Source organism: Ruminococcus sp. RTP21359st1_H3_RTP21359_211015 (assembly GCF_040909065.1).
Lineage (GTDB): Bacteria > Bacillota > Clostridia > Oscillospirales > Ruminococcaceae > Hominimerdicola > Hominimerdicola aceti.
The window spans coordinates 1-56208 of sequence record NZ_JBDGDD010000014.1 but is presented as its reverse complement, the minus strand read 5'-3'; the positions used below and the strand labels follow the sequence as shown (position 1 = coordinate 56208).

Below are 56208 nucleotides of genomic sequence, written 5' to 3'. Positions count from 1 at the left end.
TTTTCAAGCTTGGTTTTAAGGTCGGCAGCTTGTTGTTTCAATGATGCCATATCATCAGACGCAGTTTTAAATGCTGTATCATCAAGTACAATGTCATGAAAAAGAAATGCCATATTACTTGCCTCCGTTCTTAGCTTCGTTCAGCTCTTCCATAAGAGGTTTCTGTAATTCTTCCTTGAGATACTTACACTTTTCTTCTGCTTCGTCAAACTGCTCGGTATCGATTAAGCATCTTACTCGAAGTATCATTGCATTGATGTCTGTCGGATCCTTCAGAATATTATTTCTCAGCTTTTTAATAACTGAGCCATACTGATCTTGCCAACCATCCAAGTTAAGATCACGCATTGCTCTCGCTTCCGTGTACCAGCCGAGTTCAACCATTGAGGGCTCCTGACTCTTTTGCAACTCTAAAGCGTAGTACATTATCTTTCGATTGTCTTCAAGTAACGTATATGCTCCAATGTACATACGATTAATTCTGTCTCTATCCTCAGCTGAAATATCAAACGTTTCGTCAGTGAGCTTGTATTCTTCGTTGTCAGCCTTAGATTCCTCGGTCGGAGTGATATATGTACCGCTTTTCCTCATCGCTTCCAGTTGTTCAACACTCAACTGTTCATAGCGATAAAGATTAGCATTCATCTCATTCAAAATCGAGTTTGGATCTAACTGTTGAGGTGTATACTCTCCAAACAGAACGCCGTTGTTATAAGAGAACACAGGCTTTTCCGCTGCAACTAAGCACTCTATGACTTTATCAGCATCTTCAAGCTGAAGATAGAGATCGGCGGCAGTTAAATAGCACTCGACAACATCAGAAATACTCGGTTTCTCTTTTTTCAGGAAATGCTTAATATAAGCTAACGCTTTCTCAAAATGAATCGTGTCGCCATCTTGTTCATGCTTAACAAGTTCGTAATTCACCATATCCCCGCAAAGAGCGAAAGGGAAGGAGGGGAGGTTCATTCGAGCATAACGCAATTCCTTAAACGCATCGTCTATACGTCCAGCCTGTTTGAGCAAAATGTAAGCAGCTTGATAGCCGGAATAGTCAGATGGTGCAAGCAGCTTCATCTGATTAGCAGTCTGCAAGCCATTTGTAATCTCATCAAGAAGCCCATAGATAACCGCCTTGCGTTTCAGTATATCCATGTCTGCCGGAATGATAAGCTCCGACTTTTTCAAATTGATGAGAGCATCATCAAGCTTTCCAAACTCCTGATTTACAATTCCAAGGATATGATACATCTGTCCTGCGGCATCTTCATTCAGCCCAAGCTCATCTGCTTTAGCAAAATTCTGCATGGCTTCAGCAATCTTATTTACGCTTGCCTGTGCATAGCCGAGGCTGAAAAAGCGATTTCCATTGTTCGGATCGCAGTTTACAGCTTTTTGGTAATACTCAATTGCATCCTCATATCTACCAAGTGACATACATACATTAGCTGCACACTGATAAGCATCTGCACAGTTTTCATCAAGCTTAATCGCTTCTTTAGCGAGTTTAAAGGCTTCAGCCATCTGACCATTAATAAAAGCGACCCGAGAATTTGATATAACTTCAGCTAATTGCTCATTGACTTCAATCATAATTTTATCTCCTAAAATTTATCAATGACTTATATTTTTTTCGCATTCATTAAACCATTCTTCGACTAACTCAATTACATCCTTATCATAAACATCGGTTGCATTTTCATAATTGTAATTTGAGTCAAATGACTTAGAGTTAACATTGTATACTAATTTGAATTCGTGTGGACACTTTGCATCATAGGTATCACAAAGCTCAACAATGCTTTCTATATCTTCTATTCCACAATGAAAGAATTCCTTAATTTGAGCATCTGAACACCAATCATTGGTTGTGAACAACTTGCCATCTTTCTCAAAAAATGCGTCAATATACTCTTCGTTATCATTTTGTAATATGTATACATATATAACGTCTGCACTCTTTTCAGAATTCTTAAGTAATTCAAGGCAAAGCGAAATAACATTAGCTTGTGCATCAACAAATGCGTCTTCAAATCCTTTTAACATGGTTAACCTCCTATTTTTTAATGGGGATTAATAAATTTGCCATCTATTTTGTATGAAACATCAAATGCTAACAGTCTCAATTACAAGAGATTTCGGACTCACATTCTTTCTGCCATTCTTTATAAATATCTACTAAGTCAACATCATTCTCCATTGCAATATCATCATAGTTGTATTTCGCATCAAAAGACTTAGTCTTAACATTGTAACTTAATTTAAACTCATATGGGCATTTACCATCGTAAGTATCACATACTTCAACAATATTGTCAACATCTTCCACACCGCAGTCAAAAAAATCATTGATTTGATCGTCATCGAACCAATCGTTTAAAAGGTAGATTTTCTTATCTTTAGCAAAAAATGCGTTAAAAAAAATCTGCGTATCACTTTGATAAATATAAATATATATCATATCAGCTTCTTTCTTGTTATTTTCTAATAACTCTAAAGCTAGCGATATCGTTCTTGCCTGCGCATCTGTAAAAGCATCTTCAAATCCTTGTAACATATCAATTCTCCTTTAAATTATTTCTATTGTTTAAATATTCGTCTAAACAGTTCACCGTCAATTTTGTAGGATACGTTAAAAGAAGAAGGACGAGATGAACCGTTTTTATATGATAACTTAATATCTACATCAGTAACGTTTTGTCCATTTTTTAATGCATTTGACCACTCCCTTTCCATACTGCGATAATTATCTGTATTTTTTACAGCTCTATTTAAATCACTTCTCTGCGAAACCAGGTTATCCAAATCCGGAGAACCACCAAATTGGTCTGCAAACAAATGGCCTGCGTCATCACCAGGTAATTTACCGGCTGTGTTTGAATTATGGTTCAATCTTCCGTCATGGGTTTTGAATTTCAATTCGTCCGCATGAGCAGAACTTATATTACCATTTGCATCGGTTTTGTATGTGTAGCCGTTTTCTCCAGCTTTATACTCTTGATTTGGTTTTAATGTGCCATCTTCATTCATGTGTGGGGGACATGTTTTATTATGTACCCACGCTAAAAGATTACCAACAAAATAAGTATGGAAATCTTCAACTTGAAAATTGTGTACATCAATAAGTGTATCAAGCTCTTCGGTTTTGACATATTCAACGAATAGGTCATCACCATTAACACTTACAAGCTTATCATCTACAAGAAGCCTACCCGCTTCAATAAAACCTCTATCTTGTACATAGAATGGGTGATTGTCTGTAGTAACGATTTCTTCACCGTTGATAACAAGATGAACAAGCCTGTCCACCTTACGGATATATGTTTCAAGAACAGTTTTTTCACTTGTTTCGAGCGTATCAGGATCAGTTGAAATAACCTTATCACCAGGATTTAGCTTTTCAATAGCAAGCAGACCAGCAGTTGTAAGCACCAATGTACCAGCAATAAAACAAGCCATATTGTCCGCTGCAGCACCGGAGAAAGCTGATAATAAGCTTACACCCATCTGGAAATTGTTGTATACATCGCTCTGATGCATTTTGTTGTTCAGTTCTGTGATTGGGTTATTCGGATCTACCATTCCAAGTCCCAAAGAAACCATGTCAAAACCATCCATACTATTGGAAATGGCTCCGCTGATTTTAGAGGTTGTCTGGATTGCGTTTCCTAATTTAGAACCACAGGTTATAAATTTGCCAGCGATTCCGCCTACGCCGCCCAAGGCACCACCCATTATGGCACCATCTAATGCACCTTGGGCAAATCCTTCTAGGAATGACCCTCCGGTTAGCATACTGGTAATTCCGCCGATCAAGCCGCCGGTCAAAGCACCTTTTAAGGCACCGATAAGAATACCAGTGCCTATACCCTGTAAGCCAGGAACGCAAAGGCAGACAACAGCCGCTACGATTTCAATTACAAGCACGATCTCTTTCCAGTGATCTTTACACCACTGACCGACCTTCTTTAAGCCTTCGCAGAACTTTTCCCAGTCAGTCTTCTCGCAGTCAGGTTTAAGATAAGAGTATTGTTTGTAAAAGTCCTTCTTGGAACGAGATATTTCAGAAGAAGCAGAGTTATCACGATTTACCGTTAAGTTAATAAACTCATCGACTTCTCTTTGAGTTGCTTCAAGACCTGCAATCTGCTGCTCTTGTGTCTGAGATGAGGTCGAGATGCTCGTGACAACACTATCGCATACACTGCTGTTGATTCCGAGAACTTTCGATTTTAGGGCAGACAAATCCACGCAGAAGTCTCCGACAGCAGACTTAGCTTGGTTAATATAGTTAGACATATTGTTTATCTTACTTTTATATAGCTCGATCGTCGCCATGTACACACCTCCTATTCCTCACTATTATTACGTTACTATCGCATCCATAATCTTTTTATAGTAAGCCATATTAGCTAAACAACTACGTTTGCTTGCTTCATACTGGTCAATCATAGCCTGTGCTCGGCTTATTTCTGAATCAAGCTCTTGTATACGAGCATTCAATGCCTGTAATTCTTGGTTGAGTGCTTCTATAACTCCGGTAACAGTCGATGCTCCCTTTGATATAGCATCAAACACCGCTGTCAATTGAGAGTTAGCACTTGTCGCTTTTTCACCAAAAGCATTACATAAGTCAAAGGAACTGACAGTGCTTGAACTTACCATTGTCTTAAAGTTCGAGGCAGCATCTTCGACTTTACTGTTTATTTTGGTAAGGTGAGAAAAAAGGTCATCATGAACACCAGTTGTACCACTTATAGCTTCTAAAAGCTCTCTATTCTTTTGAATTTCAGTTTGCTTATTCTCTACTTGAACGCGTTTATTCTGACGTTCAGACTGATACTCGCCTATTTTATTCTGATAAGACACAACATATCCGCAATACTCATAATATTTGCGTTGCTCAATATTATAAAGCTGAGTAGCTTCTTCTGGAGTCATATTTCCACCCCCTTTTTATCTCGAAGTTAATTTATTTAGTAATTTTTCCTTTTTTCTAAAGTCATCAGTTTTTTTATATTTATTATACCACAAATCTTTGAAAATTGCAATAGGTTTGGAAATATTTTTAAAATTTTTTTGTATACCCTCGATTGAAATTGGTACAAAATCATCAATAAGGAAAGGCTAAAAGAATATGGCGATAACTCTTTATCAAAAGACGGTTGTTATATATCAATAGGACAAAACAGTTTCAAATAGGATTGCGTATATGTCTTGTGAAAAAAACGCTTCCGTGATATGCCTTTTTGATATTCAACTAAATACGATAATACGCCCACGAACGAATCGGCAACTATGAAAGTCTCGAAATAAGTCAACAGCGAGTTGTTCCCGTTTTTTCGTCTAAGCGGTTGAAAATCCCTCCGAACTATGCTATAATAATAAGTAAAGCATTTATCCCCACAAAAAGGAGCGTGACCGAAATGCCGACACTCGACTGGATAGGCAAGGATAAAGTCATCAATCACCACATGGACGTGCCGTACCGTGTGCTTGATCCGCAGTATGAATACGGCGATGCCGACGGCAACATGATAATTCACGGTGATAACCTCTCTGCGCTGAAATCTCTTTTGCCGCAGTATGAGGGCAAGATCCGCTGTATCTACATAGATCCGCCCTACAACACGGGCAACGAAGGCTGGGTTTACAACGATAACGTCAATGATCCCCGTATCAGGAAATGGCTCGGTGAGGTAGTCGGCAGCGAGGGCGAGGACTTGTCCCGTCACGATAAATGGCTGTGTATGATGTATCCTCGGTTGAAGCTCCTGCATAAGCTGCTTGCAGAGGACGGGGTTATCTTTATATCCATTGATGATAATGAGCTATTTAATCTGAAAATAATCTGTGATGAGATTTTTGGTGCCAATTGCTTTGTCGCAAGACTAACATGGCAGAACAATTACACTATAAGAAACGACTCAAAAGGCATTCCGTATGATACCGATAACATCTTGGTTTATTCAAAGTTACCCAAATGGAATCCAAACCGTCTTGAACGTACAGCTGAAATGGATGCTCGTTATGTAAATTATGATAACGATATTCTACCATATAAGGTTACACCTATTCATGCACCAAGTGCGAGTACGCATAGAGGAATGGTCTATGCGATACAGCACCCCATTACCGGGGATTTAATGTACCCTCCAAAAGGTCGCTGTTGGAAAGACGGGCAAGATAAATTATTAGCTACACTTTGTGAATGGGCACCTTATGAATTGAAAGTCATAGATGATGCTTCCATTCGTGAGGATATTTGTGGAGGCGAAGTATCGAACGACATTCCAGCTATTATGCTGGCGTGTGACTTAGATACTGCTCGAAAAATAGCGACAGAAAGATATAACACAACGCCATGGCCTAAATATTTCTTTTTATCTAAGGGTAAAGGAAGCATTCAATCTAAAACATATCTTGACCAGAACAAAGGAAAAGTGGTATCCACACTCTGGAAATACGATGAAGTTGGCACAAATGTAGAAGCTACAAATGAACAAAAAATCCTTCTTTCTGGTACCGGAGGTTTTGATACCCCTAAACCTACAAGGCTGATTGAAAGAGTAATTAAAATTGCAACTGACAAGGATTCCATTGTCCTCGACAGCTTTGCAGGCTCCGGCACAACCGCCCACGCTGTCCTCAACATGAACAAGCAGGACGGAGGCAACCGCAAGTTTATTCTGATCGAGATGATGGACTATGCTGATAGCATTACCGCAGAACGTGTAAAGCGTGTAATTGACGGCTACGGTGATGGCAAAAAGGCAGTCGAGGGAACGGGCGGCGGCTTTACGTTTTATGAGCTGGGCGAAATGCTCCTTGACGGTGAGTACCTCAACGAGAATGTTCCGCTTGATAAGATACGCAGCTATGTCTATTTCACCGAAACAAAACAGGCTGTCACCGACAAGGCGGACGAGCCGTATTTCCTCGGCGAATACTTTGACACGGCATACTATTTTTATTATGATAAAAACGAAGTCACGACACTTGACAGGGAGTTCCTGCACACGGTAAAGACAACGGCTCAAAGCTATGTGATCTATGCCGATAGGTGCATTTTGAGTGACGAGGAGCTTGAAAAGTTCCATATCACTTTCAAGAAGATCCCCCGTGACATTACAAGAATGTGAGGTGCAGACTATGGAATTGAACAGCTATCAGCGTGAAGTCATGGGCAATCTGTCCGCATACCTGTCTGCGCTGAACGAAACAGGCGATCTTAACAAGGCTTGGCAGAAATATTGGAGCGATCAGGACGTTGCTGTTGGTCTTGGTACTGGCAGTGTTCCGGGCTACCGCAACAGCATCAAAGGCGTTCCCCATGTTTGTATGAAAGTGCCGACAGGCGGCGGTAAGACCTTTATGGCTTGTGCTGCCGTCCGCCGTATCTTTGACGCATTGCCGCAGGGTAAGCCGAAAATGGTTGTGTGGCTCGTTCCCTCCGATCCGATACTTGTGCAGACTACAACGAACCTTATGAATCCCGATCACCCTTACACACGGCGGTTAAATGCGGACTTTGGCGGCAGAGTGGGCGTGTTCACAAAGGAAATGCTATTGAACGGTCAGAACTTCACTCCCGATACCGTCCATGAACAGCTTACTGTCTGCATTCTGAGCTACGGCTCTCTTCGTATCGACAGCAAGAAGAAAGATGTTCGCAAGGTCTATCAGGAAAACGGCAATCTCAAAAATTTTGCCGACTACTTCAAGGACGAGTCCGAACTGCTTGAAGATACTCCCGATACCGCTTTGATTCAGGCTCTGCGCCACCTCTCGCCTGTTGTAATCGTGGACGAGAGCCATAATGCTGGTTCAGACCTCAGCGTGGCAATGCTGAACAACCTTAATCCGTCGTTCGTTCTTGATCTGACGGCTACCCCTCGCAATAACAGCAACATTATTTCCTACGTTGATGCCAGAAAACTCAAGACGGAGAATATGGTCAAGCTGCCTGTTATCGTGTATAACCGCACTTCCAGAGACAGCGTTATTGATGATGCAATTCATTTGCGTGGTATTCTTGAACAGCAGGCTATTGAGGAAGAAGAACGCACAGGCAAGTATATTCGTCCTATCGTGCTTTTCCAGGCACAGCCGAAGAATAATAACGATAATGACACTTTTGATAAGGTCAAGGAGATACTTCTCGGCAGAGGTATCCCAACAGAACAGATAGCGATAAAGACTTCTAAGGTCAACGATCTCGGTAAAACTAACCTTATGAGTCGTGATTGTCCGATACGGTATATTATAACGGTCAACGCTCTGAAAGAGGGTTGGGACTGTCCGTTTGCGTATATCCTCGCAAGTCTCGCCAATAAGACCTCAAAGGTCGATGTTGAACAGATACTCGGCAGAATACTCCGTCAGCCTTATGCCCGTAAACACGGTGCGAAGCTGCTGAACAGCTCATTTGTGCTGACTTGCTCCAATGCGTTCCACGATACTCTTGACAGCATTGTTGCGGGGCTTAACAACGCAGGCTTCTCACGCAAGGACTACCGTACTGCCGATACTCTCCCCATAATCGAAACGGAGACGACTGTTCCTGAACCTCAGCCGGAGCAGACCACAATGCAGTTTGCTCCCGAACCTAAACCGGAAGCGGAAACAGAAGATGATTTCTCGGATATTCATACACCTGTCGAGCCTGCGCCGTACTCGGAAACAGTAAAAACAGCTCCGCCGTCTGTTGAAGAAATGATCTCGCAGGCTGAGGAAACAGCGGAACAATACGAAGAAGAAACAAAGCAAGAAAGCGTTTGGATAGGTGGTGAGCTTGGTGATATGCTGAAACAATATCGTATTCAGGAGCAGTTCACCGAACAGGTGCAGGAGCTGAAAATACCGCAGTTTTGCATTGAGTCTGTTCCCGATCTTTTCGGCGGCAATACGGCTCTGCTGACAAAAGAAAGCCTGATGAAAGGCTTTTCACTGAGTGAGCAAGACGCTTCTGTTACATTTAGCCTGTCAACCGGCGAAATGTTTGAGATAGATGTCGAGAGCCAAGGCGAAGCTGTTCCGAAGTATAAGAAACTGTCCTCACTTGAAGATGAATATATGCGAAAGCTCCTTGCAAAACTCGCTCCTGAAGAAAAAATCGAACGCTGCACAAAGCAGATTTGTCATGAGATCAACCGTGACAATGCTTTCAGCACTTCGGAGGTCGAAAACTATGTCCGCCGTATTATTGCAAACATGACCGAGGACGAGCTGGCGGCACTTGAAACTTCTTATATCACTTATGCTACCCGTATCAAGGAGAAGATTAAAACTCTGCGTGAAGCCTATATGCAGGAACGTTTCTACGATCTTATCGAGCGTGACCGTGTATTCACCGAGGGTACATATGCTTTTCCTATGGTGATAACTCCGTCCGAATCCACGGATAAAGTACCGAAATCGCTGTATGAAGCCGAATGGGACAAGATGAACGGCTTTGAACGCCGCACACTTGATGTGATAGCTGGCTGTGATGGTGTTCTGTGGTGGCATAGGATCATTGAGAAAAAAGGCTTTCATATCAATGGCTTTATCAATCATTATCCTGATTTTATTGTGATGATGAAATCCGGTAAGATCGTTCTTGTTGAAGCAAAGGGCGATGACCGTGACAACGGTGACAGCAGAACAAAACTGAAACTCGGACAGACCTGGGCAGCACAAGCCGGAAGAAAATTCAAGTATTTTATGACCTTCGATCATAACTCTATCGAAGGAGCGTATAACTTGGAGGATTTTGCAGAAGTGCTTAGGGATTTGTGATTTGTGGAGTGATATATGGCTGATAGAATATGCCCCGAATGCGGCAGGAAAATGAAACAGCAGTTTATCGGATTGAAGCATTGCAAGTGCGGAATGAGCTGGCTGAAAAGTGAGGGATATTTTCAAAGAACACCCGATATGATATTTTGTCTTAATCGTGTTAAGGTCGGGAAGAAAACAAAGCAGATCCCTGTTATAAAATACAGAAATGATGCGGATAATTGATAGAGATAAAAAAGCCCACGCAAATCAGTTGTGATCTGCGTGGGCTTTTATCATTCCAGCAATTCTGCCGTGAGCCTTGCTCCATACTTGATGCCGTACAAGATGGCAGCGTGAAACATGGCATTTGTTACATCATTAACGAGTGAGTCCATTTCTTGCGACTTCTCAGGCGGCAGCTCGTTTTCTATGAAGCTGTGCAGTCTTTCTTCTGCACCGGTGTAATCTTCATCGTCCAACAGAGTGCGGTCAAAGTCCAAGCGTATGTGTTCCACCATATCCCTCAAAATATCCATAGGTTGACCTCCTTGTAATGGCTATATTATAAGTATAAAGCAGTGCAGAATGAAAGTCCAGCCTTTCAGATCATATCTGGATATGCGCCGCAAAAAAGACCTCTGAAAGCAATTTCCCCATAACATAACGCACAAAACAGAACAGGGAGCGTAGCTTCGCTCCCTGATTCGTTATTTCTGTATCTCAATCACAAACTTTCCCTCGGAGTTGACCTTGAGCCGCAAGGTCTTGACGTACCGATTACAGAAGTTCTCCATTTCCTTCTTGGTAGCGGTAACTCTTGTAGCTTCATAAATCTTCTGCGTGAGTTCCAGAGGATTTTCCCCATAGAGGGTGGGGAGATGCTTTTCAAGCTCCGCAAAGAGAACAGCTCGCTTCATGTCCTCGGTGGCAGCGGAGCAGAAATCGTCAATGGCACAATAGTAGATACCGTGCTGTGCGAGGGCGTTTTTGATTGACGTTCCGCACTTCTCATATTCGTACATGACAAGGAAGTGAGCTTTCGGCAGGCTCTCAATGAGTCCCCAAAAGTCGGAATCACTCGACACAATAATAAACGATGTGATCCCGTCACGGTAGAAATCCGTGACAACACTCGCTGTCATTCTTAAATCAACCAGGGACTTTCTGTCGGTCACACGGTCGATCTCGATATGTTCAACGGGTATCTGCGTGAATTTGGAGAGCCAGTCCCAGCCAGCGGTAGTGTTCGGATCGTCATAGAGCGTGATTTTCTCGATCTTGGCAAGTTCATCTTGATTTAAGCCTTTCAGAACACTATACAGCTTAAAGGGATTACTGTTCTCACAATCGACGGCAATTGCTGTTTTCTCAGAGCTGTCAATAAATTCATAAATATTATTTCGGGTTTCATCATCAGCGTCCTTATATTTCGTGAAGTCTGTGAAGCTGTCATTATGCTGACCGTAGATGATCTTCAGAAACTTGCGGTCGGAATAGACGATGCTACCCACGTCGGCAGGCTGCCAGTGAATATACATCTGAAATGGGTAATGCTCGATGTTCGCCATGTACTTGTTGAACTCGTCTTTCATTACGCCGTTCTTGTTATACTTCGGGACGAAGAATAGGTTCCGGATATACTCCCAATTCAGCCAGTCGTAGAACAAATGGGAACACTTATCAATGTTTTCGTTAATGAGTTTTGTGAGATCCTGCATATACTTGTCCGAACGGTAATTCGCTTGGATAATGGTGAATCCCCATTTTTCAAGCTGCTTGATGTTATCGTGGTCATACCATTCGATGTTATACAGATTTTTGAGCTGATACCGCATCAGATCATCGGTCTTTTTGAACTTCTGCATCAGTACGGTTCGCAGCTTACATAAATATCGTATCGTAGTAGCATCACGGTCGGCTCGGAGCTTTTCGATCAGCTCAGAACATTCTCCATAACTCACGGTCAGTGCCGACATTCGGACACCGATCATATAGGCTATCGTGGTAACTACCTCTTTGGTATCAACGGTCAAGGTTTAACCTCCTTTATCGCTTGTATTTTCAATATGTTTATCAATGACAGTCATTATTTCTTCAAGCCGACTTTCACCGATACCCTTAATGCGGCTCAGGTCGGCTCTCAGACTGTCATAATCAATGCTGTGCGTTTCTTTCTCGGCTTTCTCATAGCCCTGATTAAAGACATTTCTCACGAAATTCTCCATTTCAGCACGGTTCATTGATTTGATTCGCTTGTATAATGAACGGTTTACTAATTCTTTGTTTTCGTTATCCATTGCTCTCACCTCTGATCTGCTCTGTACGACTATTATAGCATAATCGGTGGTATATTGCAACGAAAAGGGGCGTGAAAAAAGGGCTTGCGTATTGACCTTTTCGGGGCGGTTTGGTATAATAAGTATAAGTGGGATGTAATACTACTTCCTCGCTTAAATCGGAATTTGGGAGTGAGAGTATGGAAGTTAAAAAAAGAAATATTGTTATTCTTTCTTTATCGCTTGTAATGATATGTACAGTTACGTTTTGTGCGAAATTCGTAAAATACATAGACATAACTGCACTTAAAGTTATTGTGCATATATTTCTCAACTTGTCTAATGGACTGATTGCATTGATTGCAATGAAATTAACAAATATGAAAATCAATATTGCACCAAAAAATAAACGTCAATATTTGATTGGTGCTGCGATAGCACTCGTTCTTAATGTTGTGATTGCCATTGTTCCTGCCTTTTGTGGCTTTTCGCTCATAGGAAATCATATGGATTTTTCGTGGACTGTTCTCACTTATGATTTTTTGTTTTATATGTTAATCATCGGGCCAGTGGAAGAATTTGTGTTTCGAGAATATTTACAAGATGCTTTCATGAATTTCTTTGAGAAGAACAAATGGCTTGCTGTTGTAATTGCATCTTTCTTGTTTGGACTTTGGCATATCATCAACGGAAGTATCATTCAAGTGATATTTACATTTGGCATAGGACTTGTATTTGGTTTTGCAAAATACAAAATTAAAGATTGCGGTTATATGGGTGTTGTTTTTGCACATGGATTATATGACTTCTTAAATACCGTTGTCAGAATGTTTATTGTTTGACAAATTCTGATTTATCTCAGTACCCGAATACACTCAAACACGGATAGACCGTCCTAAACAGACGGCTATCCGTTTCTTATTATTCCGCAAAAATGCCCCTCACTCGTCATTGTCCTGCTCCTCAGTGCTTTCTTCACCCTCGCTTGTTTCAAGGGTGATCGTGTGGGTATAGATCATGTGATCATTCAGACAGTCCAGGGAGCAGTAGCTCTGATTGGTATCTTGATGCTTGTAATAACTCTTGCCTGCGGGAATTTCCTTGTAACAGTTCGCACAAAACATCATTCGTCCCTCCAAAGATAGATCATTGTATCGTACACGGCTCTCTGTGCCTGCATACGTAGCAGATTGCCGATTGAGCCAACCGCATTGAGATTGCCCGATTCAACGGCAATTTGATAGTCACGGCTCGACTGCATAAGCAAGTCGGTCTGACGATTAACTGCGTCCGTGACCTTTGTGTCAAGCTCGTCAAGGTGCTTGTAGATCTCGCCCTTGTCCACGATCTCCTGCAAGAGGTCAGGCCGCTTATCTTCAATGTGATGCAGATAATACCTGATTTGATCGGTGTGGAACACATAACGCTCTGTTTTGCCCGTCTTAGGGCTGCGATGACGAACCGTCTGTGTATCGGTATCGACTTCCCATACGGGAGCATCGTTTACTTTTTGTTTGCTTTGAAAAATCATAAGATCACTTCCGCTTTCTTGTAAAGTAGTAAGCTGCACCGCCAACTCCTGCGAGAGCTGCCACTCCTGCGATGATTGCAAGGGGATTTACCCCAGAACCGTCAGAATCGCCCTCAGAAACGTCTGACGGACTAACAGTGGCATCGTTGTCCTCTGCGGAAGAACCGCCCTCAGAAGCCGTTTCCGTTCCGCCTGTGACCTCTCCGATCACTCTCGGACTATCAGCACCGTTATCGTTGATCTTGTAACCGCCTGCGATTTCGGATTCGTCTTCCTCTAAGGTGCTGAATGGTGGGAATTTGTCAACGGTATCACCATTTTTGTCTGTCATTTGCCACATACCGTTAAGCAGAGAAAAGCTGTAATGGTTGTCCTCGGTGCTGATCGTCCAGCCACCCTCATTATCGTCCTCAAAGTCCCAGCCGTCGATCAGGTCACGGTAGAATCTGCGGTAGCCGTGTGTGACCTCGCCCACATCGGTCCAGTCATATCCGCCTGTGCCGTAGTTATCATCGAGCCACTTGTCAAGCAGATGATGCTTGTACGATGCTTCGGGATAGTCAAGACCATTATCGCCCTTGCCGTTCCAGATGTCTTCCCAAATGGCGGTTTCAAGGCTTTCACGGTCGGGGACTTCGGCAGCGTAGGCGGTAAGCCCTGAGTTGAGTGCAAGTGCGGTGCAGAATACCGCTGTGATAATCTTCTTCATGTTAGTTCTCCTCCATATTTTCAAAATAAAAAGCAAGTGCCTTTTCAATGGTTTCCGTGATCTCCTTCGCCTTGACACCCTCGCTGAAATACTTGGTATAGGTCTCATTGCTGATCTTCACGCTCTTTGGCTTCGGCTTTGCTTCGCCGTCCTCTCCGCTGATGATACTCTCAATAATATGGTGTTCGATATTGCCTTCATCATCGGCAGATGCACGGAGCATTTTCGCTTTCTTCATGTCAATTTTGCAGTCCTCGGCACACTCGGCAACAACTGCCTGTGTATCTTCCGACAGGAATGAAAGCTCCACTCCTGCACGGATTGACAGCTCTCCGCTGTCCACAAGGGCTTTCAGCTCGTCAATCAGCTTGTTGATTCGGATAAGGCGAACAACAGAGCCTTTGCTCACGCCGTACTCCTTGCCGACGCTCTCGCTTGTGTCTAACTTTGAACCCACTGGATTCAAGGTTGTGTCGCCACTGATCTCGGCATTGGGATTTTCAAGAAGTGTCAACTCACGGATAATATCATTACGCTTGCCCGGTGAGAACATCTTACTGTGTCTGCTTGCGACAACAGCCGCTTGTTCAGATATTTTCAGGTCTGAAAATGACCTTTGGATAAGGTTGCTTTCGATGACATACATTTCTGCCTCGTCCTCGGTCAATCCTGCCTTGACGATAGCCGGAACAGTCGGCAGTCCTGCGAGTTTTGAAGCGTTCCAGCGGTTATGACCGATCAGTATCTCATAGCCGTCCTCGATAGGCTGTACGATGATCGGAGACAGCACACCATTCTCCTTGATACTGGCGACCATATCCTCAAGGCGTTCGCCTGAATACAGCTCAAACTTGTGGTTGTGATAGGGGTGAAGCTGATCGCACGGTATCTGCTGAATGGCGGTCTGCGGTGCAGAGAGCATTGCTCCCAGGTCAAACTTCGGTGTATTCATCGTTTCATCTTCCTTTCCATATCCGCAAGCTGTTTTCTCAGCTCACGGTTGTCAATATCAAGCTCCATGATACGCTTTTTCAGCTTCTTGATCGAAACATCGGCACGGACGATCAGATCCGCAAACCGCAGGAGCGTGTATTTATATCTGCGCTGATTGTAGTGAAATTCGTAGCAGAGCTTTCCTGAGAGCCTGTCACGGCTCTCGGAAAGGCTTGCAAGCACTTGTTTGGAAGTGTCTGCTATGATCTTGCTGTGGTCGGTGCTGAAATACTCATTCAGCTCACCATCGCCGTGGGGAGTGAAAAGCCACGGCATTTTGTCGGTGTCAAAGGGCTTCATGACTCGTCCTCCTCGTCATCATCTTCATCGGTGCAGTAGTCAAGTCCGTTCTGAAGCTGAATGTAGATGCCCGAATAGCGGTCATGCTCCGCACCGTCGCTGTTCATCATCGCTTCAAGGAAATAAGCCTGTGCTTCTTCACGGTCGTCCCACACCTTGACTTCGCCGTAGCATTTGGTAGTGACCTTGCGGTTGGGGTTCATTGCGAGTTCGGGGATATTTAACATCTTGAAAGCACCTCCTGAGCCAATTCATCATATTCCTGACCTAACTTGTGACCTGTGAGACAAAGCGGTGTGCCGTTCTCGGAGCTTTTCGCCGCTTCAATGGACTTGCTGATGCTTGTCCTGAACAGCATTTCGCCGTACTTCTCGTTGAGTGTTTCGATCGCCGTTCTGCTGACCTTTGTGCGGTCAACCATAGTCGGCAGCACTCCGATGAGGTTCAGCTTCGGGTTGGTGTTCGCTTTGACAAGCTGTGTAAGTGCTTCGAGGGACTGCAAGCCGTCCATACTGAACTTCTGTGTCTGCACGGGTATCAGCACTCTGTCCGCAGCGGTGAGAGCATTGATAAGGAGCGTTCCGAGGGACGGCAGGCAGTCGATCAGCACGAAGTCATACGCTCCGATCACATCTTCCGTGAGTATCCTGCGGAGAATATGCTCCTTTGAGATCATCGTGACCATGAGCGTTTCCGCATTGGCGAGGTTAATGTCGGCGGGAATGTAGTCCACTCCTGCGGCTTCGCTGTGGCGGATAGCTTTCTGAGCTGTCTCGGCGGTCACGGGAGTTCCTGCGTAGAATGACATGATAAGCTGTGTCATGGTCGGGTTGCCGTCCGGCTCGTATTTCAGGTATTCGGAGAGGTTCGCCTGCGGATCGAAGTCGATGAGAAGCACTCTCTTATCGTGTTTCAGAGCAAGGCAGGCTCCGAGATTGTATGCGGTGGTCGATTTGCCGACTCCGCCTTTCTGATTGCTGATTGCGATGATTGTAGTTTCCATTTTCTTATCCTCCTGTGATTTTTGGCTCAGAACAGCGGATCGTCCTCTGTTCCTGCGTAGGGGTTAGCACTGTCGGTCGGTGTGGTGTTCTCCTGTTTCTTCTTACCGCCTGAGAAGTGTATCTCCTCGACCTTGACTCCGATAGAAGAACGCTTCACGCCGTCCTTTTCGTAGCGGTTGTTGTGGACAGAGCCGACGAGCGTTACCATATCGCCCTTGCCAAACCAATCAACGATCACATCAGCGTTGCGGTTCCAAGCGGTGCAGGGAAAGAAGTCGGTTTCGGGATTTTCCTCGCCCTTACGCTTCGGGCGGTCGCAAGCGATAGTGAACTTGCAGAGGCGGTTCTCGCCCACGGTCTTGATTTCGGGATCGGCAGTCAATCTGCCTGAGACTAAGAATTTGTTTAACATAAGTATTTACCTTCCTTTCGTGGTTTCGGGTTTCTGTGTTCCTGTTGTGCTTTTATTATACTGTGCAATATCCCTATTGTCAAGTATAATTTTGAGAAGTTTTTGAATTTCGGCAATGCGCAGCAAATTATCTGATTTCCCCAGTGCAGCTTCACTATATTTTCGATTATACTTGACATATCCCCACTAATGTGATAGAATAGCTGTAATAACCGATCAAGGGGTGATCTGATGTATAAGCACATTTGCCAGATCTGCGGAATGGAGTTTGAATCGCCGTCCGCCAGAGCGAAATATTGCATCTACTGCCGTGACAAGGCACAGGTCATGCGGAATAAGGCATATAAGGAGAAGAAGCAAGCCGGAGAAGCTGTTGCGATCGGCAGTGAACAGATATGCTCTATCTGCGGAAAGCCTTATAAGGTGACAGCAGGCTCTCAGAAGTATTGTAAGGAATGCCAGCAGAAGCAGGCTCGTTCCAAGAAAATTTCCTCAAACGCACTGTATGCCAAAGCGAATTACAAAACGCTGAAGCTGTATGTGTCCGCCGAGGAGCGTGATGCGATCAAGGCTTATGCGGAATCGCTCGGTATGAGCGTGAATAAGCTGCTGCTCACGGCATTGGAAGAATATCAAAAAGCTCACAAGCAAGAGGGATAATAATGTTTTTAGATACTCTTATGAACATGAAAAAATATGGAAAACTGTTTAGCCTCAGTATTAATGAGAATGAGTATTATGAGTTTACTTCAAGTGAAGATGCAAATAGATGGGGGCACCTTTTATATGATGATTGGGCAAATGAATATGTAAAACTTGAGGGAACAAATGATTTTCATAATACTCCAATCTTTATATATACTGGTACTGCTTATTGTGCAATAAATAAGTACAAACGTGGTATAGAGACCTCAATTCCGCCGTCATATGTGAAAATGGCTGATTTCAGCATTCCTGATGCTATTCACTCTGCACCTCATATTCCAAAGAAAATTGTAGTATATAGAATTATCTCAGGATATATTAATGAATATTTTAAGAACATCGATGGGGTTTTCAGTCCATTACTTGAAAAGGCTTTTTTAAGTTCAAGTATATTATCCGACAAAATAGTCGAAAACATCTCAACTCTTAATGATCCGGAACATCCTATTCTGCTGAAAATATATGTACCAAATAACACAGAAGCTGTATTTGTGAACTCTATTGGTGATTTTCCCGATAGTGCTGAAGCTGAGCTTCTTATTAATCACAATCACTATTTATATCCAATTAAATATCCTTACATCAATAAAGATCACAACTTATTATGTGTTGAATGTTTCTTAAGTAATAAACCCTTATAGTGTATCACTCCAAATCCCCATTCTTTTTACGCTTGCGGTCTTGCTGTTGCTCATTGCGTTCCTGACGGAGAAATTCCTCAATGGTACGCTGTGCGTCGGCAAGATCACGCGCCCGCTTGTCCGCTTCACGAAACTGCTGATCTTTCAATGAACGCTCCCCAATAAGGGCGTTTATTTTTTTGTCCAGGCTCTCCACGGTCGGGATATGACCGGAGGGGTAAAGCTCCAACACCTTAGTGCGGATTTGCCCGTATTCGGTAAGCTCTGCACTGTGTTCCTTGCGGTACTTCTTCGCAGCACTTCCGCTGAGGGCTTTCAGCTCCTCACCGTACACTTTCAGCTTGCGGTATTTTCGCAGGACTTTCAACTTCACCTGTAAGTCCTCGATCTCCGTTTTCATGTCGTTTAGCTCGGAGAGAAGTCCTCGGCTGTGTGCGTATTCCGATATAGCTGCTTGCTTTATCTGATCAGGCTCAACACCATACTCGGCTATCACATTCTTTGCGATACTGGCGAGCTTCATATTGCCACGGTCGATAGCGTCCTGAACAAACCTGTTCGGGGCTTTTACCGTCCGTTCTTTTATCTTCGTCCTCGGCACATAGATCCAACCGCCCTGATACTGTGCGATGCGGTTCTTGATCGTTTCAGTCTCGTAAAACCACCCAAGCGTTTTTGCTCTGGTCATCTTCGCTCTCGGATTGCGTTTCTTCTGCTCCGCAAGCATAAATTTCAGGTCGATCTTGTGGTCGGGATTATACTCGACAAGCACACCGAAATCGGCGCACTTCCGCAGAAAATCATCGAAGTCCTCACTCTCTTTTATGACCTGATCTATCGTGAATTTCAGCTTTGCCTTCCACGATAGTCCCTGACGGTTCATGTCCCACTCCCAATGGCTCTTCCCCTTGCCCATTTCGGGACGCTCGACAACGGAGAGATGGTGCCGCTTGCACACCTCGTCAGCAAGTGTGCGGAGCTTGTTGTATGACCTGTCTTTCTCGGTATATCTGCGGTTCTCCAATGTCTCGAAAGTTAGCCCGTTGATGAGGTTAGTATTATTGAAAATACAATGCAGATGAACATGACCTTTATCAGTATGTACTGCGAGAAAGTATTGGTACTGGTCTTTCAGGTACTTCTCACACATTTCCTTGCCGATCTCCATAGCTCTTTCGGGGGTAACTTCACCGGGCTTGAACGCCATAATGAAGTGCTGCGCAAGGACGGTGCTTCTGCCTGTGCCTGTTGCTGTGACCTCAGCAAATTCTTTGGCAGCCTTGTCAGGATCACGGCTACACATATATGTGCTGATAAGCCTGCCGTTGTCAGTCTTTTCTGCCTTAGCTATGTAGGCTATGGCTTTACCTGTTGTAGCTGTGATCGGAAATATCTTAGTTGTTGCCAAATTCGCTCCACTCCGTCCATGATATTATCCATGTCCTCACGGTAAACCTTGTCGGTACTGTTTACACGAACTGCTATCTGATTCACGTTGTTGGAAATACTGCGAACAAGCCGTAAAAGCTCCTGCATATCTTCGGTGCTGAATTTCACAACAAGTGTATCAAAGAATGCGATACGCATAAACTCACTCTTAGACTTGTATCTGCTTAGTTTGAATTTCTGCTCAAGGAAGTCGTATTCTTCCTGTGTCAACCGTACCTGAACGCTCCGTGTTCGCTTGATTTTCTTCTTCATTTTCTCTCCTTTCTGTTCGGGGTCTTAGGGGCAGCGCCCTCTGACAAGCATCTGCGCTGGCGGTACTCAAATCTCAAATTTGTAGTGCGCCAGTGCCGTGCTTGCTGGTTTTGAAACCGCCCTGATCGGGCGTTTTTCAAATTGAGCCTGCGGCTCTCGGATTTTTCCCACTTTATATGGGAATTGGAGCTGTACGACTGTGCGCACACACCCCCTCACTTTACTACCGTGAAAATTGAAAAAGTGGGAAAGAAAAGCGGAAATATTCACAAAAAATTTACAATTGTGATTGGCGTGAATTTTACTTCCGATATGTTCCTTCTCACCATCAAATTGTGTCATACCTTGACCGATTCTGCCTGCCGTGATATAATAAGGAAAAGGAGCTGAGGTTTATGGCAGCTATGCGGTTCACGATCAGGTCGGAAACTGACCTGATAAAAGCAATAAACAAGTACGGATTTCTGCCGTTCTTCCGAAACAGTATCAAAGGCTTTTCCATAGAGGAGCATATTGCACCGGAACACTGGTATTACTCTGACAGCGGACAGTGGGACGCTTGGGAATGGAAAAGTCCGGTCATTCAGAAAACAGGCTGTGCCTATGGAAAGTTCTTTGAACACAAAGCGGTCTATATCAGCAAGGAGTGGTTTCCCGACTTTGCAAACTATCGCCGTGACGGATATGACTTCGATGCAAGGTACGATGAGGGGCTTGCAAAACATACAGATAAAGTCTTCTATGATCTGCTTGACAATAACGCTCCGATCATATCCAAAGAACTGAAAAAGCTCGGTGATTATCGCAAGGGCGGCAATAAAGGATTTGATACTTCTATCACCAAATTACAGGAGCAATGCTATATTATCACAAGCAACTTCGTCTATATGACCGACAAGAACGGGCAGCCCTACGGGTGGGGTGTGGCAGAGTATTCTACTCCCGAAAAGTATATGGGTGATAAATTTACGGATAAGGTCTATCAGAGGGAACCGGAAGAATCTTACAAGCTTATCCTTGAACACCTGAAAAAGATACTGCCCCAGACAAGTGAGGAGCAGATAAAAAAGATACTGAAATAAAACAAGAGCTGCACCTTGACGATGCAGCTCGATTTCGTTGTGATTGTCTTGACACTAACTGCCCATTGTAGTATAATAGAGCAAGTGTGTAAATGCAGGAGGTTATAGTTATGATGGACTCTATCACAGTCGGTGCTAATATCAGAATGACCGAAGCGGTCACCGGAGATTATCCCGTCGGCTCTACGGCAACAATACTTTACATAGACGAAATGGACAATGTTTTTATAGAATGGTCGGATGGTAAGCTGTCCAAGTTCTCGGATAAACAGGTCATACACGGATTTGAGAAGATCACGCCTAAGTATTCCGCTCCGATACAGGAACATATTGAGCGTATCACACATTACGAAAAGATAATGGACAGGGTTCAGGCACTGGACAGCAACTCACCTGAACACAAGAAGCTACTTGGTGAGCTATCTGCCTATTACATCAGTGATGCTTGGAAGCGTGACTTTGCTGCCGATGAAGCAGGACTTCTCCCAAAAGACCTGAAACGTGGCGTTCTCTCTGAGGATGGTATTTATAATCTGCTCGAAGAATCCTCGACTGACTAAAACATGGTATCAGATAGTGAAGCTCTCAACTATGAGGGCTTTTTCTTTTCAGCAGATTGACCTTTCAAAGCCTTGTTGTTCAGAAAGATTTATGATTCTCTTTCCAAGCTTCTCCGCATACTGCATTGTTTTATATGCTCCGCCGCTTTCGCGCTGAATACAGCACACAATAAGGTCGGAACGGTAAACAAGATACCTGTTCCTGATCAGGATAGCTGCCTTCGGGTGAGCTTCGGACGATTCCTCACATACCTCGACTTCATCATAGTAGTCGAGGTATTCTTTTTCGTTATCCCGATATTCTGCTTTCATGTACGGCAGAACCAGAGTAAAATGCGTGTTGCCGTATCCATATTCACGGACAGCTCTTTTGATAGCAGCAGAAGCAAGAAGATCAAATTCTCCATCACGCCCTATGAGAAATTCGACGTACTCTTTCTGCGTGATAATGTCATGCAGGAACTTATCAAGTCGATTTTCTATTTCTGACGCTCGTTCAATGCTTCTATGTCCGAAAAAACTTACGGTATAAATGTTCAGCATTTCGGTATACCTCGCTTTAAATAATATTATAATTATTATATCAAGGTATCAAAGTGGTGTCAACCTGACTGCATACAAAAGAAGCCTAAAGTGGTATGATAATAGTGAAAGTGAGGTATTGCTATGGCTATTATAAAAACTTCGTTTACGCTTCGCCTGAATCTGATCGACCACGCAAAGATCAAGAAGATCGCTGAATCACAGAATCGCTCCATGACTAATATGATCGAAACTCTTGTGAAAGAAAAAATAAAGGAATATGAAAAGGAGAATGGAGAGATCGAGCTTACTGATGAGGATATTATCGGTGAATGAGTGCTTACCAGCCATTGTGACCGACTTTGATCCCAGTGGGTTCAAAGTTTCCCCATGATGAGAGCTGTTAGTGTGTAACGGCTCTTTTATTATAATTTCTGGTTATATCCGGTCTTCCGGTGTAATAATAATCAGACAAGCATACAGCTTGGCATTTGTTTGTTCCTATACAGTACCATACAGACCTGATCGGTTATTTCGATTTTACGGAGGTGATAGCTGTGTACCGGACAATAACAATAGATGACAGTCTGCAATGATTGCCTTGCGGATTTCTTCTTTGCTGTAACAAATGCTGAGATTGTATGTCACTACATACATCTTAAAGGCGGTCTGAGCAGATCAGACCGTTTTTTCTATGCCGAAATGTGATAGAATGATGAAAAATCGCCTTACAGAATGAAAGTTCTGTGAAATATATTCCGTTTGGAATAATACAAAATCTGGTGCTTTATGGCTTGTATGCTGATAAACTGTATCATTCACCTATAAGGGTACAGCACAGAGAAAGTATCACAGAAATGCGGAAATACGGTGTTTTGAACGATAGCGGCTATTCCGTTCGGAAACGGTTGTTATCTGGCTTTTTCGCGCTGTTTGGGTTATAATTATGAGAGTACGCAGTCCGATATGAGGACTCCGCTCCATATGGTGAACCTAATGCGCAATAGGGTTACTCGATCACTGTATGGACAACTGAATAATGAACAGTCAAATGAACGAGTAATGTTTGATTGTCGGACGGTTTGAAACCGAATGATAGGATTACTGTGTTCATTTGCGCTTCTCCGTCCGACGGAAAGGACGGAGATTTTTATGAAAAGTATTATTCAGATTCCTCGGATTCCGCTGTTCACTGAAATAGAAGAACCTCAAAGCTATGCTATCTACATATTCGGGACGGACAATCGGCTTTTACAGGATGCAGATACCTTTGGTGATGCACTGGCACGTTATCTGAATGAGTATAATATCAGTCAGGATATGTTCGCAAGAATGACGGGTATCAGCCAGTGTACGATCTCCCGTTACCTGAAAAATGAGAGGAAGATACGGCAGCGTTACCTGTGTGCTGTATGTATCGCACTCAGGCTTCACCCGTTCAGACAGAGACACCTTTTCTTCAAAAGCGATAATCTTATCCCAGGAACATACGGCTTCAAGAACCAGGCTGATTATATCCTCTGTGATTATCTGAACGGCTGTGCTTACAATGAGAGCTACACCCTTACGGCATTTAATGACCGTATGAAGAAGCTCGGTGTGAAAACTCTTACAAATCTGACCTCTGACATGGAGGGCAGCAAGTAATGGGTAAGTTTTTCTATACGCACTTTGGAGATGATGTGCCGCGCCATATTGAGGATGAATATAACAAGCTCAGGCGCAAGGAAATGTGGATTGAGGAGAAAGAAGCGGACTTTCGGGCATATTCCGTAGATTATGACGAGCTTGTGACCGTCATAGCCGATCCCTCGACTCTTCCTATAAACGAGATTGCAGCCGAAAAAGAAGCACTATTTCAGTCTCGGCTTGACTTCCTGCCTGTTGCAATGGAAATGCTCAGAGCAGAGTTTCCGGAGGGTTATGCACTGATAAAGGACTATTTTTATAGCACGAACAAGGTGACTTTGATGTATCTTGCAAGCAAATATGGGCTTACAAAGAATATGGTGAGGTATCGTCTCAGGCTTGCAAAGGAGAAACTGAAAGAGTACATCATCTTGCACGAAAACGAATAGACAACTTTGTGCATAATGCCGATTTTCTTCTTTTTCAAGAAAAAAATCCCGAAAATCTTTCCCACTTTTCCGATTTTCACGGTAGTAAAGTGAAGGGGTTTAATGAAGCAGACATTGAACCTCTCGAATTCCTCCTTCTTTTACGAAGGCAAACTATTGAGCTGAGGGAACGGCACAGCTTCTTTGTCCATTTTCAGGCTGAGCCGTTTCCACAGATTCGCTTTTCTTTCATTTTTTTCGATGCTCTATCGAAATACCTTTCACTAAGACAGCAGAGATGCTGTCGGGAGAACCTGTGTCTGAGACTTGGGTTCTGCCAAAAACATCTCTGAATGCGACAGTTCCATTTCTCCTATTTTCATATTGGCAGATTAAACTGCCGCTCCTGTGCCGGGAGCGGATTTCCGTTCCCGACAGCTCAGGAGTACAACGCAAACATAAACACCGACAAGATAGAGAGAGGGTGTTCTATATGAATGAGATCACAATCGCTGTGAAATACGATAATGATAATCCTACCGTCAGCGGACGGGAGCTTCACGCTGCACTTGAAGTGCAGACACCATATAGAATGTGGTTTCCACGAATGTGCGAGTATGGATTCACTGAAAATGTGGATTATTCAGTGACGAACATTTTTGTTCATCACTCAAAAGGTGGTTCTCAGGGGTATATCGACCATCAGCTCACCATTGATATGGCAAAGGAGCTGTGTATGATCCAGCGTACCGAAATCGGCAAGTGCTGCCGTGAATACTTCATAAACCTTGAAAAGCAATGGAACAGTCCCGATGCGGTCATGGCAAGGGCATTGCAGATCGCAGACCAGAAGCTGGAGCTTGCTAAACAGCAGAACGGCAGCCTTATCGAAACAACTGCTGTTCAGGCAAAGCAGATAGAGGTTATGAAACCGAAAGCAGACTATTGCGATATGGTACTGCATTCCGAGGGGCTTATGCCCATAACCACGATAGCAAAAGACTACGGAAAGTCCGCAAAATGGCTGAATAAATGGCTTCATGAACACGGAATACAGTATAAGCAAGGGCAGATATGGCTTCTGTATCAGAAATATGCAGACAGAGGATATATGAAGTCAAAGACACACACTGTTTACGATAAGAACGGCGATCCTACTGCCAAAATCCATTCCTATTGGACACAGCAAGGGCGCATATTCATCTATGACCAATTAAAGAAAGATGGTATCCTGCCGCTTATCGAGCAGGACGATAGCTGAAACGCTGTCGGGAGTATCCGTTCAACGAGTACTGCCTACGGCGTTCCACACACGCCTCCTTGTTTTGAACGACGGCTGATGTGCCGTCGGGAGCTTCTATTCCTCGGAGTAGGAGCTGCCAACAGTACATCAATCTTTGGGCATAAAAATAACCGACAGACGATGTATTACAGCATCTTGAAAACTGAATATGAAACATCAACGCTATTTGTTTTCTATTTCTTCCTCCCTGAGAGGAGTGTTCATCATGGACGAAACTGTTGAAGTTCAGGAGCATCAACAGGCAGAGGACGATGTATATCGAACGATGTTTGCTGAGTATCCCGATATTGTAGGCGTAGACCAGCTATGTGAAATGCTCGACCTGAAATACAAGACGGTATGCAAGTTTGTCAGAGAAGGTAAGATACCTCGGATGCCTGATGGTCGCAAGATCAGAGTGGCAAAGATCGAGGTCATAAATTACGTTCTGCAACGCGCACAAAACAAGCCGTGAAAACCAGGTCAATGCGCCGAAAATAGAGAATTGCGGTTGGTAGGTCTTGCATTATATTACGATTCGCGCTATAATTGAGTTGTCAACAGCAGACTTCTACCGCTTTCAACGCAAGGAGGAAATAATAATGAAAGCAAGTCTGCCTTATAAGTACATCACTTCCGTGAAGAACGGAAAACAGTATGTTGTCTTTGATTTCAAGGATAAAGTGGGAAAGCGTAAGCGCAAGTGGGTGTCAACGGGACTGCCTGAGAAATGCACCAAGAAATCTCTCAACGAAGCTGTCGAGGAGATCGTAGCTGAGTTTGCAGAGCAGTGGAACAATAATCAGGTCGTGCTCAGTATCAACCGCAAGAACGATAGTGACGCCGAAAGTGATGAAAACATCATCGTTAATAAGGAACTTAACAGTTTCTTTTCCGATTGGCTCACTGCGATCAAGGCGAATTCTGCCAGAACCACATTCCAGTGCTACAAGAGAAATGCAGAGCGTTTTGTAAAATACATGGCTGTTCATTATCCTGATGTGACGCTTGCCGACCTGAACCATACACATATCCAGGCTTACCTCAACCATAAAATGGACGAGGGCGTTAAGGGAAGTACAGTCAAGCAGTATTACCTTGCTTTGCATTCGGCTTTTGCCTATGCAGTAAAAATGGAAATGCTGACACAGCACCCTATGGACAAGATGAGCGTACCGAGAGCAGACAGACATGAGGCTGTCTTTTATAATGTAGACGAGCTGAATGAATTGTTTGAGGTATTCAAAGGTCACAAGCTGGAGCTTATCGTGCATATCGCAGCATACTACGGTCTGAGAAGATGTGAAATTCTTGGATTGAAGTGGGATTCAATCGACTTCAAGAAAGGTACTATCACTATCGAACGCAAGGTCGTAAGCGATTATGACGAAAGTGGACAGCCCAAGCTCTTTGTGGAGACAAGACTGAAAACAAACTCTACAAGAAGAACACTTCCGCTGATTCCTCATATCAGAGATATGCTTCTCGAAAAGAAGGATATGGATAAGCATCATAAAAAGCTCTGTGGTAAAGATTATATTACGGAGTTTGAAGGCTTTGTATGCTGTGATCCTTATGGAAAGCTCATCAGTCCAAACACGGTCACTCATGATTTTCATCAGGTGATCAAGAAGAATGGAATGAAGATGCTTAGATTCCATGATCTGAGACATAGCTGTGCGAGTCTTTTGCTTGCAAATGATATTCCAATGAAGGCGATTCAGGAATGGCTCGGTCATGCAACATTTAATATCACGGCAAATCTTTATAGCCATTTGGAGTATCATGCTAAGGTCACTTCGGCTGAAACCATTGCAAGGGTTCTCAGCGGCAAAAAGGAAGATGCTCCCACCAACACAAAGGAGACTGCGCCGGAAGAAGCATCTAAGAAGTCAAACAGCAGAAAAAAGAAGAAAGATACCCCTGCGTACAAGTCACAGACCGCAGCCGTGTAATTATATAATATACTGTGACAAAACCGAGGACGAAATAGAAAGAATCGAAAAAGAGCGATTTTGGTAGAAAAATTGGTAGAAATTTTTGGTAGAAGTCAATTATATGATTTCACGGAAGCTTCGCAAATGCCGTAATACCGAAAGAAAAAGCGTATAAAACGAAAAAGTTCATATAATGCGCTGGACTTTGTCCCGATTTTATGGTATAATGTATACATAAAAACAGATAAGAACAAAAGACAACAGGACAGCAAGATAACAAAGAATAATACGCTCATGCTATACCCTTATGGGGAAGGTGGGGCTGTATTATCCGTCTGGCTGCTGTCAGGCGGATCTTTTTATGCTGTTTTGGAAAAAAATCACAAACGGAGGTATTGCAATGACCACGAAAAAAAGGATATGCACTGTTATAATAGTGCTTGTTATCGTCTGCACAGTGTGTGTGGGAGGCTTTTTCGTATGGAAAAAGACCGGCAAGGGAGGCTCAAAAAGCTCACAGAAGGTATATGTGCAGAAGGTATCGTCACTTAACACTGCGTCGGACTTCAAGCTTTCTAATCGCTCGTTCTTGGGCGTTGTTGAGGCACAGGAGTCTGTGGACGTAAAGTATGACAGCTCAAAGACGGTGGCCGAGATACTTGTTAAGAACGGTGACTCTGTTAAAAAGGGCGACAAGCTTCTTACATATGACGTTGAGGCTATAAATCTTCAGCTTGAGCAGGCTAAGCTCGAGGTGGAGAGGCTCCAGAACGAGATAGCTTCAAATAAGAGCCAGATAGCTGAGCTTGAAAAGGAAAAGAAAAACGCCGATCAGGACGCTGCTGTGTCATACACGACCCAGATCCTTTCTTTGCAGAGCGACAATGCCAAGAACGAATATGACATAAAGACTAAAAACGTTGAGATCAAAAAGCTGGAGGCTTCCACAAAGAACGCATACGTCACCGCTTCTATCGACGGAACTGTAAAGAACGTCAAGACGGTGGACAAGCTTCAGCAGGACGGCGGCGACGTTATAATGCAGATAACAGAAGAGGGCGACTACAGAATAAAGGGCAGATTCAACGAGCAGAACAGCAAAGATATCATGCAGGGAGCTTCTGTTATCGTAAAGTCAAGGCTTGATGATTCCACTTGGAAGGGCGAGATAACTTCTGTTGACACAAGTCCGCAGAAAAATTCTGGTGAAGATATGTATATGTACAGCTACGGTTCAAGCGATGAGATGAGCCAGTCTTCAAACTATGCTTTCTATGTTAAGCCTGAGAGCTTTGACGGGCTTATGCTCGGTCAGCACGTTCTTATCGAGATTGATAACGGTCAGGACACCTCTATAAACAAGACGGGCATATGGCTCTATTCTGACTTTATCTGCAAGGACGGCAAGAAGAACTACATTTGGGCTAAGGACAAGGACGGAAAGATAGAAAAGAGATATGTTGAGATAGGTCAGAAGGACGAGGAGAACGGTGACTGCGAGATAAAGTCAGGTCTTGAAAAGGGCGATTATATCGCATATCCTGACAAGTCTATCGAGGAAGGCATGACAGCCACCACAAATGAGGCTGACGTGTCTGTTCCACCTAATGACCTTGACCCGAACGACAACACGGACAGTGACGCTGATATCGGGGGCGGTGACGAGGACATCGCTTTTGACGGAAGTGATGAGGACGGCATGGCTATAGACGAGGATATGCTTGCAAGCATGACGGACGAGGAGATAGAAGAATACTTCAACAAGCTTTACGGTGAAGAGGAAAATGCAGAAAATGCAGACGGTGAGAATGCCGACGCTGCTGATGCTGACGCAGCTTTCGCTGAATAAGGAGGGCTTGCAATGGTATTTGAACTGAAAAATATCTACAAGGATTATTTGCAGGGCAAGGAAGCTGTGCCTGTGCTGAAAGATATTTCCCTTGATGTTTCAGAGGGGGAATATGTGGCGATAATGGGTCCGTCAGGCTCGGGAAAGTCTACGCTTATGAACATCATAGGCTGTCTTGACAAGCAGACAAAGGGAAGCTTTGTCTTTGACGGCTGTGACATTATGCAGGCAAAGGATAGGAAGCTTTCTGAGATAAGAAACAAGAAGATAGGTTTTGTATTTCAGAACTTTAATCTGCTCCCTAGACAATCAGCACTTGAAAATGTGGAGCTTCCGCTGCTTTATGCGGGGGTAGGCAAAAGAGAAAGACGTCAGAGAGCAAAGGCGGCTCTTGAAAAGGTGGGGCTTGCACAGAGAATGATGTTCAAGCCTACTCAGCTTTCAGGCGGTCAGAAGCAGAGGGTGGCTATTGCAAGGGCGATAGTCAACAATCCAAAGCTTCTTCTTGCAGACGAACCCACAGGCGCTCTTGACACAAAGTCGGGCGATCAGGTAATGGAGCTTTTCAAGGAGCTTAATGACGACGGTGTTACTATCGTTATGATAACACACGAGCCTGACATTGCAAGATGTGCAAAGAGGATAATGTATATCCGTGACGGCGAGCTTCATGGAGAAAAGGCAGGTGAGCAGGAATGAAAAAGGTAATAATAACGCTCCTGTGCATCGCTATCCTCGGCGGAGGCGGATATGCGGGAGCAATGAAATATAAGAAAAATCAGGACAAGAAAACTGTTGTGGCGGTAGTTCCTGTTGACCTTATGGCGGAAAGTGCGGATGCGTATGAGTGGAACAACTCGACGAACATGGACGGGCAGATAGTTTCTCCCAACTCTCAGAAAGTTACTCTTGATAACGAGAAGCTTGTTAAAAAGGTGTTCGTGAAAAAGGGCGACACTGTGAAAAAGGGCGACACTATACTTGAATATGACATGACGGTGGTGGAGCTGGAGCTTTCACAGAAAGAAAATCAGGTAAAGGTCTGCGAGCAGAACATCAAAATGGCTGAAAAGGAGCTTGCTAAATATAAGCTTTTAAAGCCTTCTGAGGACGCACCGCAAGAGCCTGACGATCCAGATCCTGAGCCGGAACCAGAGCCGGAACCAGACCCAGAGCCAACTCCAGATCCTGAGCCAACTCCTGAGCCTGTGGAAACTGTGGACGTTGTAAAGGCTGTTTTCCAGACGAAAAATGCAGGCACAAAGGACGATCCTTACATTATAAACTGCAACAGGAACACAAAGGTATCCAGAGCGTTTCTTGATAGGATAAAGACAACGGGGACTTATGCGGAGCTTTGCGTTTATGATGATAACTCAAACTTTATATACAAGTGGATAGTCAACCGTGAAACAATTGGCAAAAAGGCGCTTGCAGACTGGACAGTTTCGCAGGGGATAACTGAGGATAAGGAAAGCGGTACGCTTTCTCTTGACACTTCTGTGGAGCAGTTCGGCAAGTTCTCTATCGTTTTGCCTGCAGGCTCGGACAGCAGTGATGACAGTGCTGACGATAGCGATGATACTGATGATATCGACAATGGCGGTGATGTGGATATACCTGATAACGGTGATTATGATGATAATGACGCTGGCATAGATGTCACTCCTGCTGACCCGTCACAGACGGGCGGTACAAATTCAGGCTCTGAGGACTATATGCACAGCCGTGCAGAGATAAAGAAAATGATATCAGAAAAAGAGGACGAGATAAAGAGCTTAAAGCTTAACCTTAAGTCTGCAAAGCTTGACTACAATGACGCTTTGAAGAAAAAGACAGACGGCAAGGTAGTGGCTAATATCGACGGAGTCGTTAAAAAGATAGGCACTGTAGGCGACGCTGCCGCAGAGGGTGATAATTCGGACGATGGTGACGACAAAGACGATATGGACATTACAGACAGCAGCATGGACTACAGTGGTGACAGCTCTGATGATGACGTTTTCGCAATAATCGAGGGCGAGGGCGGAGTTTCCGTTACTTTTAGTGTGGGCGAGCTTAATCTTGACAGAGCGGCTGTGGGAAACACTGTTATGGTGAACTCATACAACACTGGAATGAGCATTGGCGCTGAGATAACAAAGATAAGCAGCGAGCCTACGTCATACTCGACAAACAACTGGGGCGACAATCCTAACAGCTCCACCTACACTATAGAAGCTAGGCTCAGCGACAGCACGGATTTCAACGTGGGCGACTGGGTAGGCGTTTCATTTGTGAATGACACCACGACCAGTGACAGCGTTTATCTGCCTATACATTATGTAAGGCAGGAAAACGGAAACTACTATATAATGAAAGCCGACAAGGACGGCAGACTTGTGAAAAGCTACATAAAAACAGGCAAGATAATGTATGGCACTAATATCGAGGTCAAGGGCGGACTTTCTATGAAAGATAAGATATGCTTCCCATACGGCAAGGACGTCAAAGAGGGCGTAAGGACAAAGGAGACCGACAAAGTCCTTTATCCTGAGTATTAAAAGGGGGCGGATAATATGATAGAAAATATCAGACTTTCATTTAAGGGAATACTTTCACATAAGATACGCTCGTTTCTTACTATGCTTGGTATCATTATCGGTATTGCGGCTATCATTGCTATAGTTTCCACTATCAAGGGTACAAATGAGCAGATAAAGAACAATCTTATCGGCGCAGGAAACAACACTGTGAAGATCCAGCTTTCAAATGGCGACACTGTTTGCGACTTTTCTTATGAAGCGCCGCCGTCTAATGTGGCAATGTTCACATCGGACACTAAAAAACGTATCAACGAGCTTAAAGAGGTGGAGTCAAGCACTTTTTACCGCACAAGAAACAATCCTGACAATCTGTTTTATCTTAACAACAAAATGGATTCGTCAACTATATACGGAGTAGACAAGGATTATTTTGACACTGTTGGATACGAGATAGTTGAGGGAAAGGGCTTTGCGGAGAGAAACTTTACCAAATTTGACAAGGTGGCAGTGGTAGACAAGACGCTTGCAGAGGGTCTTTTCCAGGGTGAAAGCCCTGTGGGAAAGGTAATAGATATAAGTGGCGAGCCGTTCACTGTAATAGGCGTGGCTGTGAAAAATTCAAACTTTGAGCCTGTTATAAGCTCCGTGGAGGACTACTACACATACAATCAGACATCAAGCGGACTTGTCTTTATCCCCACAAACGATTGGGGGATAGTTTTCCGCTATGACGAACCAGAAAACTGTATCGTAAAGGCTGTGGACACGGACTCGATGACGAATGCGGGCAAAAAGTCGGCGGATATTCTTAACGAGAACGTTTCGGCTGTAAAGGGCGGAAGCAAGGAAGCCAGCGCTTCTGTGGAATACAAGAGCGAGAGCCTGCTGGAGCAGGCGAAGTCATTGCAGGATCTGAGTTCATCGACCAATAAGATGCTTATATGGATAGCTAGTATCTCACTGCTGGTAGGCGGTATAGGCGTAATGAACATTATGCTCGTGTCGGTAACAGAGAGAACAAGAGAGATAGGACTGAAAAAAGCACTGGGAGCAAGGAAAAAAAGAATACTTGCGCAGTTTTTGACAGAAGCGGCAGTGCTTACGAGCATAGGCGGAATAATCGGCGTGCTGACGGGCATAGGGCTTTCGCAGGTAATAGCGAAGGTAGCGGAAGTGCCTGTGGCGATATCCTCGGCGTCAATAGTAGTGTCGGTGGTATTTTCAATGGTAGTTGGAATAGTATTTGGACTTATTCCGTCCATAAAGGCGGCTAAGCTCAATCCTATCGACGCTTTGAGATATGAATGATAAGTTATAAAAAAAGCGGTGTCGGAGTGTAAAGCTCTGACCCGCTTTTGTTTGCCTACACAGCTTTATGATAAATCAAACCTTAACGCTTCGATGTGGGGACGTCGGGGGCGCCGTCCCCTACATTTGGGTGCAGTGTTTATACAATGTAATAATCAGTAGGATCGTGAAAAAATGAAACGGGCGAACAGTGTTCGCCCCTACAGTTGGTCTGTGCGGAAAACAAAAAAAGCAGGCGAAGATCAATTCTCCGCCTGCCTGCGTTTGTGTAAATCAGAAAAGCGACTTCACCGCTTCACATATCTTCTCTGCTATATATGGATTGTTCATGGTGTAAAGGTGTATGCCGTCTACATCATTGGCGATGAGATCTACTATTTGCGATACCGCATAGGCTATGCCTGCATCTCTCATTGCTATCGGGTCGTTCTCGTATTTGTCCATTATCTTTAGAAACTTCTTCGGCAGGGTCGCATGACAAAGAGTGGTCATTCTAAGTATCTGCTTTTTGTTGGTCACAGGCATTATTCCTGCTTCGATAGGCACGTTTATCCCTGCTATGGCTGTTTTTTCTCTGAAATCGTAAAATGTGCTGTTGTCAAAGAAAAGCTGGGTGATAAGCTGTGAACAGCCTGCGTCTACTTTATCCTTCAGGTGCTTTATATCATCTACTATGCTGTCGCACTCCGGATGACATTCAGGATAGCATGCGCCTATTACGTTCATGTCGCTGTGTTCTTTTATGAAAGATACAAGGTCGGAAGCGTAGTGAAAATCACCTGCCGGCTCAAAATCAGGGTTTCTGTCACCTCTCAAAGCAAGTATGTTCTCGATATTCGCAGACTTCATCTCTTCAAGCTGTTCTAATACTCGCTCCTTTGTCTGATAAAGGCATGGAAGATGTGCCACCGACTCTATCTTGTGGTGATTTTTTATAGCCGAGCATATGTCGATAGTCGCATTGTTCGTGCTTCCGCCTGCTCCGTATGTTACGCTGATAAAATCAGGATTAAGTGGCTGGAGCTGTGATATGGTGCTGTATATGCTCTCAACAGGCGTTGAACTCTTTGGTGGGAACACCTCAAAGGATAATGTTGTCTTTTTCTTGAAAAGCTCGCAGGTCTTCATTTATTTTCCTCTTTTCTGTTATCTATATAAAAATATATTTTTTATTTTTCTGCAAAGTATATTATAACACAAAATTCCTAGTAAATCAATAATTTTTATTTTATGGTCTATCATAGCTTAAAACTATATCGAACGGAGATACAGGCATTATCTTGAAAAATCAGGCTGAAAAAGGTGACAGTCGGTGAAAATTGTGTGTAATGCTTGATTATTGGCGAAAAGTATGCTATACTTTACTCATTGAGCAGATAACAAAAACAGCAGAGAAAGGCGGTTTTTTGTTGAATAACAGAGATCAGTTCAAAAAGATACTTAACTATCTCAGCGCACTTGTTATAATCTGTGCCTTTATGAAGTGTTTCGACACGGTTTGGAACAACTTTTACAACAAGGCGATGCGTGACCCGTTCTGGCATAATGGTAACATTCTTATGGTGGCTATCTATGCGGTGCTCTATATATCCATGGCAAAGACCTTTAACGGCTTCCGTCTTGGGTATGATAAATTCACGGGGCTTTTCGGTTCGCAGGTGCTGGGTGTGCTGGGTGCGAATTTTATAGAATTTATACTCGTTTCTCTTATCGGACGAGGCAGGCTCAACATAGCGCCCATACTTGTTATGACGGTAATTCAGGTGGTCATAGCCTTTGCGTGGAGCTATGTTTTCACTTGGATATATCAGGCGGTATACCCTCCACGGCGAATGATAATCGTTTATGGAAACAAGAACGCTAAGCACCTTGTTTCAAAAATGAGCGTGAGAAATGACAAATACAGGATATGCGCTTCTATAAGCTGTGAGGAGAGTCTTGAGGATATCGAGCGTGAGATATTAAAACACGAGGCTGTTATAATATCGGATATCCCAAATGACCTGAGAAACAAGCTTTTGAAATTTACTTTTGAAAATTCTATCAGGACTTATATAAACCCTAAGCTGTCAGATATTATCGTAAGGGGTGCGGAGGATTTCCACCTTTTCGATACGCCCCTTTTGTTGGCGAGAAATGACGGCTTGCGCTGGGAACAGCGTGCGATAAAGAGGATACTTGACATTGTGCTGTCGGCTGCCGCACTGGTGGTGGCGTCACCGTTTATGCTAGTGACGGCTATTGCAATAAAGGCTTATGATGGCGGTCCTGTGCTTTATTCTCAGAAAAGGCTCACAACGGGGGGCAGGGTGTTCAAGGTATACAAGTTCAGAAGCATGATAGTTGACGCTGAAAAGAAAAGCGGTGCGACCCTTGCAAAGAAAAATGACAGCCGTATCACTCCTATAGGAAAGTTTATAAGAAAAGTAAGGATAGACGAGCTTCCGCAGCTTATAAACATACTAAAGGGCGATATGTCGTTTGTAGGGCCTAGACCTGAGCGGCCTGAGATCGCGCAGAAGTATGAAAAAACAATGCCTGAGTTCAAATACAGGCTGAAAGTCAAGGCTGGACTTACGGGCTATGCGCAGGTAATGGGAAAGTATAACACTACGCCTTATGACAAGCTGAAGCTTGACCTTATGTACATAGAGCATCAGTCGCTTATGCTTGATCTTAGAATATTCTTTATGACGGTAAAGACCTGCTTTATACCAGAAGCCACTGAGGGCGTAAAGGATTCAGCTCCTCTTGAAACTCACCGTGACAGGATAGAGCATGACAACAGCAAGGACGAAAAGAACAGCGAAGAGATAAAGCTGTGATAATATGAAAATGCAGAGGGCGGATCATTTTCGCCCTCTTTTTTTGTATTTTGTGTGTAGGGACGACCTGAGGTCGCCTGTGTTCGGAAATGCAACGTCACACCCAAAGCGAAAAAGTTTGTCTTATTGCAAATTTAGCAGGCGAACAAAGACGGACGAACACTGTTCGCCCCTACATTTATCAACAAGTAACAAAAGAGCAGAACGTGAAAATGCGTTCTGCTCTTTTTGTATATATGACTTATGACCCCTAGACCGCCATGGTGGTCTTGAATTTAAGACTTATTTTGTCTGCGATAAGTGCGATAAATTCGCTGTTTGTGGGCTTGCCCTTGCCTGTGTTTATTGTGTAGCCGAAGAAACTGTTGAGGGTGTCGATATCTCCTCTGTCCCATGCTATCTCAATGGCATGGCGTATGGCTCTTTCCACTCTGGAGGGCGTAGTTGCGAATTTTTTTGCCACTGCAGGATATAATAGCTTTGTAACGCTTTCAAGCATTTCCTTATCGTTCACGGACTGTATGATAGCTTCCCTGAGATAGTGATAGCCCTTGATGTGGGCAGGTACGCCTATCTGATGGATTATGTCTGTGACGATTATCTCAAGGTTTATGCTCTGTTTGTTTTTCGTATAGCTTGAGTCGGAGGATATATCGGTGTCGATATCCAGCATGGACTTTATCCTCTCGCCAAGTATCTTTATGTCGAATGGTTTGAGCATGAAATATGATGCTCCAGCGTTCATGACCTGTGTTTCTATAAATGAGTTCTCATAGGCGCTTGTAATTATAAAAAGCGGTTTCTGATAGGACGAGTTCTGTATCTTTCTGATAAGCTCGATTGCGTCAAGACTCGGCATAACTGCGTCTGCGATAACAACGTCCGGCTGTTCGTTTTTGATAGCGTCATAGATAGTAAGTCCGTCCTTGGGACGTGTTATCACGAAAAAGCCCATTGCTCTCAGTGAGGAAGCACATGCTACCCCGTACTGTGCCGAATCGTCGCCAATAAGAATTTTGATCTTGTTTGTCATTGTCATTTCCTCCGTCGTATAATCTGTCATTTTTGTTTGAGAGCGTTTGTTTTAACTCCCTTTCACAAGATAAATGATAACACATTTATTTGTTAAATGCAATAGTTTTTTAGAAAAATCGTCAACAAATTATCGACTAATTAATGCAAAGTGTACAAATATCAGTGCATGAATATGCCAAAACAAGATAATTAAGCATTGTTCGACTGTAGATGATATTTTTCTCTATGCAAAGCCTTTTCATAAATCGACAGCGATCGGCAAAGGTCGCTAACCTGCGTTTTCTATGGTGCTTTCGGCAAGCTCTGAGGTCTTTGAATACATTTCGTCAGCGAAGATACCGTAGCCTTTGGCGGTGTCTTCGATAAAAACATGGGTCACTGCGCCCACGAGTCTTCCGTCCTGAATGATAGGCGAGCCACTCATGCCCTGCAAAATGCCCCCTGTTTTTTCAAGAAGTGTCTTGTCAGTTATTTTGATAACAAGGTCATGCTCGGCAGAATCTGAGAGATTTATCTGCTCGATAGAAATTTCGTACTCTTTTGGCCCGTCATTGTCAATAGAGGAGAGTATTTTGGCTTTGCCGGGGTGTATCTCCTGACGGAAGCCGAGAGGAAACTCTTTTGCATTTGGGCAAGGGTTTGCATTCAGTGTGCCGAACACGCCGCTTTCACAGTTTTTCAGGATATCACCTGTGGAGGCGGAGTTTGCAAACTCGCCTAAAAGCTGTCCCGGACAGCCTGAGCGTGACTTGTTGAAGCCTGTAAGGTTTATTTCGCCAACTGTGCCTGCGGAGAGGGGGAGGGGTTCTTTTGTGTCTGCGTCGCATACGGGGTGACCAAGACCTCCGAAAGTTCCGTTTTCAGGGTCATAGAATGTGAGAGTGCCTATGCCTGCGGAGGAGTCACGCACCCACATTCCCGCTTTGTAGCTTCCGCTCTCAAGGCGTGGGCAAAGCTTGAAGGTCAGGTCGTTGCTTCCACGCTTTATGCGCACTGAGCAGGCTTCACCGTTTGAGCTTCTTATTATCTTTGCAACGTCTGCGTTGCTTTTGACTTTTTCTCCGTCGATAGATACTATAACATCGCCCTCTCTGATACCGCAATCTTTGGCAGGACTTGAAGAATCCACCTTTTGCAGATCGACTACCATTACGCCCTCTGTGAGAAGCTTTATGCCGAATGGCTGTCCGCAAGGATAAAGCATTGGTCTTTCCATTGTCTTTGATTCAACCTCCTTGACTGGCACTGCCCCAAAAAGCATGAGCATATTTTTTGTGTATCGTGACGCTCCTGACGAACCGCCTGACACCGCCACTGTCACCTTGCTTTCGCAGGGCTTTGAGGATATGGTGAAAAAGGAGTTCACGCTAAGCTCGCTGCCCTTTGAAACAAGGTAGAAATTGGGGAGCGTTGTGGAATAAAATCCTATAAGACCAAACAGCCCCAGCAGTATTATCCCTGTGACGCAGGCTGTTTTTTTGAAAAATGACGACATTTTTTCACGTTCCTTTCTGTTTTTCTTTTCGCTTTTATTGTTGACCTGTCTAGAAATTTAATTCAGTCGTCGGCATAAGTATTATTTGTCTTGGAAAGCCTTTTTCAATTTTATTCTGCCTTCTTAACAGTGCAAAGGAAGAAAATTTCATTTGTATGTGTTGAATTTCGTGGCATACTATGATATAATAAAATATCTGATGAGAAAACTATGATACGATAATATTTTAATACATAAAAGAGGTACATTATGTCAAAAAAAGACAGACTTAAAGCACAGAAAGAAAAGCAGGACAGGCTCAGAAAAGAAGAGGAGCTTGAAGAACAGAGAGAGCGTGAGGAAGCCAGAGAAAGGCAGAGCCGCTCGGCGAAAAAGATGATGAAAAAGGCGAAACGCACAAAACCGAACGGTGAGCCTGTTTATTATCTTATTTTGAAGCTTCTTATGATAGTGCCGTTTGCGTATTCGGGATTTTTCTACGGCGGTGTAACTATCGTGGGCATCATGGGCAAGTATATAGAGCCCGTTCCGCCAAAGTGGGTGCTGTGGGCAATGGCGGCAGGCGTTGTTGTCATGTTTGCAGGAATATTGTTTGCGTTTTTCAAAAAATATATCGTTTCCTTTATACTTAGCCTTGGGGGCATGATATCGTTTCTTAAAGCGGGCGGATATCTTATAAAAAGGATACAGGACAAGCTGAGCAATTCGGCTGTAGATCAGTCTTTGCAGAATATGGATAAGGAATATATGTGGAGATTTTATCCTATAATAGGTGTTGCTGTCATATCAGCGGCTCTGCTCATCTGCACTATAATAAGAAAACTCATTGAGCGAAAAAGACTGCAAAGAGAGAGGGATAACGCTCCTGTTGAGAGCATTATCAACTGATTTTGGCCTGCGTTTTTGTGTAAATGTGAGATTTTGCAATATTCTATTGACTTTATGTCATAAAATGATATAATTGAATGAGAATGTTATCAGAGTTTATTTTAAGGAGTTCATTAAGAAGAAAAAGCGGTGAGAATTTTGAAGAAAGCAGTTACACTTATAGATATAGCCAAAGCCTGTGACACAAGTAATGTCACTGTGTCAAAAGCCCTTGCAGGAAAAAGCGGAGTTAGCGATGCTCTCAGAGAGAAGATAAAGCAGGTCGCTGACGAAATGGGTTATGTGGGCGTGAAAAGCACTCAGAACAGGGGAGGAAATACTATCGGTGTGCTTATCCCATCAAAATTCATCAATCCTAACGGTTCATTTTATTGGGCATTGTATAACGCTCTTGTAACAAGGCTCAAAAAAGAGAATATGTTCTGCATAATGGAAAATTTAGATCAGGAGGACGAGGACAGGCTCATGCTCCCGCATTGTATCGAGGACAAGCAGGTTTCAGCACTTATTTCACTGGGACAGCTTTCAAAGGATTATGCAAAGCTTCTTAATGACAATGTGAAAGATCTTGTACTGCTTGATTATTATGTGCCGTCCTTAGACTTGGACGCTGTTGTGACAAATGGCTACAGCGGAGGCTACAAGCTTACTTCATATCTTATAAAAATGGGTCACAAGAAGATAGGATACATAGGAAGTAAATTTGCCACAACGAGTATTTTTGACAGATATATGGGCTATGTAAAGGCTATGATAGAGCATGGCTATGAGGTCAACGAAAAGTGGCGTATCGACGATCGTTACAAGCGTGATTTTATCACTATGACTTTCCCTGAGGACGATATGCCAACGGCTTTCGTATGCAACTGCGACGAGGTGGCTTACCGTGCAATAAGACAGCTCCGTGGCATGGGATATAACGTGCCTGAGGATATTTCCATTGTGGGATATGATAACTATTTGATCTCCGAAGTTTCAGACCCGACTATCACGACTATAAACGTTGACGCAGATTATATGGCAGACCTTGCGGTAATGACACTTATGGATAGAATGGAAGAACCTGACGGCAAGCCAAGGATAATAACTATCGAGGGCGACCTCGTTATAAAGGACTCTGTGAAGAGAATATAGGTGTTTTATTAGCGAATATAACAAAAGGATCAGCATGGCGGTTGCTGATCTTTTTTTATTTTGCTATTGACAAATGAGTAATTTTAAGTTATAATATACCTGTACTTATTAAGTGCACCTTTCTAATCTATGATTTTCTATTGTTTGCGACATGACCCCGTTGGTTGTGTCGGTTGTCTGATCTTGGCGACAGTCTTTGTTAAGACTGTCGCCACTTTTTTGTGCATATTGCTAAAATTCAGGTCTTAAAGTTTATGTTTGTTTACAAAATTGAGATTAAAAAGATATTAATTTCTAAAAAGATATTGACTTAATTTTATTTAGGCTGTATACTTAATATTGTCGTTAAAGACAAATTAATTTACTTAATTAAATTAAGCTAATTCGGAGGTTATCAAGTATGAAAGCAAAGAAGATATGTGCCGGTGCAATGGCACTGGTTTTGTCAATGGGAACAATGAGTGCGTTCACAGGCTGCGGAAGCTCTACAGATTCAAGCAGCAAGGCTGTTACACCTGAAGTATCGCAGGCTGATATCAAAGACTCATTCGACGCAAAGGGTGCAAAACTGGAAGTTCTTACGAACAGAACTGACAGAAAAGAGGACGGCAAGCTCGACGCTCTCACAGACAAGTTTGAGGAAGCTTACAACTGCACAGTTGAATACACTGCATACAAGGACTACGATACAGATGTAGCAACAAGAATGGGTACAGATGATTACGGCGATGTTCTTTGTATCCCTTCAAGCCTTAAGCTTGAGGAACTTCCTACATATTTCGTATCTCTCGGAACTTATGACGAGTTCAAGGACACATATCGCTGGTCAGACAAGAAGATGACGGCTGACGGCAATGTTTACGGACTTGCAGTAGGCGGAACAGCTACAGGTGTTCTTTACAACAAGAAGATATGGGAGCAGGCTGGTATAACAGAAACTCCTAAGACTCCTGACGAGTTCCTTGCAGATCTTCAGCTCATCAAGGATAACACAGACGCTATCCCTTACTACACAAACTTCAAGGACGCAAGCTGGACTATTACTCAGTGGCAGAACCTTGTTCTTTCAGCAGCAGGCGGTGCTGAAGCTGAAAACAAGCTTCTTCAGGATAAGAGCGACCTCTTTGTAGAGGGCAACGGCTATTATGAAGTATACAAGCTGATGTATGATCTGTTCTCAAAGCCTGACCTTCTTGAAGAAGACCACGCTAACACAGAGTGGGAGTCATCAAAGGTATGGTTCGGTGAGGGCAAGATAGCTACAATGGTAATGGGTTCATGGGCAGTTTCACAGTTCATGGAAAAGGCTGAGAACCCTGACGATATCGGTTATATGCCTGTTCCTGTCACAGCGGCTGACGGAAAGGTATACGCAGAGGAAGGTCCTGACTATACTCTCGGCGTAAGTGCAAACTCCAAGAATCAGGATCTTGCAAAGGCATATGTTGAGTGGTTCATCTCTGATTCAGGTTTCTCTGAGCAGGAGGGTATGATCTCAACAGTTCAGAACAAGGAGCTTCCAAGCATGCTGTCTGGCTTCAAGGACGCTGTATTCTTTGAAAAGGCTGTTGCTCCGGATGACCTCGTTGGTAAGTTCGACGAGATCGACAAGGAGTCAGGCGTTGGCGTATGGCAGGGCGACGAGGACAACTTCAAGATCAAGCTTGCTGAGGCAGCATTCGCAGGCAAGGGCGACGACGGTTTCAACGAGATCATCGCTGATGTAAACAAGAAGTGGGCTGCTGCAAGAGATAAAGTTCTCGGCTAAGACTTAAGATAAATCCCTTATCAGGTACAGGCATTGTTCCTGTGCCTGATAATTGTGTTCAGGAGGACCTCAAATGCAAAACGGCAATAGAAAAGGCATTGCACAGTGGTCAAAGACTTATGCGGGTAAAAAGTTCTATACTTCTATACTGTTTCTTGCACTGCCGATAATCCTGCTTGTAACGTTTACCTTTATCCCTGCTCTGGATATGGTCATATTCAGTTTTCAGAACAGAGATCCATACGGCACTAACCCTACATATGCAGGCTTTTCAAATTATGTAACGATATTCACCGACAAGGACTATCTTGAAACTTTCAAGAACAGCCTTTATTATCTTGTTGGTTCATTCATTCAGCAGGCACTGGCTTTGCTGCTGGCGTCTATCCTCTGCTCAAAGATAAGAGCAAAGGGACTTTTCAAGGGAATACTTTTCTTCCCTTATCTTATGAACGGCGTTGCGGTATCTATCATATTCCAAAGATTTTTCCTCAAAGGTCAAAAGGGTCTTACCCCTGACGGAACGCTCAACACTATCCTTACCACACTGGGCCTTGACCCGATACTGTGGTTCGATGTTGACAGGCCGTTTCTTGCAAACTGCTGCTTGGTGTTCATTTCCATATGGAAATACATAGGCTTTGATATCATCATGTATATCGGTGCTATCCAGTCTATCAGCCCTGACCTTTACGAGGCGGCTGACCTTGACGGTGCGAACCCATGGCAGAATTTCAGATATATCGTATTCCCGAGCATAAAGCCTATCATCTCATTGCAGCTTATCCTTGCTGTAAAGGGTGCTATCTCAGTATTCGAGATACCGTATATCACAACAAAGGGCATGATGGGCACTACCACATTCGTTATCAAGACTATCAACACAGCGTTCTCGCTGAAAAAGGTGGGTCTTGCTTCGGCAATGGGTATCGTGCTGCTTATCATAACGATAATCGTAACGTTTATACAAAAATACTTCTTCCGTGAGGACGACAAGACCCCTAAGGAGAACAAAAGGAGCAGAAAGGGGGCTGTGAAATAATGGCACAGAATGAAAACAAAGATTCAAAGCCGCTTTATATCGGCTCAAGGGTACTGAACATTTTCAAGTATGCTTTTCTTATACTCTGTTGTCTTATAGTAATAGTACCGATACTTGTTGTGCTCATAGGCTCGCTGAAAACCTACAAAGAGCTTTCAAACACCACGGTGTTCACTCTTCCTGAAGTGCCTCAGTGGGAGAACTTCAAGACAGCGTTTTTTACACAGAACATTCTTCTTGCATTCAAAAACACGGCTATAATCATTGTTGTATCCTGCGTTGGTTCGATAATAACAGGTACGATGACGGCTTATGTCGTTCAGCGCTTCAACACCTATTTTTCAAGAACAGTAAAGACAGCGTTCCTTATTGCAACGCTTCTGCCTAATATCACAATGCAGGTAACGGTATTCCAGATAGTTTACAAGCTTGGTCTTTACAGATCTATGCTTGCACCTATCATTTTGAATATCGGTACAGATATTATTTCTATCTATATTTTCATTCAGTTTTTGGGACAGATATCATATTCTCTGGACGAAAGTGCTATTATGGACGGTGCTTCTTATCCAAGGGTATACTTCAGCATAATTCTCCCTAACCTAAAGCCTGCAATAGCAACAGTGCTTATCATCAAGTTCGTTGGTATCTATAACGATTTCTACACTCCAAAGCTTTATATGCCTGATGATGACCACGTTGTTATCTCAACTGTGCTTTACAATCTTATGAATGCCACTTCTGTACAGTGGGAGGTAGTTTTTGCGGGAATCGTAATTTGTATCATTCCGACTCTTATTATATTCCTCTTACTGCAAAAGTACATCTACAGCGGACTTGTTTCGGGAGCTGTAAAAGAATAAGCTTTATTTCCATTTTAATTTCCTTACCATAGCGGGCGGTATGACCTTTTAGGAGGTCGATACCGCTTTTGCTTTATAGGCAAACAAAAAAGCGATGAGCCTTTTGCAAGGTCATCGCTTTTTTATATAGAGAGTATTGTTATCTTGACTTAGTTGAATTATTCTGCAAGAAGCTTTTCTGCACTTGCAAGCTTAACTGCTGTAGCAAACACGTCGGCTGCAACTTTAAGCTCGCTCTCAGGCGGGAATGTAGGAGCAATTCTGATGTTTGAATCGTCAGGGTCCTTTCCGTAAGGGTATGTTGCACCTGCACCTGTGAGGACTACGCCTGCCTCTTTGCAAAGCTGACAAATTCTCTTTGCACAGCCGTTAAGAGCGTTGAAGCTTATAAAGTAACCACCGTTTGGCTTCTCCCAGCTTCCGATTCCCAGAGGTGCTATCTCCTTTTCGAGAGTGTCAAGAACTATCTTGAACTTAGGCTCGATTATAGCTCTGTGCTTCTTCATATGCTCCATAAGGTTTTCATATGTGCCGAAGAACTTAACGTGGCGGAGCTGATTTATCTTGTCATAACCGATAGTCTGAACTGTCATCATGGATTTGAGGTACTTGATGTTCTTTTCAGATGACGCTATCATTGCAACGCCTGCACCAGGGAATGTTACCTTTGATGTAGAGGCGAGCATATAAACTCTGTCAGGGTTGCCTGCCTTTTCACATTCGTCAAGAATGTTGAGAAGTGTGTCAGGTGTATCAGAAAGGTGGTGGATACAATATGCGTTATCCCAGAATATCTTGAAGTCCTTAGCCTTTGTTGTCATGGCTGCAAGACGCTTTACTACTTCGTCAGAGTATGTTGTGCCTGTAGGGTTAGCATACATTGGAACACACCATATACCCTTTATAGTATCGTCCTCAGCAACGAGCTTTTCTACCATATCCATGTCAGGACCGTTTTTGTCCATTGGAATGTTTACAAGCTCAAAGCCCATTTTTTCTGTTATAAGAAAATGTCTGTCATATCCCGGAACAGGGCAGAGCCACTTGACTTTTGTATCCTTCCAAGGCTTCTCACCGTCGCCTGTGCCAAAAAGCATGAACTTTGCGATAGTGTCATACATGATGTTAAGGCTTGAGTTTCCGCAAATGATAAGCTCATCAGGTGTTACGCCAAGCATTGGTGCGAAAAGTGCCTTAGCCTCAGGCAGACCGTCAAGACCGCCGTAGTTTCTGCAATCTGTGCCGTCCTCAGCGAAACAATCCTCGCTGCTCTTTACTGCTGTGAGCAGACCCTCTGTCAGGTCGAGCTGTTCGGCAGACGGCTTTCCTCTTGCCATGTTCAGCGACAATCCCTGAGCCTTGAAATCGTCATATTTTTTCTGGACTTCTGCTTTGAATGATGCCAGTTCCTCTGCAGACATTTCTGTTAGTTTCATATCAATGTCCTCCACTTGTAAATTATAAATTATAGTACACTATTATACAGAACAATTCGGCAAATCCCGACTTTCGCCGCACTCTGCCGAACGTATCCGATATCCTTACTTATATTGTATACCCTTTTCAATGTTTTTGCAAGTGCTTTTTTCTATTCTTGCAAAAAATCAGAAACTTGCACGAATATGCTTATGCTAATATGACCATTATGGGCAACTTTTATAATATACATTCAAAATACTGCCTGATATTTCATTTTTATCATGGATTGGGCGGAGAACGGACGTGCAGGCGGATAAAGTCGCATATTTTTAGTGCGATGCAAAAATATGAAACCAAGCAAACTGTTAATAAAATGTTAAATTTAAGAAGAATACGTTTACATATAAATTTTAAACGTTTTCAGCAAAAATAGGGGCTTGAAATTTTTCTGAAAGTGTGTTTTAATAATAACAGCGGCATTTTACCGATAAGGTAAGCCGAATGATATCGCCTTGAATAAGCGGGAAAAGTTTCGCATTTCTATTCGGGGGAAGAATAAAAACAAGGGCATGACCTGACGGTCAGCCTCAGTATTTTTTATATTATGAAAGGTGGATTTTAACATGAGCGTTAAAGTAATCAACGGACAGGCTATCCCAAATATGCCTTGGCAGGATAAGCCGGCTGACTGCAATGAAGTGATCTGGAGAGATAACAGAAACCCTATCATTCCTAGAAATCTTCTTCCTACATCAAACTCTATCTTCAACAGTGCGGTAGTTCCTTTCGAGGGCAAGTTCGCAGGCGTATTCCGTGTTGACGATAAGGAAAGAAACATGGCTCTCCATGCTGGTTTCTCTGAGGACGGTATTCACTGGAACATCAACCCTACAAGGATCATGTTCGAGCAGGCTGAAAAGTCTACAGAAGAAGTAAATCAGTGGGGCTACGGCTATGACCCAAGAGTATGCTTCATCGAGGACAGATATTGGGTAACATGGTGTAATGCATACGGCTGGAAGCCAACTATCGGCGTAGGCTATACATATGATTTCAAGACATTCTATCAGTGCGAGAACGCATTCCTCCCATTCAACAGAAACGGCGTACTCTTCCCAAGAAAGATCGACGGCAAGTATGTAATGTTCTCAAGACCTTCTGACTCAGGTCACACACCATTCGGTGATATGTACATTTCACAGTCACCTGACATGAAGTACTGGGGCGAGCACAGACACGTTATGGGGCCTCTCAAGGGCTGGGAGTCCAAGAAGATCGGTGCAGGTCCTATTCCAATAGAGACAGACGAGGGCTGGCTCTGCTTCTATCACGGTGTTCTTGAGTCTTGCAACGGCTTTGTATACAGCTTCTCAGCTTGCATCCTTGACAAGGAGCAGCCATGGAAGGTTAAGTACAGATGCGGCGAGTATCTCATCAACCCAAGAGAGATCTATGAGTGCGTAGGCGATGTTCAGAACGTAACATTCCCATGCGCAACACTTTGCGACGCTGAGACAGGCAGAATTGCTATTTACTACGGCTGTGCTGACACTTGCGTAGGTCTTGCTTACACAACTGTTGACGCTGTTGTTGACTATGTAAAGAGCCATTCTTCTATCTAATTTCGATCTGATAGACTAATAGAATAGTTTACAAAAGAGCAGAACCTCGGTTTTGCTCTTTTTTGTTGGTGTATAAAAAATCAACGGGCGACCTCAGGTCGCCCCTACATATAAACAGCGTATTTACGCAAATCGTAGGGGCGAACAGCGTTCGCCCGTTTTTATGATGTGATTTTACAGTATCTAATTTATTTAATGCCCTATATTTTTTCAGGTGCGTCCTTTTCGTATTCGGCGAATTGCTTTTCCATATCAGCTTCGCTTTCGCCGACTGAGCGCAGTATCTCTTTGAGAAATACTCTGTCCTCAGGTTCTCTTGAAAGCTTTGCACTGTGCTTTTCGTAGAAGTATCTCATTTTAAGCACGCTGATAGGGGAAAGCTCCTGCTTTTCTGCGGCTTCGTATGCAGAGTTCACGTCTGTGATGAAAAAGCCCATGCTGTATTCAGGAGCCTCCTCGCATATAGCTTTAAGCATATCTGCTATAAGATCTTCACGGACGTACACCACTCTGCCTGCAGAGTGGAGCATTCGCATTGTGCTGTTGTAGTCTGATACCCTGAGTGTTTTAAGCTCATCACGGCTCAGACCCAGCCATGAAAGGGCAACGGCTGCTGCAGCCTCAGTATTGGTTTCATGCAAAGCTTTAACCTCATCCTCTATCTGAGAAAAGGAATAGATATATTTTTGTTTCATATTTATTGCCACCTTATGCCTTTATCTTCCTGTATTCAGCAGGCGAAATGTTCTCGTGCTTTTTGAATACAACATAAAAATACGAGCTGTCGCTGAAGCCTGTTTCCGAAGCTATCTCCGCAACTGTCTTTGAGGAGTAGGTAAGAAGCTCCTTTGCGTGGCTTATGCGCACTGTGTTTAAATATTCCATTGGTCTTATGCTGAAATTTTTCTTGAAAAGTCTGCAAAGGTGCTGTTCTGATACCCCAGCCACAGCCGCCATATCTGCGAGCTTTATAGGCTTTGAATAATTCTCCTCGGTGTATTTCATGACCTTTGCGACGGCTTCAGAATTTACACGGCTCTTGTATGGGAACTTATCGTCTGAAAGCTTGCGGTATTCAAGAAGCATATCGTAAAGCTGTGCGGAGGCATAATAGTTGCCGTATGCCTTGTCGCTTTTTATGGTGTAATATGCGCTGTCAAAAAGTTTGTGCATACGCTCTGCGCCGCAGTTTAAGAAAACATGAAATTTGTTAAGATCCCATTCTTTCAGCAGTTCGAGAGCCTGTTTGCCGTCAAAGCACACCCAGTCAAGATACCATGAATGAGTCGTGGCTCTATATTCGTGGGGACAGTGCGGTGGTATATAGAAAATGCTGTCAGGCATTATTTTTACGGTCTTGCCGTCTACCGTTACCTCACCCTCGCCCTCAAGACAGACGAAAAGCTGAGGATAATCATAGCCCTCCGGTCTGCTGACAGGAAACTGCCAGCAGCTCACGCCTATGCCGATGATATAAAATGGCAGAGCTTTTTCAGTTCCTATAACAGGATAGAATTGTTTCTGCATATATTTTCCCCCATATCTGAAGCAGAAAAAAACTGCAATATATGAACATGATAACTACACATTTTATTATAGCAGTGTCGCAATATGTTGTCAAGCAAAAGAATAAATTGCGATAAAATATGAACCAACTGTTGACTTTTTATCCCAACCGTATTATAATAATAAGGAAATGGTGCGAAAGTGCCAAGTCTTATTTTGTGGGACGTATCTGAAAGGAATTTGTATTATGGAGAACAATGTTATTATTCTTGCCGGCGGACAGGGCAAGAGAATGAAGACCAATATGCCAAAGGCTTTGTGCAATGTTATCGGCGAGCCTATGCTGGAGTGGGTGCTGACAGCCTGCGAGAATGCAGAGCTTGACGATATCTGCGTTGTAAAAGGCTACGAGGGCCAGCAGATAGAGGATTATCTTGCACAGAGAAAGTCAAAGGCTAAAATCTGCACTGTTATGCAGGAAGAGCGACTTGGCACAGGTCATGCTGTTATGCAGGCGGCTGATTTCCTTAAAGCTCACGCTGAAGGGAACACACTTATACTCTGCGGCGACGCTCCTTTTATCGACGCAGAAACTATCAAAGGTGCGCTGGAGCTTCATACTGAAAAGGACTGCGGCGTAACTGTTGTTACATCAAGAGTTGAGAACCCTACAGGCTACGGCAGAATAATCCGCACTGAGAATGGCATTTCAGGAATAGTTGAGCACAAGGACTGCACACCTATGCAGCTTGCTATCACTGAGATAAACTCAGGCTGTTACTGGTTCAAGACGGCTGATCTGCTGGAAGTTCTTTTTGACATAAAGCCTGAGAACGCTCAGGGCGAGTATTATCTTACAGACTGCATCGAGCTGCTTATTGCAAAGGGCAAAAAGGCTGACGCATTTATTTCTGCAAATCCTCATGTTGCGCTTGGAGCAAATGACAGACGTGGTCTGCTTGCACTCAATGATATCGCAAGATATGAGATAATAGGAAAGTGGCTTGACGAGGGTATCGAGTTCTGCTGCACAGACGGTGTTTCTATCGGAAACAATGTTACTATCGGTCATGGAACAAAGATACACAGCGGAGTTATACTTAGAGGAAACACCACTATCGGTGAAAACTGCAATATCGGCAACAACTGCATAATAGAGAACACAACTGTAGGAAACGGCGTAAACCTCAACAATGTTCAGGCTTACGAGTCCGTTATCGAGGACGACGTTAAGATAGGACCTTATGTTCAGCTCAGACCTAATTCACACATCAAGAAGGGTGCGAAGATAGGCGACTTTGTGGAGATAAAGAACTCAACTATCGGTGAATACACAGCGGTGGCACATCTTACATACATCGGCGATTCTGACGTCGGCTCAAATGTAAACTTCGGCTGTGGCGTTGTAACAGTAAACTACAACGGCGACAAGAAGTTCAGAACTGTTATCGAGGACAATGCTTTCATCGGCTGTAACACAAACCTTGTTGCACCTGTAAGAGTCGGCAAGGGCGCATACACAGCGGCAGGCTCTACTATCACAACTGATATCCCTGACAACGCACTTGCTATCGAGCGTGGCAGAGAGACTATCAAAGAGGGCTACGCTGAGAAGAAGCTCAAGGCGAGAACAGAAAAGTTCGAGGCTATCCACGGCAAGTCTGAGGAGAAGTAATATACCCAAATATAAGCAAGACCCTGTCTTTGGTTGAGGCAGGGTCTTTATTTGTTGGTCTTTTTGTTGTTTGTCCGCCCGAGGATGTAATCGGTGGATACGCCATAGAAGTCGGCTAGTATAAGGAGGTGTTCTACGGGGATAGTGAGAACGCCCCGTTCATAGCGTGAATAAACAGTTTGACTTGTGAAAAGAAGCTTTGCTATCTGCGTTTGGTTCATGTCCTTATCTTCTCGCAAATCCCTTAATCTTGGAAAATACATAAAAATCTACCCTCATTTTTGGTAATTTTGCAGAAAATGTTTTAGTACCATTCGGTACTATTGACTTTACCATATTTATGTGTTATTATGTATATGTTAGCACTTATAGGTACTAAGAAAAGCTGTAGAATTTTATTGTATGGATAGGTGTAAAGAAGATTTTAAGGAGTGTTGAAAATGGAAGAAAATAAGTCAAGCGGATTAGCGATAGCGTCAATGGTATTAGGTATCGTTGCGCTGTGTTTGAGCTGTTGCTTTTATTATGTGTCTATCCCATGCGCTGTTGTAGGATTGATACTGGCGGCAGTTTCCCTGAAAGGCAATAAGGGCGGAAAAGGCATGGCAATAGCAGGTCTTGTTACAAGCATTGTAAGTATCGTACCTACAATTATTGCTATTGGTCTTGGAGCTTCTATGATCTCAGAGCTTCAGTCAGCGTTTAAATAGCTAATGAAAAGCAAAATACACCTTTGCAGGCTAACAACGGTCATTGTGCCGTTGTTAGCTGTTGTCATTTTTGCCCTCAGACAAAAGCTTGTGTGGCTGAGCAGATTTTTCCCTGAATGTTATTTTTACAAAAGCACGGGCTATCTTTGCCCTGCCTGCGGAAACACAAGATGTATCAAAGCATTGTTTAAAGGTCATGTTTTGGAAGCTTTGGGATATAATATAACCGTGCCAATGCTTATTATGATTGCAGGAATGTTTTATGTGGAAGCGGTGTTATATTCTTTTGGTAAAAAGGTCAGGATATTTCCTAGGAGCTATGTGCTTCTAGGTGTTTTGCTCGGAAGCCTGCCTTTGTATTATGTTATGAGAAATATCCTGCCTTTTCTTACGATATGCTGATTTTATTCATTTTTCGTTTGACAAACAAAATCTCATATGCTATAATAAAGCCGACAGTAAAATGTCGGCTTTTGTTTATACCCCGTCTTGCATAAAGACGGGGTTATTGTGCGTGGATAGAATAAGCTGTCGAGGCTGACATATTATAAAAGATAGGAGAATTTACAATGGATATATTTGAGAAATTGAAGAAATTGTCTGCCGAGAGGGAAACGGCTATGGGCAAGCCTGAGTATATTATCGTGGGGCTTGGAAACCCCGGCGTGGCTTATGAGAATACTCGCCATAACGCAGGATTTCTTGCGGTGGCGGCTATGGAAAAGAAATACGGCTTTTCTGTGAATACACATAAGTTCAAGGCTCTTGTGGAACGTGCCGTTATAGGCGGAAAAAGCTGTCTTGTCATGAAGCCTGAAACTTTCATGAACAATAGTGGTGAGGCTGTCAGCGACGCTATGGACTTTTATGATATACCGCTTGAAAATGTTGTCGTGGTCTATGACGATATTTCACTTGACGTGGGCAAAATGAGGATACGCAGAAACGGTTCGGCTGGCGGTCACAATGGCATAAAAAGCATTATCGCACTGTGCGGCGGTCAGGATTTCCCAAGGGTAAAAATAGGCGTGGGCAAAAAGCCTCACCCTGATTACAACTTGGCTGACTGGGTGCTTTCAAGATTCACTGACGAGGAAATGAAAAAGCTTTCTGATGTGGATAAAAACACCTGCGAGGCTGTGGAGCTTATGGTGCAGGGCAAGATAAACGAGGCTATGAACAAGTTCAATTAAGCATATTTTTTTGGAGAACAGCAAGATGAATATTTTTTATGAAATGGCGAGCCGTCTTGGCTTTTATAAAGATGTGAAAAACTGCCTGCTCAAAGGTTTTACCCCTTGTGCGGTCACGGGCGTTTCAAATATACACAAGGCTCAGACCGCAATGGCTCTCAGCAGGCTTTCCCCTTGCCTTGTTATATGCGACGACGAGGCGTCTGCCATTAGAATGACAGGGGATATAAACGAAATGGCAGGGGAACAGCTTGCCTGCGTTTTTCCTGCAAAGGATCTGAACTTTGCATACATGGAGGGCGTTTCAAGAGAATATGAGCATAAAAGACTGGAAGCTCTTTCTCTCATCACTCAGGGCAAATGCAAGATAATCGCCGCAAGTATGGAAGCTTGCTTGCAGGGAACTATTCCGCAGGATAAGCTGAAAGAGTTTTCCTTCGAGATAAAAACAGGGGGCGAACTGAGCCTTGAGGAGCTTACAAGCAAGCTTCTTGCAGGCGGTTATACAAGAACAGATCAGGTGGAGGGTCAGGCGCAGTTTTCTGTGAGAGGCTCTATCGCCGATATTTTCCCTGTGCAGGAGTCACGTCCTGTGAGAATAGAGCTTTGGGGCGACGAGGTTGACTCTATATCATACTTTGACCCCGAAAGCCAAAGACGTACCGACCCAATAGACGAGATAACGGTTTTCCCTGCCTTGGAGATAATTTTCCCTGACACTGATGACCTTGTGGCAAAGCTTGAAGCCTTGTCAAAGTCTGTCCGTGGAAACCGCACCGACAAGATAAGAACGAATATTTCAAGGGATATAGAAACGGCTCAGAGCGGTATAACCCTCACAAATCTTGATAAGTATTATACTGTGTGCTATGACAAGCTCACAACAGTGTTTGATTACTTTGAGAGCGGTGTTTGCCTTGTGTCGGAGTATACCAACTGTATCGAAAAGGGCAAGGCGGCTCTTGCTCAGCTTTCAGAGGATATGAAGCTTCTTTATGAGGACGGCATACTTTTCAGAAAGCTGGAGGGCTTTTATCTTGATATACCGCAAGCGGAACTAAAAATAACACAAATGAAGTCGGTGTTTCTTGACAGCTTTATGCGCTCTAACAACGGCGTGAAGTTCAAAAAGCTTATCAATACCGACTGCCGACAAACGGCGGCTTGGGGCGGTAATATCATCAATCTTGAAGAAGAACTGAAAAATCTCTGCTCTCAGGGGTATTGCACTGTTGTGCTGGCAGGCTCGGAAAAGACGCTTCCTATTATAAATAAAGACCTTAATGATGCTGGCATCTCTGCGGAGATCCTCACTGAGGACAGCGAGATAATAAAGGGTAAAGTATACCTGCGCACGGGCTGTCTGTCAGGTGGCTTTGATTATCCTGACATAGGCTGTGCGGCTATCACTCAGATGAAAGCCATGAGTGCAAAGAAGCGTAAATCCCGTCACAAGGCAGGAGAAGAGATAAAAAGCCTTTCGGATATACAGACAGGCGACCTTGTTGTTCACGCTATGTACGGCATAGGCAGATTTTCAGGAATAAAAAATATAGAAACGAACGGTGTAACAAAGGATTATATCACCATAAAATATGCAGGCACGGACGTGCTTTATGTGCCCGTTACTCAGCTTGACCTTGTGTCAAGATATATAGGTCCTAGAGATGACGGGGCAGTGAAACTTAATAAGCTCAACTCTATGGAGTGGACAAAGACACGAAACAAGGTAAAGTCTGCCGTAAAGGATATGGCGGAGGAGCTTACAAAGCTTTATGCTCAAAGACAAATGGCAAAGGGTTTTGCTTTTTCCCCTGACAACGATTGGCAGGCGGATTTTGAGGAGCGTTTCGACTATCAGGAAACTGACGATCAGTTAAGATCTATACAGGAGATAAAGACGGATATGGAAAAGCCGTCCCCAATGGACAGACTTCTCTGCGGAGATGTGGGCTTCGGCAAAACGGAGGTGGCTCTCCGTGCGGCGTTCAAGTGTATGCTCGATAACAAGCAGGTGGCTATACTTGTGCCAACAACTGTTCTTGCATGGCAGCATTATCAGACGGCGATAAAAAGGTTTGAGCATTTCCCAGTGAAGGTGGAGCTTTTGTCGAGGTTTAGAAAACCAAAGGAGCAACAGCAGATAATAAGAGAGCTTAACCGTGGCACTATCGACCTTATCATAGGCACACACAGGCTTGTGCAGAAAGACGTTAAGTTCAAGGACTTGGGCCTTGTTATCATAGACGAGGAACAGCGTTTTGGTGTTGCCCATAAGGAAAAGTTCAAGGAAACTTTCAAGGGCGTTGATGTGCTTACACTTTCGGCTACCCCGATACCAAGAACGCTTAACATGGCAATGAGCGGTATCAGAGATATGTCGGTCATAGAGGAACCGCCTATGGACAGACACCCTGTTCAGACCTATGTTATAGAGCATAATATGGGCGTTATAGCGCAGGCCATAAGCAAGGAACTGCGACGTGGCGGTCAGGTGTACTATATCCACAACAGGGTGGAAACTATCATGATGACCGCAAATAAGCTTCAGGAAATGCTCCCTGACGCAAGGATAGCGTTCGCACACGGACAAATGCCCGAGGAGGAACTGTCGGAAATATGGCGGCAGCTTTGTGACAGAGAAATAGATATCCTTGTCTGCACCACCATAATCGAAACGGGTGTTGACGTGCCGAATGTAAATACACTTATAATAGAGGACGCTGACAGATTAGGACTTTCACAGCTTTATCAGCTCCGTGGACGTGTGGGAAGATCAAACCGCCGTGCTTTTGCGTACTTCACTTTCAGACGTGGCAAGGTACTCACGGAGGTAGCGGCAAAAAGGCTTGATGCAATAAGAGAGTTCACACAGTTCGGCTCAGGTTTCAGGATAGCGTTGCGTGACCTTGAAATAAGAGGTGCAGGCTCTATACTCAGCGGTAAACAGCATGGACATATGGAAGCGGTGGGATATGATATGTATCTGCGACTTCTAAATGAGGCTATAGCTGAACAAAAGGGAGAGGCTCTGCCACCGTCACCTGAGGATTGTTTGGTGGATATATCCATAGACGCATTTATACCTGACCATTATATAGAAAATCTGTCACAGAGGATAGATTGCTATAGGAAGATAGCTTCCATAGGCAATGAGGAGGATTCCAGGGACGTTATCGACGAGCTTATAGATAGATACGGCGACCCACCGAAATCAGTGCTGGGATTGGTGAACGTTGCACTTACGAGAAATACTGCTTCAAAGCTTGGCATAAAAGAAATAACACAAAGAGGGGATAAGGTGCTGTTCTTTGTGAAAACCGCAGAGGTGGAGCAGATACAAGCGTTGTATGGAGCTTATAAGAATAGGATACGTTTCTTTGACGGAGATAAGCCGTATTTTGCAGTGACATTGGAGAAAAAGCAGAAAGCGGCAGAATTAATGGCGGAAACGGTAAGATTAATGAGAAATGAGGAGTGAGGAATGGCGGAGCCATACCGAGTAAATCATTAACACAAAACAGAGGAAACTCCGAGCAAAGTGACAACTGAGCGTCGCTCAGTTGTCACTTTTTGTATCAAAAGAACAAAGGAGCAAAGCAAAATGGACAAAAAGAGATAAGAAAAGGGAAATAAAGTGTAAAAAAAGCAGAAAGCGAAAAAAGGGGTTGACAAAAAGGCATAAAAGTGATAAAATAAACAAGTCGCCTCGAGAGAGCGATAAAGAAAGAAGCGAAACGAAGGTAAAAGGTTCGGGAGAACAGGAGAGACCTGAGGAATAGCTCAAGAAGAACTTCACAAAAGAGTTCAAACGAATTCATAAAGAATTCACAAAGAAAAGTCTTGACAAAGCTTAGCTAATATGATATAATAGATA

The 56208-nt window shown here is 43.6% G+C and carries 59 protein-coding genes (1 of these 59 only partly in view); 32 read left to right on the top strand and 27 right to left on the bottom strand.

What is annotated here, in order from left to right; translation table 11 throughout:
* The 6 genes from AB5Z01_RS07575 to AB5Z01_RS07550 form a co-directional block, all read right to left on the bottom strand.
* Positions 1 to 113: the beginning of a hypothetical protein gene (locus AB5Z01_RS07575; RefSeq protein WP_195221117.1), read on the bottom strand. Its footprint begins 196 nt before the window's first position; 113 of the gene's 309 nt are visible here — the first part of the coding sequence; it begins with the start codon at positions 111 to 113; its stop codon lies beyond the left edge, outside the window.
* 1 nt (position 114) lies between these two features.
* The gene (locus tag AB5Z01_RS07570; RefSeq protein ID WP_287214532.1) at positions 115 to 1593 is read right to left on the bottom strand and encodes a tetratricopeptide repeat protein; all 1479 of its coding nucleotides are present in this window, start codon (positions 1591 to 1593) and stop codon (positions 115 to 117) included.
* A 21-nt stretch (positions 1594 to 1614) separates the two neighbouring features.
* Positions 1615 to 2046, bottom strand: coding sequence for a hypothetical protein (locus AB5Z01_RS07565; RefSeq protein ID WP_368365425.1), 432 nt, complete (start codon positions 2044 to 2046; stop codon positions 1615 to 1617).
* 76 nt (positions 2047 to 2122) lie between these two features.
* Positions 2123 to 2557, bottom strand: coding sequence for a hypothetical protein (locus AB5Z01_RS07560; RefSeq protein ID WP_117864192.1), 435 nt, complete (start codon positions 2555 to 2557; stop codon positions 2123 to 2125).
* A gap of 23 nt (positions 2558 to 2580) precedes the next feature.
* Positions 2581 to 4338 (bottom strand): polymorphic toxin-type HINT domain-containing protein, encoded by a 1758-nt coding sequence (locus AB5Z01_RS07555; RefSeq protein WP_368365424.1) that lies wholly within the window; start codon positions 4336 to 4338, stop codon positions 2581 to 2583.
* A gap of 27 nt (positions 4339 to 4365) precedes the next feature.
* Positions 4366 to 4941, bottom strand: coding sequence for a hypothetical protein (locus AB5Z01_RS07550; protein ID WP_195221113.1), 576 nt, complete (start codon positions 4939 to 4941; stop codon positions 4366 to 4368).
* A 485-nt stretch (positions 4942 to 5426) separates the two neighbouring features.
* Between AB5Z01_RS07550 and AB5Z01_RS07545 the strand changes: the two genes are divergently transcribed.
* Genes AB5Z01_RS07545 through AB5Z01_RS07535 form a run of 3 tightly spaced genes read left to right on the top strand, consistent with a single transcriptional unit; the run spans position 5427 to position 10005 of the window.
* Positions 5427 to 7142: a site-specific DNA-methyltransferase gene (locus tag AB5Z01_RS07545; protein ID WP_195221112.1), complete on the top strand. Its 1716-nt coding sequence runs from the start codon at positions 5427 to 5429 to the stop codon at positions 7140 to 7142.
* A 10-nt stretch (positions 7143 to 7152) separates the two neighbouring features.
* Positions 7153 to 9780, top strand: a complete 2628-nt coding sequence (locus AB5Z01_RS07540; protein ID WP_368365423.1) for a DEAD/DEAH box helicase — start codon at positions 7153 to 7155, stop codon at positions 9778 to 9780.
* A gap of 15 nt (positions 9781 to 9795) precedes the next feature.
* The gene (locus AB5Z01_RS07535; protein ID WP_195221110.1) at positions 9796 to 10005 is read left to right on the top strand and encodes a hypothetical protein; all 210 of its coding nucleotides are present in this window, start codon (positions 9796 to 9798) and stop codon (positions 10003 to 10005) included.
* 50 nt (positions 10006 to 10055) lie between these two features.
* Here AB5Z01_RS07535 and AB5Z01_RS07530 read toward each other — a convergent pair whose 3' ends face one another.
* From AB5Z01_RS07530 to AB5Z01_RS07520, 3 genes are all read right to left on the bottom strand, one after another.
* Positions 10056 to 10298 carry a hypothetical protein gene (locus AB5Z01_RS07530; protein WP_195221108.1) on the bottom strand — a complete coding sequence of 81 codons (243 nt, stop codon included), beginning with the start codon at positions 10296 to 10298 and terminating at the stop codon, positions 10056 to 10058.
* Between the two features lie 171 nt (positions 10299 to 10469).
* Positions 10470 to 11795 (bottom strand): NYN domain-containing protein, encoded by a 1326-nt coding sequence (locus tag AB5Z01_RS07525; protein WP_368365422.1) that lies wholly within the window; start codon positions 11793 to 11795, stop codon positions 10470 to 10472.
* Between the two features lie 3 nt (positions 11796 to 11798).
* The gene (locus AB5Z01_RS07520; RefSeq protein ID WP_177444242.1) at positions 11799 to 12059 is read right to left on the bottom strand and encodes a hypothetical protein; all 261 of its coding nucleotides are present in this window, start codon (positions 12057 to 12059) and stop codon (positions 11799 to 11801) included.
* Between the two features lie 179 nt (positions 12060 to 12238).
* Between AB5Z01_RS07520 and AB5Z01_RS07515 the strand changes: the two genes are divergently transcribed.
* Entirely contained in the window at positions 12239 to 12880 is a 642-nt protein-coding gene (locus AB5Z01_RS07515) for a CPBP family intramembrane glutamic endopeptidase (RefSeq protein WP_117923796.1), read from the top strand.
* 99 nt (positions 12881 to 12979) lie between these two features.
* Here the strand turns inward: AB5Z01_RS07515 and AB5Z01_RS07510 are convergent, their stop codons facing one another.
* Genes AB5Z01_RS07510 through AB5Z01_RS07475 form a run of 8 tightly spaced genes read right to left on the bottom strand, consistent with a single transcriptional unit; the run spans position 12980 to position 16987 of the window.
* A complete protein-coding gene (locus tag AB5Z01_RS07510) occupies positions 12980 to 13162 on the bottom strand; it encodes a hypothetical protein (protein WP_074961693.1) in 183 nt (60 codons plus the stop codon).
* Positions 13162 to 13569 (bottom strand): hypothetical protein, encoded by a 408-nt coding sequence (locus AB5Z01_RS07505; protein ID WP_118124227.1) that lies wholly within the window; start codon positions 13567 to 13569, stop codon positions 13162 to 13164. The genes AB5Z01_RS07510 and AB5Z01_RS07505 overlap by 1 nt, the downstream gene beginning before the upstream one ends.
* A gap of 4 nt (positions 13570 to 13573) precedes the next feature.
* Positions 13574 to 14278 (bottom strand): hypothetical protein, encoded by a 705-nt coding sequence (locus AB5Z01_RS07500; protein WP_368365421.1) that lies wholly within the window; start codon positions 14276 to 14278, stop codon positions 13574 to 13576.
* Position 14279: 1 nt separating this feature from the next.
* Positions 14280 to 15230, bottom strand: coding sequence for a ParB/RepB/Spo0J family partition protein (locus AB5Z01_RS07495; RefSeq protein WP_195221102.1), 951 nt, complete (start codon positions 15228 to 15230; stop codon positions 14280 to 14282).
* The gene (locus AB5Z01_RS07490; protein ID WP_195221101.1) at positions 15227 to 15571 is read right to left on the bottom strand and encodes a hypothetical protein; all 345 of its coding nucleotides are present in this window, start codon (positions 15569 to 15571) and stop codon (positions 15227 to 15229) included. The genes AB5Z01_RS07495 and AB5Z01_RS07490 overlap by 4 nt, the downstream gene beginning before the upstream one ends.
* A complete protein-coding gene (locus AB5Z01_RS07485) occupies positions 15568 to 15798 on the bottom strand; it encodes a hypothetical protein (RefSeq protein WP_022286504.1) in 231 nt (76 codons plus the stop codon). Before AB5Z01_RS07485 ends, AB5Z01_RS07490 begins: the two co-directional genes overlap by 4 nt.
* The gene (locus AB5Z01_RS07480) at positions 15792 to 16574 is read right to left on the bottom strand and encodes a ParA family protein (protein ID WP_302509039.1); all 783 of its coding nucleotides are present in this window, start codon (positions 16572 to 16574) and stop codon (positions 15792 to 15794) included. The genes AB5Z01_RS07485 and AB5Z01_RS07480 overlap by 7 nt, the downstream gene beginning before the upstream one ends.
* Positions 16575 to 16600: 26 nt before the next feature.
* Positions 16601 to 16987 carry a single-stranded DNA-binding protein gene (locus AB5Z01_RS07475; protein WP_195221098.1) on the bottom strand — a complete coding sequence of 129 codons (387 nt, stop codon included), beginning with the start codon at positions 16985 to 16987 and terminating at the stop codon, positions 16601 to 16603.
* Positions 16988 to 17218: 231 nt separating this feature from the next.
* Between AB5Z01_RS07475 and AB5Z01_RS07470 the strand changes: the two genes are divergently transcribed.
* Together AB5Z01_RS07470 and AB5Z01_RS07465 are read left to right on the top strand one after the other, a co-directional pair.
* Positions 17219 to 17647, top strand: coding sequence for a hypothetical protein (locus tag AB5Z01_RS07470; protein ID WP_195221097.1), 429 nt, complete (start codon positions 17219 to 17221; stop codon positions 17645 to 17647).
* 2 nt (positions 17648 to 17649) lie between these two features.
* Entirely contained in the window at positions 17650 to 18333 is a 684-nt protein-coding gene (locus AB5Z01_RS07465; RefSeq protein WP_195221096.1) for an ADP-ribosyltransferase, read from the top strand.
* 4 nt (positions 18334 to 18337) lie between these two features.
* Here the strand turns inward: AB5Z01_RS07465 and AB5Z01_RS07460 are convergent, their stop codons facing one another.
* Together AB5Z01_RS07460 and AB5Z01_RS07455 are read right to left on the bottom strand one after the other, a co-directional pair.
* On the bottom strand, positions 18338 to 19741 hold the full coding sequence (locus tag AB5Z01_RS07460; RefSeq protein ID WP_287214565.1) for a relaxase/mobilization nuclease domain-containing protein: 1404 nt from the start codon (positions 19739 to 19741) through the stop codon (positions 18338 to 18340).
* Positions 19690 to 20034: a MobC family plasmid mobilization relaxosome protein gene (locus AB5Z01_RS07455; RefSeq protein ID WP_195221094.1), complete on the bottom strand. Its 345-nt coding sequence runs from the start codon at positions 20032 to 20034 to the stop codon at positions 19690 to 19692. The genes AB5Z01_RS07460 and AB5Z01_RS07455 overlap by 52 nt, the downstream gene beginning before the upstream one ends.
* A 395-nt stretch (positions 20035 to 20429) precedes the next feature.
* On the opposite strand from AB5Z01_RS07455, the gene AB5Z01_RS07450 reads away from it, so the two are divergent.
* Entirely contained in the window at positions 20430 to 21116 is a 687-nt protein-coding gene (locus tag AB5Z01_RS07450; protein WP_287214568.1) for a hypothetical protein, read from the top strand.
* Between the two features lie 92 nt (positions 21117 to 21208).
* Positions 21209 to 21676 carry a DUF4298 domain-containing protein gene (locus AB5Z01_RS07445; protein ID WP_207741354.1) on the top strand — a complete coding sequence of 156 codons (468 nt, stop codon included), beginning with the start codon at positions 21209 to 21211 and terminating at the stop codon, positions 21674 to 21676.
* Positions 21677 to 21724: 48 nt separating this feature from the next.
* On the opposite strand, the gene AB5Z01_RS07440 is transcribed toward AB5Z01_RS07445, so the two are convergent.
* Positions 21725 to 22219 carry a hypothetical protein gene (locus AB5Z01_RS07440; RefSeq protein WP_195221092.1) on the bottom strand — a complete coding sequence of 165 codons (495 nt, stop codon included), beginning with the start codon at positions 22217 to 22219 and terminating at the stop codon, positions 21725 to 21727.
* Positions 22220 to 22342: 123 nt separating this feature from the next.
* Between AB5Z01_RS07440 and AB5Z01_RS07435 the strand changes: the two genes are divergently transcribed.
* The 11 genes from AB5Z01_RS07435 (at position 22343) to AB5Z01_RS07385 (ending at position 33156) form a co-directional block, all read left to right on the top strand.
* Positions 22343 to 22534, top strand: a complete 192-nt coding sequence (locus tag AB5Z01_RS07435; RefSeq protein WP_173550964.1) for a hypothetical protein — start codon at positions 22343 to 22345, stop codon at positions 22532 to 22534.
* Positions 22535 to 22777: 243 nt separating this feature from the next.
* Complete coding sequence (locus tag AB5Z01_RS07430) at positions 22778 to 22906, top strand: hypothetical protein (protein ID WP_272114404.1); 129 nt, start codon at positions 22778 to 22780, stop codon at positions 22904 to 22906.
* Between the two features lie 444 nt (positions 22907 to 23350).
* A complete protein-coding gene (locus tag AB5Z01_RS07425) occupies positions 23351 to 23845 on the top strand; it encodes a helix-turn-helix transcriptional regulator (protein ID WP_195221091.1) in 495 nt (164 codons plus the stop codon).
* Entirely contained in the window at positions 23845 to 24276 is a 432-nt protein-coding gene (locus AB5Z01_RS07420; RefSeq protein WP_195221090.1) for a hypothetical protein, read from the top strand. Before AB5Z01_RS07425 ends, AB5Z01_RS07420 begins: the two co-directional genes overlap by 1 nt.
* A 472-nt stretch (positions 24277 to 24748) precedes the next feature.
* Positions 24749 to 25516, top strand: a complete 768-nt coding sequence (locus tag AB5Z01_RS07415) for a phage antirepressor KilAC domain-containing protein (protein WP_287214578.1) — start codon at positions 24749 to 24751, stop codon at positions 25514 to 25516.
* Between the two features lie 247 nt (positions 25517 to 25763).
* Entirely contained in the window at positions 25764 to 26012 is a 249-nt protein-coding gene (locus AB5Z01_RS07410) for a helix-turn-helix domain-containing protein (protein ID WP_195221088.1), read from the top strand.
* Positions 26013 to 26139: 127 nt separating this feature from the next.
* On the top strand, positions 26140 to 27492 hold the full coding sequence (locus tag AB5Z01_RS07405; RefSeq protein WP_287214580.1) for a site-specific integrase: 1353 nt from the start codon (positions 26140 to 26142) through the stop codon (positions 27490 to 27492).
* 382 nt (positions 27493 to 27874) lie between these two features.
* The gene (locus tag AB5Z01_RS07400) at positions 27875 to 29323 is read left to right on the top strand and encodes an efflux RND transporter periplasmic adaptor subunit (RefSeq protein WP_287215719.1); all 1449 of its coding nucleotides are present in this window, start codon (positions 27875 to 27877) and stop codon (positions 29321 to 29323) included.
* Positions 29324 to 29335: 12 nt separating this feature from the next.
* The gene (locus tag AB5Z01_RS07395; protein ID WP_117856805.1) at positions 29336 to 30022 is read left to right on the top strand and encodes an ABC transporter ATP-binding protein; all 687 of its coding nucleotides are present in this window, start codon (positions 29336 to 29338) and stop codon (positions 30020 to 30022) included.
* Positions 30019 to 31866, top strand: a complete 1848-nt coding sequence (locus tag AB5Z01_RS07390; RefSeq protein WP_332009509.1) for a biotin/lipoyl-binding protein — start codon at positions 30019 to 30021, stop codon at positions 31864 to 31866. The genes AB5Z01_RS07395 and AB5Z01_RS07390 overlap by 4 nt, the downstream gene beginning before the upstream one ends.
* 15 nt (positions 31867 to 31881) lie before the next feature.
* Entirely contained in the window at positions 31882 to 33156 is a 1275-nt protein-coding gene (locus AB5Z01_RS07385) for an ABC transporter permease (RefSeq protein WP_368365420.1), read from the top strand.
* Between the two features lie 273 nt (positions 33157 to 33429).
* On the opposite strand, the gene metF is transcribed toward AB5Z01_RS07385, so the two are convergent.
* The gene (metF, locus tag AB5Z01_RS07380; RefSeq protein ID WP_022288686.1) at positions 33430 to 34284 is read right to left on the bottom strand and encodes a methylenetetrahydrofolate reductase [NAD(P)H]; all 855 of its coding nucleotides are present in this window, start codon (positions 34282 to 34284) and stop codon (positions 33430 to 33432) included.
* 281 nt (positions 34285 to 34565) lie between these two features.
* On the opposite strand from metF, the gene AB5Z01_RS07375 reads away from it, so the two are divergent.
* Positions 34566 to 35981, top strand: a complete 1416-nt coding sequence (locus AB5Z01_RS07375; protein ID WP_368365419.1) for a sugar transferase — start codon at positions 34566 to 34568, stop codon at positions 35979 to 35981.
* A gap of 250 nt (positions 35982 to 36231) precedes the next feature.
* Here AB5Z01_RS07375 and spo0A read toward each other — a convergent pair whose 3' ends face one another.
* Positions 36232 to 37014, bottom strand: coding sequence for a sporulation transcription factor Spo0A (spo0A, locus tag AB5Z01_RS07370; protein WP_022288684.1), 783 nt, complete (start codon positions 37012 to 37014; stop codon positions 36232 to 36234).
* 270 nt (positions 37015 to 37284) lie between these two features.
* Positions 37285 to 38511: a SpoIVB peptidase gene (gene spoIVB / locus AB5Z01_RS07365; protein WP_368365418.1), complete on the bottom strand. Its 1227-nt coding sequence runs from the start codon at positions 38509 to 38511 to the stop codon at positions 37285 to 37287.
* A gap of 249 nt (positions 38512 to 38760) precedes the next feature.
* Here spoIVB and AB5Z01_RS07360 point away from each other — a divergent pair, with 249 nt between their 5' ends.
* The 5 genes from AB5Z01_RS07360 to AB5Z01_RS07340 all read left to right on the top strand — a co-directional run bounded on the left by AB5Z01_RS07360 (position 38761) and on the right by AB5Z01_RS07340 (position 44206).
* Positions 38761 to 39399, top strand: coding sequence for a hypothetical protein (locus AB5Z01_RS07360; RefSeq protein WP_022288682.1), 639 nt, complete (start codon positions 38761 to 38763; stop codon positions 39397 to 39399).
* 138 nt (positions 39400 to 39537) lie between these two features.
* A complete protein-coding gene (locus AB5Z01_RS07355) occupies positions 39538 to 40533 on the top strand; it encodes a LacI family DNA-binding transcriptional regulator (RefSeq protein ID WP_278645454.1) in 996 nt (331 codons plus the stop codon).
* 400 nt (positions 40534 to 40933) lie between these two features.
* Positions 40934 to 42301 (top strand): ABC transporter substrate-binding protein, encoded by a 1368-nt coding sequence (locus tag AB5Z01_RS07350; RefSeq protein WP_287215711.1) that lies wholly within the window; start codon positions 40934 to 40936, stop codon positions 42299 to 42301.
* A 73-nt stretch (positions 42302 to 42374) separates the two neighbouring features.
* Entirely contained in the window at positions 42375 to 43343 is a 969-nt protein-coding gene (locus AB5Z01_RS07345; RefSeq protein ID WP_022288679.1) for a carbohydrate ABC transporter permease, read from the top strand.
* Complete coding sequence (locus AB5Z01_RS07340; protein WP_081855888.1) at positions 43343 to 44206, top strand: carbohydrate ABC transporter permease; 864 nt, start codon at positions 43343 to 43345, stop codon at positions 44204 to 44206. Before AB5Z01_RS07345 ends, AB5Z01_RS07340 begins: the two co-directional genes overlap by 1 nt.
* Positions 44207 to 44364: 158 nt before the next feature.
* On the opposite strand, the gene AB5Z01_RS07335 is transcribed toward AB5Z01_RS07340, so the two are convergent.
* Positions 44365 to 45642, bottom strand: coding sequence for an aminotransferase class I/II-fold pyridoxal phosphate-dependent enzyme (locus AB5Z01_RS07335; protein WP_368365417.1), 1278 nt, complete (start codon positions 45640 to 45642; stop codon positions 44365 to 44367).
* A 606-nt stretch (positions 45643 to 46248) separates the two neighbouring features.
* Here AB5Z01_RS07335 and AB5Z01_RS07330 point away from each other — a divergent pair.
* Positions 46249 to 47247 carry a glycoside hydrolase family 130 protein gene (locus AB5Z01_RS07330; protein WP_022288676.1) on the top strand — a complete coding sequence of 333 codons (999 nt, stop codon included), beginning with the start codon at positions 46249 to 46251 and terminating at the stop codon, positions 47245 to 47247.
* 200 nt (positions 47248 to 47447) lie between these two features.
* Here AB5Z01_RS07330 and AB5Z01_RS07325 read toward each other — a convergent pair whose 3' ends face one another.
* A complete protein-coding gene (locus AB5Z01_RS07325) occupies positions 47448 to 47942 on the bottom strand; it encodes a hypothetical protein (protein WP_332008629.1) in 495 nt (164 codons plus the stop codon).
* Between the two features lie 13 nt (positions 47943 to 47955).
* Positions 47956 to 48774, bottom strand: a complete 819-nt coding sequence (locus AB5Z01_RS07320; RefSeq protein WP_038670292.1) for an AraC family transcriptional regulator — start codon at positions 48772 to 48774, stop codon at positions 47956 to 47958.
* Between the two features lie 226 nt (positions 48775 to 49000).
* Here AB5Z01_RS07320 and glmU point away from each other — a divergent pair, with 226 nt between their 5' ends.
* Complete coding sequence (gene glmU, locus AB5Z01_RS07315; protein WP_117865601.1) at positions 49001 to 50428, top strand: bifunctional UDP-N-acetylglucosamine diphosphorylase/glucosamine-1-phosphate N-acetyltransferase GlmU; 1428 nt, start codon at positions 49001 to 49003, stop codon at positions 50426 to 50428.
* Between the two features lie 47 nt (positions 50429 to 50475).
* Here the strand turns inward: glmU and AB5Z01_RS07310 are convergent, their stop codons facing one another.
* Positions 50476 to 50691, bottom strand: coding sequence for a helix-turn-helix domain-containing protein (locus AB5Z01_RS07310; RefSeq protein ID WP_368365416.1), 216 nt, complete (start codon positions 50689 to 50691; stop codon positions 50476 to 50478).
* Between the two features lie 177 nt (positions 50692 to 50868).
* Here AB5Z01_RS07310 and AB5Z01_RS07305 point away from each other — a divergent pair, with 177 nt between their 5' ends.
* From AB5Z01_RS07305 to AB5Z01_RS07285, 5 genes are all read left to right on the top strand, one after another.
* Positions 50869 to 51138 (top strand): DUF4190 domain-containing protein, encoded by a 270-nt coding sequence (locus AB5Z01_RS07305; protein WP_117893984.1) that lies wholly within the window; start codon positions 50869 to 50871, stop codon positions 51136 to 51138.
* Between the two features lie 3 nt (positions 51139 to 51141).
* Positions 51142 to 51540, top strand: a complete 399-nt coding sequence (locus AB5Z01_RS07300; RefSeq protein WP_287215701.1) for a DUF2752 domain-containing protein — start codon at positions 51142 to 51144, stop codon at positions 51538 to 51540.
* Between the two features lie 167 nt (positions 51541 to 51707).
* Positions 51708 to 52331 carry an aminoacyl-tRNA hydrolase gene (pth, locus tag AB5Z01_RS07295; protein WP_287215699.1) on the top strand — a complete coding sequence of 208 codons (624 nt, stop codon included), beginning with the start codon at positions 51708 to 51710 and terminating at the stop codon, positions 52329 to 52331.
* Positions 52332 to 52356: 25 nt separating this feature from the next.
* Entirely contained in the window at positions 52357 to 55812 is a 3456-nt protein-coding gene (gene mfd, locus AB5Z01_RS07290) for a transcription-repair coupling factor (RefSeq protein ID WP_368365415.1), read from the top strand.
* Between the two features lie 82 nt (positions 55813 to 55894).
* Positions 55895 to 56113, top strand: coding sequence for a hypothetical protein (locus tag AB5Z01_RS07285; protein WP_368365414.1), 219 nt, complete (start codon positions 55895 to 55897; stop codon positions 56111 to 56113).
* Positions 56114 to 56208 lie beyond the last annotated feature (95 nt).

Bases quoted from the DNA above. Each gene is read 5' to 3' on its own strand.
- AB5Z01_RS07415 (WP_287214578.1), top strand. From the start codon at position 24,749: ATGAATGAGATCACAATCGCTGTGAAATACGATAATGATAATCCTACC.
- AB5Z01_RS07540 (WP_368365423.1), top strand. From the start codon at position 7,153: ATGGAATTGAACAGCTATCAGCGTGAAGTCATGGGCAATCTGTCCGCA.
- AB5Z01_RS07340 (WP_081855888.1), top strand. From the start codon at position 43,343: ATGGCACAGAATGAAAACAAAGATTCAAAGCCGCTTTATATCGGCTCA.
- AB5Z01_RS07400 (WP_287215719.1), top strand. From the start codon at position 27,875: ATGACCACGAAAAAAAGGATATGCACTGTTATAATAGTGCTTGTTATC.
- AB5Z01_RS07505 (WP_118124227.1), bottom strand. From the start codon at position 13,569: ATGATTTTTCAAAGCAAACAAAAAGTAAACGATGCTCCCGTATGGGAA.
- AB5Z01_RS07570 (WP_287214532.1), bottom strand. From the start codon at position 1,593: ATGATTGAAGTCAATGAGCAATTAGCTGAAGTTATATCAAATTCTCGG.
- AB5Z01_RS07450 (WP_287214568.1), top strand. From the start codon at position 20,430: ATGGCAGCTATGCGGTTCACGATCAGGTCGGAAACTGACCTGATAAAA.
- AB5Z01_RS07310 (WP_368365416.1), bottom strand. From the start codon at position 50,691: ATGTATTTTCCAAGATTAAGGGATTTGCGAGAAGATAAGGACATGAAC.
- AB5Z01_RS07485 (WP_022286504.1), bottom strand. From the start codon at position 15,798: ATGTTAAATATCCCCGAACTCGCAATGAACCCCAACCGCAAGGTCACT.
- AB5Z01_RS07465 (WP_195221096.1), top strand. From the start codon at position 17,650: ATGTTTTTAGATACTCTTATGAACATGAAAAAATATGGAAAACTGTTT.
- spo0A (WP_022288684.1), bottom strand. From the start codon at position 37,014: ATGACAAACAAGATCAAAATTCTTATTGGCGACGATTCGGCACAGTAC.
- AB5Z01_RS07515 (WP_117923796.1), top strand. From the start codon at position 12,239: ATGGAAGTTAAAAAAAGAAATATTGTTATTCTTTCTTTATCGCTTGTA.
- AB5Z01_RS07500 (WP_368365421.1), bottom strand. From the start codon at position 14,278: ATGAAGAAGATTATCACAGCGGTATTCTGCACCGCACTTGCACTCAAC.
- AB5Z01_RS07445 (WP_207741354.1), top strand. From the start codon at position 21,209: ATGCAGGAGGTTATAGTTATGATGGACTCTATCACAGTCGGTGCTAAT.
- AB5Z01_RS07320 (WP_038670292.1), bottom strand. From the start codon at position 48,774: ATGCAGAAACAATTCTATCCTGTTATAGGAACTGAAAAAGCTCTGCCA.
- AB5Z01_RS07405 (WP_287214580.1), top strand. From the start codon at position 26,140: ATGAAAGCAAGTCTGCCTTATAAGTACATCACTTCCGTGAAGAACGGA.
- AB5Z01_RS07535 (WP_195221110.1), top strand. From the start codon at position 9,796: ATGGCTGATAGAATATGCCCCGAATGCGGCAGGAAAATGAAACAGCAG.
- AB5Z01_RS07520 (WP_177444242.1), bottom strand. From the start codon at position 12,059: ATGGATAACGAAAACAAAGAATTAGTAAACCGTTCATTATACAAGCGA.
- AB5Z01_RS07440 (WP_195221092.1), bottom strand. From the start codon at position 22,219: ATGCTGAACATTTATACCGTAAGTTTTTTCGGACATAGAAGCATTGAA.
- AB5Z01_RS07510 (WP_074961693.1), bottom strand. From the start codon at position 13,162: ATGTTTTGTGCGAACTGTTACAAGGAAATTCCCGCAGGCAAGAGTTAT.
- AB5Z01_RS07350 (WP_287215711.1), top strand. From the start codon at position 40,934: ATGAAAGCAAAGAAGATATGTGCCGGTGCAATGGCACTGGTTTTGTCA.
- AB5Z01_RS07330 (WP_022288676.1), top strand. From the start codon at position 46,249: ATGAGCGTTAAAGTAATCAACGGACAGGCTATCCCAAATATGCCTTGG.
- AB5Z01_RS07325 (WP_332008629.1), bottom strand. From the start codon at position 47,942: ATGAAACAAAAATATATCTATTCCTTTTCTCAGATAGAGGATGAGGTT.
- AB5Z01_RS07560 (WP_117864192.1), bottom strand. From the start codon at position 2,557: ATGTTACAAGGATTTGAAGATGCTTTTACAGATGCGCAGGCAAGAACG.
- AB5Z01_RS07555 (WP_368365424.1), bottom strand. From the start codon at position 4,338: ATGGCGACGATCGAGCTATATAAAAGTAAGATAAACAATATGTCTAAC.
- AB5Z01_RS07425 (WP_195221091.1), top strand. From the start codon at position 23,351: ATGAAAAGTATTATTCAGATTCCTCGGATTCCGCTGTTCACTGAAATA.
- AB5Z01_RS07395 (WP_117856805.1), top strand. From the start codon at position 29,336: ATGGTATTTGAACTGAAAAATATCTACAAGGATTATTTGCAGGGCAAG.
- AB5Z01_RS07495 (WP_195221102.1), bottom strand. From the start codon at position 15,230: ATGAATACACCGAAGTTTGACCTGGGAGCAATGCTCTCTGCACCGCAG.
- AB5Z01_RS07420 (WP_195221090.1), top strand. From the start codon at position 23,845: ATGGGTAAGTTTTTCTATACGCACTTTGGAGATGATGTGCCGCGCCAT.
- AB5Z01_RS07490 (WP_195221101.1), bottom strand. From the start codon at position 15,571: ATGAAGCCCTTTGACACCGACAAAATGCCGTGGCTTTTCACTCCCCAC.
- mfd (WP_368365415.1), top strand. From the start codon at position 52,357: ATGAATATTTTTTATGAAATGGCGAGCCGTCTTGGCTTTTATAAAGAT.
- AB5Z01_RS07565 (WP_368365425.1), bottom strand. From the start codon at position 2,046: ATGTTAAAAGGATTTGAAGACGCATTTGTTGATGCACAAGCTAATGTT.
- AB5Z01_RS07530 (WP_195221108.1), bottom strand. From the start codon at position 10,298: ATGGATATTTTGAGGGATATGGTGGAACACATACGCTTGGACTTTGAC.
- AB5Z01_RS07345 (WP_022288679.1), top strand. From the start codon at position 42,375: ATGCAAAACGGCAATAGAAAAGGCATTGCACAGTGGTCAAAGACTTAT.
- AB5Z01_RS07455 (WP_195221094.1), bottom strand. From the start codon at position 20,034: ATGAAGAAGAAAATCAAGCGAACACGGAGCGTTCAGGTACGGTTGACA.
- spoIVB (WP_368365418.1), bottom strand. From the start codon at position 38,511: ATGTCGTCATTTTTCAAAAAAACAGCCTGCGTCACAGGGATAATACTG.
- AB5Z01_RS07430 (WP_272114404.1), top strand. From the start codon at position 22,778: ATGACAGTCTGCAATGATTGCCTTGCGGATTTCTTCTTTGCTGTAACA.
- AB5Z01_RS07410 (WP_195221088.1), top strand. From the start codon at position 25,764: ATGGACGAAACTGTTGAAGTTCAGGAGCATCAACAGGCAGAGGACGAT.
- metF (WP_022288686.1), bottom strand. From the start codon at position 34,284: ATGAAGACCTGCGAGCTTTTCAAGAAAAAGACAACATTATCCTTTGAG.
- AB5Z01_RS07480 (WP_302509039.1), bottom strand. From the start codon at position 16,574: ATGGAAACTACAATCATCGCAATCAGCAATCAGAAAGGCGGAGTCGGC.
- AB5Z01_RS07550 (WP_195221113.1), bottom strand. From the start codon at position 4,941: ATGACTCCAGAAGAAGCTACTCAGCTTTATAATATTGAGCAACGCAAA.
- glmU (WP_117865601.1), top strand. From the start codon at position 49,001: ATGGAGAACAATGTTATTATTCTTGCCGGCGGACAGGGCAAGAGAATG.
- AB5Z01_RS07545 (WP_195221112.1), top strand. From the start codon at position 5,427: ATGCCGACACTCGACTGGATAGGCAAGGATAAAGTCATCAATCACCAC.
- AB5Z01_RS07300 (WP_287215701.1), top strand. From the start codon at position 51,142: ATGAAAAGCAAAATACACCTTTGCAGGCTAACAACGGTCATTGTGCCG.
- AB5Z01_RS07435 (WP_173550964.1), top strand. From the start codon at position 22,343: ATGGCTATTATAAAAACTTCGTTTACGCTTCGCCTGAATCTGATCGAC.
- pth (WP_287215699.1), top strand. From the start codon at position 51,708: ATGGATATATTTGAGAAATTGAAGAAATTGTCTGCCGAGAGGGAAACG.
- AB5Z01_RS07390 (WP_332009509.1), top strand. From the start codon at position 30,019: ATGAAAAAGGTAATAATAACGCTCCTGTGCATCGCTATCCTCGGCGGA.
- AB5Z01_RS07385 (WP_368365420.1), top strand. From the start codon at position 31,882: ATGATAGAAAATATCAGACTTTCATTTAAGGGAATACTTTCACATAAG.
- AB5Z01_RS07470 (WP_195221097.1), top strand. From the start codon at position 17,219: ATGTATAAGCACATTTGCCAGATCTGCGGAATGGAGTTTGAATCGCCG.
- AB5Z01_RS07305 (WP_117893984.1), top strand. From the start codon at position 50,869: ATGGAAGAAAATAAGTCAAGCGGATTAGCGATAGCGTCAATGGTATTA.
- AB5Z01_RS07360 (WP_022288682.1), top strand. From the start codon at position 38,761: ATGTCAAAAAAAGACAGACTTAAAGCACAGAAAGAAAAGCAGGACAGG.
- AB5Z01_RS07475 (WP_195221098.1), bottom strand. From the start codon at position 16,987: ATGTTAAACAAATTCTTAGTCTCAGGCAGATTGACTGCCGATCCCGAA.
- AB5Z01_RS07335 (WP_368365417.1), bottom strand. From the start codon at position 45,642: ATGAAACTAACAGAAATGTCTGCAGAGGAACTGGCATCATTCAAAGCA.